At 70.3% G+C, this 55,838-nt stretch carries 52 protein-coding genes and 1 riboswitch (2 of these 53 only partly in view); of the genes, 22 read left to right on the forward strand and 30 right to left on the reverse strand.

Features of this window, described 5'->3' with window-relative positions; all coding sequences use genetic code 11:
• Both ACFYNP_RS03075 and ACFYNP_RS03080 read right to left on the reverse strand, forming a co-directional pair.
• Positions 1-349: the beginning of a cystathionine gamma-lyase gene (locus ACFYNP_RS03075; protein ID WP_388782029.1), read on the reverse strand. It extends 788 nt beyond the left edge of the window; only the first 349 of its 1,137 coding nucleotides appear in the window; its start codon is at positions 347-349; the stop codon falls past the left edge of the window.
• Positions 350-390: 41 nt separating this feature from the next.
• On the reverse strand, positions 391-771 hold the full coding sequence (locus ACFYNP_RS03080) for a phage holin family protein (protein ID WP_382583075.1): 381 nt from the start codon (positions 769-771) through the stop codon (positions 391-393).
• A gap of 50 nt (positions 772-821) precedes the next feature.
• Between ACFYNP_RS03080 and ACFYNP_RS03085 the strand changes: the two genes are divergently transcribed.
• The 4 genes from ACFYNP_RS03085 (at position 822) to ACFYNP_RS03100 (ending at position 3,120) form a co-directional block, all read left to right on the forward strand.
• Positions 822-1,139, forward strand: a complete 318-nt coding sequence (locus tag ACFYNP_RS03085; RefSeq protein ID WP_388414086.1) for a cupin domain-containing protein — start codon at positions 822-824, stop codon at positions 1,137-1,139.
• Between the two features lie 138 nt (positions 1,140-1,277).
• Positions 1,278-1,499, forward strand: a complete 222-nt coding sequence (locus ACFYNP_RS03090) for a DUF5326 family protein (protein ID WP_100575660.1) — start codon at positions 1,278-1,280, stop codon at positions 1,497-1,499.
• 313 nt (positions 1,500-1,812) lie between these two features.
• A complete protein-coding gene (locus ACFYNP_RS03095) occupies positions 1,813-2,583 on the forward strand; it encodes an IclR family transcriptional regulator (RefSeq protein WP_388782032.1) in 771 nt (256 codons plus the stop codon).
• A 102-nt stretch (positions 2,584-2,685) separates the two neighbouring features.
• Positions 2,686-3,120: an SsgA family sporulation/cell division regulator gene (locus ACFYNP_RS03100; RefSeq protein WP_388414092.1), complete on the forward strand. Its 435-nt coding sequence runs from the start codon at positions 2,686-2,688 to the stop codon at positions 3,118-3,120.
• Positions 3,121-3,124: 4 nt separating this feature from the next.
• On the opposite strand, the gene ACFYNP_RS03105 is transcribed toward ACFYNP_RS03100, so the two are convergent.
• A complete protein-coding gene (locus tag ACFYNP_RS03105; RefSeq protein WP_388414095.1) occupies positions 3,125-4,468 on the reverse strand; it encodes a YibE/F family protein in 1,344 nt (447 codons plus the stop codon).
• A gap of 71 nt (positions 4,469-4,539) precedes the next feature.
• A riboswitch (TPP riboswitch) is annotated at positions 4,540-4,674 on the forward strand.
• Here ACFYNP_RS03105 and thiC point away from each other — a divergent pair.
• Positions 4,667-6,445 (forward strand): phosphomethylpyrimidine synthase ThiC, encoded by a 1,779-nt coding sequence (gene thiC / locus ACFYNP_RS03110; RefSeq protein WP_388414098.1) that lies wholly within the window; start codon positions 4,667-4,669, stop codon positions 6,443-6,445. It overlaps the preceding riboswitch by 8 nt.
• 64 nt (positions 6,446-6,509) lie before the next feature.
• Here the strand turns inward: thiC and ACFYNP_RS03115 are convergent, their stop codons facing one another.
• From ACFYNP_RS03115 to ACFYNP_RS03125, 3 genes are all read right to left on the reverse strand, one after another.
• Positions 6,510-7,355 carry a hypothetical protein gene (locus ACFYNP_RS03115; RefSeq protein ID WP_388414100.1) on the reverse strand — a complete coding sequence of 282 codons (846 nt, stop codon included), beginning with the start codon at positions 7,353-7,355 and terminating at the stop codon, positions 6,510-6,512.
• Between the two features lie 173 nt (positions 7,356-7,528).
• Positions 7,529-8,671: a metallophosphoesterase gene (locus ACFYNP_RS03120; RefSeq protein ID WP_388414103.1), complete on the reverse strand. Its 1,143-nt coding sequence runs from the start codon at positions 8,669-8,671 to the stop codon at positions 7,529-7,531.
• 265 nt (positions 8,672-8,936) lie between these two features.
• The gene (locus ACFYNP_RS03125) at positions 8,937-10,070 is read right to left on the reverse strand and encodes a LacI family DNA-binding transcriptional regulator (protein WP_100575666.1); all 1,134 of its coding nucleotides are present in this window, start codon (positions 10,068-10,070) and stop codon (positions 8,937-8,939) included.
• 409 nt (positions 10,071-10,479) lie between these two features.
• Between ACFYNP_RS03125 and hisC the strand changes: the two genes are divergently transcribed.
• Positions 10,480-11,559, forward strand: a complete 1,080-nt coding sequence (gene hisC, locus ACFYNP_RS03130) for a histidinol-phosphate transaminase (RefSeq protein ID WP_388782035.1) — start codon at positions 10,480-10,482, stop codon at positions 11,557-11,559.
• 60 nt (positions 11,560-11,619) lie between these two features.
• Here the strand turns inward: hisC and ACFYNP_RS03135 are convergent, their stop codons facing one another.
• Entirely contained in the window at positions 11,620-12,000 is a 381-nt protein-coding gene (locus ACFYNP_RS03135; protein WP_388782038.1) for a cyclophilin-like fold protein, read from the reverse strand.
• A 217-nt stretch (positions 12,001-12,217) separates the two neighbouring features.
• Here ACFYNP_RS03135 and ACFYNP_RS03140 point away from each other — a divergent pair, with 217 nt between their 5' ends.
• The 4 genes from ACFYNP_RS03140 to ACFYNP_RS03155 all read left to right on the forward strand — a co-directional run bounded on the left by ACFYNP_RS03140 (position 12,218) and on the right by ACFYNP_RS03155 (position 20,149).
• Positions 12,218-13,726, forward strand: a complete 1,509-nt coding sequence (locus ACFYNP_RS03140; protein ID WP_388782041.1) for a cytochrome ubiquinol oxidase subunit I — start codon at positions 12,218-12,220, stop codon at positions 13,724-13,726.
• An 18-nt stretch (positions 13,727-13,744) separates the two neighbouring features.
• Positions 13,745-14,746, forward strand: coding sequence for a cytochrome d ubiquinol oxidase subunit II (cydB, locus tag ACFYNP_RS03145; protein WP_388414113.1), 1,002 nt, complete (start codon positions 13,745-13,747; stop codon positions 14,744-14,746).
• Between the two features lie 83 nt (positions 14,747-14,829).
• Positions 14,830-18,357 carry a thiol reductant ABC exporter subunit CydD gene (gene cydD / locus ACFYNP_RS03150; protein ID WP_388782044.1) on the forward strand — a complete coding sequence of 1,176 codons (3,528 nt, stop codon included), beginning with the start codon at positions 14,830-14,832 and terminating at the stop codon, positions 18,355-18,357.
• Positions 18,358-18,376: 19 nt separating this feature from the next.
• Positions 18,377-20,149, forward strand: a complete 1,773-nt coding sequence (locus tag ACFYNP_RS03155) for a GAF domain-containing sensor histidine kinase (protein ID WP_388782047.1) — start codon at positions 18,377-18,379, stop codon at positions 20,147-20,149.
• Between the two features lie 145 nt (positions 20,150-20,294).
• Here the strand turns inward: ACFYNP_RS03155 and ACFYNP_RS03160 are convergent, their stop codons facing one another.
• Positions 20,295-21,164 (reverse strand): Cof-type HAD-IIB family hydrolase, encoded by an 870-nt coding sequence (locus ACFYNP_RS03160; RefSeq protein ID WP_388782050.1) that lies wholly within the window; start codon positions 21,162-21,164, stop codon positions 20,295-20,297.
• Between the two features lie 230 nt (positions 21,165-21,394).
• Here ACFYNP_RS03160 and ACFYNP_RS03165 point away from each other — a divergent pair, with 230 nt between their 5' ends.
• Entirely contained in the window at positions 21,395-22,267 is an 873-nt protein-coding gene (locus ACFYNP_RS03165) for a DUF72 domain-containing protein (protein WP_388782053.1), read from the forward strand.
• A gap of 9 nt (positions 22,268-22,276) precedes the next feature.
• Complete coding sequence (locus tag ACFYNP_RS03170; RefSeq protein WP_388782056.1) at positions 22,277-23,176, forward strand: LLM class flavin-dependent oxidoreductase; 900 nt, start codon at positions 22,277-22,279, stop codon at positions 23,174-23,176.
• Here the strand turns inward: ACFYNP_RS03170 and ACFYNP_RS03175 are convergent.
• The 3 genes from ACFYNP_RS03175 to ACFYNP_RS03185 all read right to left on the reverse strand — a co-directional run bounded on the left by ACFYNP_RS03175 (position 23,173) and on the right by ACFYNP_RS03185 (position 24,832).
• On the reverse strand, positions 23,173-23,637 hold the full coding sequence (locus ACFYNP_RS03175; protein WP_388782058.1) for a hypothetical protein: 465 nt from the start codon (positions 23,635-23,637) through the stop codon (positions 23,173-23,175). The two genes, ACFYNP_RS03170 and ACFYNP_RS03175, sit on opposite strands and share 4 nt — an antisense overlap.
• Positions 23,638-23,663: 26 nt before the next feature.
• Positions 23,664-24,254, reverse strand: a complete 591-nt coding sequence (locus tag ACFYNP_RS03180) for an RNA 2'-phosphotransferase (protein WP_388782061.1) — start codon at positions 24,252-24,254, stop codon at positions 23,664-23,666.
• A gap of 62 nt (positions 24,255-24,316) precedes the next feature.
• Complete coding sequence (locus tag ACFYNP_RS03185; protein ID WP_388414135.1) at positions 24,317-24,832, reverse strand: PadR family transcriptional regulator; 516 nt, start codon at positions 24,830-24,832, stop codon at positions 24,317-24,319.
• 112 nt (positions 24,833-24,944) lie between these two features.
• Between ACFYNP_RS03185 and ACFYNP_RS03190 the strand changes: the two genes are divergently transcribed.
• Both ACFYNP_RS03190 and ACFYNP_RS03195 read left to right on the forward strand, forming a co-directional pair.
• Positions 24,945-25,502: a hypothetical protein gene (locus tag ACFYNP_RS03190; protein ID WP_388414138.1), complete on the forward strand. Its 558-nt coding sequence runs from the start codon at positions 24,945-24,947 to the stop codon at positions 25,500-25,502.
• A gap of 2 nt (positions 25,503-25,504) precedes the next feature.
• Positions 25,505-26,893, forward strand: a complete 1,389-nt coding sequence (locus ACFYNP_RS03195) for a carotenoid oxygenase family protein (protein WP_388782064.1) — start codon at positions 25,505-25,507, stop codon at positions 26,891-26,893.
• A 147-nt stretch (positions 26,894-27,040) separates the two neighbouring features.
• On the opposite strand, the gene ACFYNP_RS03200 is transcribed toward ACFYNP_RS03195, so the two are convergent.
• From ACFYNP_RS03200 to ACFYNP_RS03215, 4 genes are read right to left on the reverse strand one after another with little or no spacing between them, the layout of a single operon-like run.
• Positions 27,041-28,009, reverse strand: coding sequence for a MerR family transcriptional regulator (locus ACFYNP_RS03200; RefSeq protein ID WP_388414143.1), 969 nt, complete (start codon positions 28,007-28,009; stop codon positions 27,041-27,043).
• A gap of 11 nt (positions 28,010-28,020) precedes the next feature.
• Complete coding sequence (locus ACFYNP_RS03205) at positions 28,021-28,953, reverse strand: metal-dependent hydrolase (RefSeq protein ID WP_388414145.1); 933 nt, start codon at positions 28,951-28,953, stop codon at positions 28,021-28,023.
• Positions 28,950-30,710: an SDR family oxidoreductase gene (locus tag ACFYNP_RS03210; RefSeq protein ID WP_388782235.1), complete on the reverse strand. Its 1,761-nt coding sequence runs from the start codon at positions 30,708-30,710 to the stop codon at positions 28,950-28,952. The genes ACFYNP_RS03205 and ACFYNP_RS03210 overlap by 4 nt, the downstream gene beginning before the upstream one ends.
• Before the next feature lie 11 nt (positions 30,711-30,721).
• A complete protein-coding gene (locus ACFYNP_RS03215; protein WP_388414148.1) occupies positions 30,722-31,558 on the reverse strand; it encodes a M24 family metallopeptidase in 837 nt (278 codons plus the stop codon).
• A 269-nt stretch (positions 31,559-31,827) separates the two neighbouring features.
• Between ACFYNP_RS03215 and ACFYNP_RS03220 the strand changes: the two genes are divergently transcribed.
• From ACFYNP_RS03220 to ACFYNP_RS03235, 4 genes are read left to right on the forward strand one after another with little or no spacing between them, the layout of a single operon-like run.
• The gene (locus tag ACFYNP_RS03220) at positions 31,828-32,847 is read left to right on the forward strand and encodes an ABC transporter ATP-binding protein (RefSeq protein WP_388414292.1); all 1,020 of its coding nucleotides are present in this window, start codon (positions 31,828-31,830) and stop codon (positions 32,845-32,847) included.
• On the forward strand, positions 32,837-33,724 hold the full coding sequence (locus ACFYNP_RS03225) for an ABC transporter permease subunit (protein WP_388414150.1): 888 nt from the start codon (positions 32,837-32,839) through the stop codon (positions 33,722-33,724). The genes ACFYNP_RS03220 and ACFYNP_RS03225 overlap by 11 nt, the downstream gene beginning before the upstream one ends.
• Positions 33,721-34,632 carry an ABC transporter ATP-binding protein gene (locus ACFYNP_RS03230; RefSeq protein ID WP_388414153.1) on the forward strand — a complete coding sequence of 304 codons (912 nt, stop codon included), beginning with the start codon at positions 33,721-33,723 and terminating at the stop codon, positions 34,630-34,632. The genes ACFYNP_RS03225 and ACFYNP_RS03230 overlap by 4 nt, the downstream gene beginning before the upstream one ends.
• A 30-nt stretch (positions 34,633-34,662) precedes the next feature.
• Positions 34,663-35,382, forward strand: coding sequence for an ABC transporter permease (locus ACFYNP_RS03235; protein WP_388782067.1), 720 nt, complete (start codon positions 34,663-34,665; stop codon positions 35,380-35,382).
• A gap of 136 nt (positions 35,383-35,518) precedes the next feature.
• Here ACFYNP_RS03235 and ACFYNP_RS03240 read toward each other — a convergent pair whose 3' ends face one another.
• From ACFYNP_RS03240 to ACFYNP_RS03250, 3 genes are all read right to left on the reverse strand, one after another.
• On the reverse strand, positions 35,519-36,259 hold the full coding sequence (locus tag ACFYNP_RS03240) for a hypothetical protein (RefSeq protein WP_388782070.1): 741 nt from the start codon (positions 36,257-36,259) through the stop codon (positions 35,519-35,521).
• Between the two features lie 296 nt (positions 36,260-36,555).
• Positions 36,556-37,860 carry a CynX/NimT family MFS transporter gene (locus ACFYNP_RS03245; RefSeq protein WP_388782073.1) on the reverse strand — a complete coding sequence of 435 codons (1,305 nt, stop codon included), beginning with the start codon at positions 37,858-37,860 and terminating at the stop codon, positions 36,556-36,558.
• Between the two features lie 113 nt (positions 37,861-37,973).
• Positions 37,974-38,657, reverse strand: a complete 684-nt coding sequence (locus ACFYNP_RS03250) for a FadR/GntR family transcriptional regulator (protein ID WP_388782076.1) — start codon at positions 38,655-38,657, stop codon at positions 37,974-37,976.
• A gap of 117 nt (positions 38,658-38,774) precedes the next feature.
• Between ACFYNP_RS03250 and ACFYNP_RS03255 the strand changes: the two genes are divergently transcribed.
• On the forward strand, positions 38,775-39,461 hold the full coding sequence (locus tag ACFYNP_RS03255) for a rhomboid-like protein (RefSeq protein ID WP_388414165.1): 687 nt from the start codon (positions 38,775-38,777) through the stop codon (positions 39,459-39,461).
• A 220-nt stretch (positions 39,462-39,681) separates the two neighbouring features.
• On the opposite strand, the gene ACFYNP_RS03260 is transcribed toward ACFYNP_RS03255, so the two are convergent.
• The 9 genes from ACFYNP_RS03260 to ACFYNP_RS03300 form a co-directional block, all read right to left on the reverse strand.
• Positions 39,682-40,506, reverse strand: a complete 825-nt coding sequence (locus ACFYNP_RS03260; RefSeq protein WP_388782079.1) for an HAD family hydrolase — start codon at positions 40,504-40,506, stop codon at positions 39,682-39,684.
• The gene (serS, locus tag ACFYNP_RS03265; protein WP_388782082.1) at positions 40,503-41,792 is read right to left on the reverse strand and encodes a serine--tRNA ligase; all 1,290 of its coding nucleotides are present in this window, start codon (positions 41,790-41,792) and stop codon (positions 40,503-40,505) included. The genes ACFYNP_RS03260 and serS overlap by 4 nt, the downstream gene beginning before the upstream one ends.
• Positions 41,793-42,522: 730 nt before the next feature.
• Entirely contained in the window at positions 42,523-43,458 is a 936-nt protein-coding gene (gene pheA / locus ACFYNP_RS03270; RefSeq protein WP_388414178.1) for a prephenate dehydratase, read from the reverse strand.
• Between the two features lie 118 nt (positions 43,459-43,576).
• Positions 43,577-44,884, reverse strand: a complete 1,308-nt coding sequence (efeB, locus tag ACFYNP_RS03275) for an iron uptake transporter deferrochelatase/peroxidase subunit (protein WP_388782085.1) — start codon at positions 44,882-44,884, stop codon at positions 43,577-43,579.
• A 32-nt stretch (positions 44,885-44,916) separates the two neighbouring features.
• Positions 44,917-46,839, reverse strand: coding sequence for a copper resistance CopC/CopD family protein (locus tag ACFYNP_RS03280; protein WP_388782088.1), 1,923 nt, complete (start codon positions 46,837-46,839; stop codon positions 44,917-44,919).
• Between the two features lie 28 nt (positions 46,840-46,867).
• Positions 46,868-47,338: a copper chaperone PCu(A)C gene (locus tag ACFYNP_RS03285; RefSeq protein WP_388414186.1), complete on the reverse strand. Its 471-nt coding sequence runs from the start codon at positions 47,336-47,338 to the stop codon at positions 46,868-46,870.
• Positions 47,335-47,994 carry an SCO family protein gene (locus tag ACFYNP_RS03290; RefSeq protein ID WP_388782091.1) on the reverse strand — a complete coding sequence of 220 codons (660 nt, stop codon included), beginning with the start codon at positions 47,992-47,994 and terminating at the stop codon, positions 47,335-47,337. The genes ACFYNP_RS03285 and ACFYNP_RS03290 overlap by 4 nt, the downstream gene beginning before the upstream one ends.
• Before the next feature lie 53 nt (positions 47,995-48,047).
• Positions 48,048-48,782 carry a YcnI family protein gene (locus tag ACFYNP_RS03295; protein WP_388414191.1) on the reverse strand — a complete coding sequence of 245 codons (735 nt, stop codon included), beginning with the start codon at positions 48,780-48,782 and terminating at the stop codon, positions 48,048-48,050.
• 106 nt (positions 48,783-48,888) lie between these two features.
• A complete protein-coding gene (locus ACFYNP_RS03300) occupies positions 48,889-49,731 on the reverse strand; it encodes a hypothetical protein (RefSeq protein WP_388414193.1) in 843 nt (280 codons plus the stop codon).
• Between the two features lie 249 nt (positions 49,732-49,980).
• Between ACFYNP_RS03300 and ACFYNP_RS03305 the strand changes: the two genes are divergently transcribed.
• Complete coding sequence (locus ACFYNP_RS03305) at positions 49,981-50,439, forward strand: ATP-binding protein (protein WP_388414194.1); 459 nt, start codon at positions 49,981-49,983, stop codon at positions 50,437-50,439.
• Between the two features lie 68 nt (positions 50,440-50,507).
• Here ACFYNP_RS03305 and ACFYNP_RS03310 read toward each other — a convergent pair whose 3' ends face one another.
• Both ACFYNP_RS03310 and ACFYNP_RS03315 read right to left on the reverse strand, forming a co-directional pair.
• The gene (locus ACFYNP_RS03310) at positions 50,508-51,977 is read right to left on the reverse strand and encodes an aminopeptidase P family protein (RefSeq protein WP_388782094.1); all 1,470 of its coding nucleotides are present in this window, start codon (positions 51,975-51,977) and stop codon (positions 50,508-50,510) included.
• A 99-nt stretch (positions 51,978-52,076) separates the two neighbouring features.
• A complete protein-coding gene (locus ACFYNP_RS03315; RefSeq protein WP_388782238.1) occupies positions 52,077-53,564 on the reverse strand; it encodes a PP2C family protein-serine/threonine phosphatase in 1,488 nt (495 codons plus the stop codon).
• 442 nt (positions 53,565-54,006) lie between these two features.
• On the opposite strand from ACFYNP_RS03315, the gene ACFYNP_RS03320 reads away from it, so the two are divergent.
• Together ACFYNP_RS03320 and ACFYNP_RS03325 are read left to right on the forward strand one after the other, a co-directional pair.
• A complete protein-coding gene (locus ACFYNP_RS03320) occupies positions 54,007-54,672 on the forward strand; it encodes a bifunctional DNA primase/polymerase (protein ID WP_388782097.1) in 666 nt (221 codons plus the stop codon).
• Between the two features lie 205 nt (positions 54,673-54,877).
• Positions 54,878-55,420 carry a hypothetical protein gene (locus ACFYNP_RS03325; RefSeq protein WP_388782100.1) on the forward strand — a complete coding sequence of 181 codons (543 nt, stop codon included), beginning with the start codon at positions 54,878-54,880 and terminating at the stop codon, positions 55,418-55,420.
• A 194-nt stretch (positions 55,421-55,614) separates the two neighbouring features.
• Here the strand turns inward: ACFYNP_RS03325 and ACFYNP_RS03330 are convergent, their stop codons facing one another.
• Positions 55,615-55,838 carry the final stretch of a DUF5926 family protein gene (locus ACFYNP_RS03330; RefSeq protein ID WP_388782103.1) on the reverse strand. 742 nt of this gene lie beyond the right edge of the window, so only the last 224 of its 966 coding nucleotides appear in the window; the start codon falls outside the window, past its right edge; it ends in the stop codon at positions 55,615-55,617.

Raw genomic sequence — 55,838 nt, forward strand, 5'->3', positions numbered from 1 at the left:
TGCCGTACGCCTCCAGCTGCTCGCGCACCAAAGGCAGGGCCTGGTAGCCGTCGTCCGGCAGCACCACCGTGTCGCCGGTGCGCGCGTGGGAGAGCAGCACGGCCGTGATGGCCGCCATCCCGGAGGCGAAGACGATCGCCTCGGCGCTCTCGTCGGGCGACTCCAGCTCGGCTATCGCCCGTTCCAGATGAGTCCAGGTCGGGTTGGTGTCACGGCCGTAGGTGTACGGCCCGGTGGCCTCGCCCGGCAGGTGGAAGTGGGCGGCGAACACCGGCCCGGGCAGGGTGGGTTCGTAGGCCACCGGCTCGGGGAGGCCGGCGCGTACGGATCGGGTGCCGTCACCTGTCATGCCGCATGCTCCATTTCATCGCGGAAGGGGGTGGCCAAGGCTCAGTCCCTGTCGTCGGGCAGCACGATGTGCATCGCCCAGGACACGATCGAGATGATCAGGGCGCCGAGCACGGCGGTCCAGAAGCCCTCGACGTGGAAGCTCAGGTTGAGCTTGTCGGCGAGCCAGGAGGTCAGCAACAGCATCAACGCGTTGATCACCAGCGTGATCAGCCCGAGCGTGAGGATGAAGAGGGGGAACGACAGCAGTTTGACCACGGGCTTCACGACGAAATTCACCACGCCGAAGACCAGCGCGACCAGAATCAGCGTCAGTGCCTTCTTGCCGGTGTTGTCACCGGTCAGGGTGATGTTCTTCACCAGCCAGATGGCCACCGCCAGGGCGGCCGCATTGGCGATCGTCTTGACTACGAAATTCTTCATGGGTCTGATCGTGGCAGACGTGATCGGCACGAGCGCAGGGGCAGATGGCGATGAAAGACTTCCGACTCGACGAGCTGGAGGCGGAGCGGGCCGCCAACGACGGTGCGTATCTGCGGTTCCTGCGGGAGCGCACCATGTCGGCGGGGCTGTACGCGCTCGACGCGGGCGCACACGACCCTCAGTCCCCGCACGCCCAGGACGAGATCTACTTCGTGGTCAGCGGCCGCGCCTCCATCACCGTGGGACTGGAGACGACGCAGGTCGCGCGGGGCAGCGTGGTCTATGTGCCGGCCGGAGTGGCGCACAAGTTCCACCACATCACCGAGGATCTGAGGGTTCTGGTGGTCTTCTCTCCCCCTGAGAGCTGAGGGGCGTCCCCGATTCTCCCTAAGGGTTCGGTCAGGGGTGTTCAAGGGCTGCGAGGGCCCCGCACCGTACCCTCTCGCGCCTAGCATCAGGAGTGTCGAAAGCACACGACCGGTGAACTGACGAAAGAGGTAAGGACGATGGCGGCACGGGAAATATTCGCGGGGATGCCCTGGTGGGTGAAGTGGGTCGCCGTGCCCGTCATCGCCCTGGTGGTGTTCGGCGGTCTGATCGCGAGCGTGGTCGGCTTCCTGTTCGGGCTGCTCTTCAAGCTTCTGGTCTTCGTGGCCCTGGTCGGCGGCCTGATCTACGTGGTGCGGAGGTTCATGTCCTCCTCGTCCTCCTCGCGCGGCGACTGGTAGCGGGACTCGGGCGGAACGACCACTTCCGCCCGGAGTCCGGCCGGCCACCCGCGTTAGCGGACCGGCTCGCACGCCGCGCCCAGGACGTCCGGGGATTAGCCCGGCCGGGGGAACGAACCTGGCGAAACCCGCTGCCCGCCGAAGTCGGCCATTAGAGTGGCTGGTCTCTGCCGCCCCCGGGGAATCACGGGTACCGACCGATCCCTACCTCCGGTTCGACCGCCCGTGCCGCCTCTCCGGACGTGCGGCGGGGCCCGCGGGGGTGGCCCCCGCAGGCGGGCGCCTTGCCCGTAGGCACTCCTGGGGGTGACCCGTGGCCACGGCTTCGAATGCCGCCGTCCCTACCCTGATCGGCTCGGTCCAGCGGGCCCTGCGCCTGCTGGAGGCAGTCGGGTCCCACCGGGACGGCGCCCCCGCCAAGCAGCTGGCCCGCGAGGCCGGACTACCGCTCCCGACCGCCTACCACCTGCTGCGTACCCTGACCCACGAGGGCTATCTGCGGCGCGAACACGGGGTGTTCGTGTTCGGGCCCGCGGCCGAGCGGCTGGCCCACGGTGGGGCACTGCAGAATCGTCGCAGCAAGATCGCCGACTCCCTGGCGCACTGGCGGGACTCCATCGGGGTGCCCGTCTATTTCGCCGTCTACCGCGAGGGCGAGATCGAGATCGCCGGGGTCGCCGACACCCCCGCCGCGCCCGCCGTCGAGGAGTGGGCCGACTTCCGCGCGACCGGACACGCCCACGCGATCGGCCAGTGCCTGCTCAGCCAGCTCGACGAGCGCACCCGCGAGGACTATCTGGACCGGCATCCGGTCGAGGCCATCACACCCTTCACCGTGCGGGACCGACGCACCCTTTCGGAGCGGCTGGCGGCTACGGAGCGTATGCAACCCGTGATCGAACGGCAGGAGTACGCCCTCGGTACGGTCTGCGCGGCGATCCCGATCACGGCCGGTTCCAGTGCTGCCACGATGGCCATTTCCGTACCCCTTCACCAGGAAGAACGTCTGCTTCCCGCCATCGAGCAGCTGCGTGGCGAAGTGGGTGGCCTGTTCCGCACTCTGGCCTTCTCTATCAGTATCTGAAATATCACTCCTTGTGATCTGTAGGGGCTTCCAGCACGATTGCGTCAAGAGGGCCATGCGGGATCATTCCTGGCCAGTTTCGGCAAAAGCGGGGTACGTGCGATGCGTGAATCGGTTCAGGCAGAAGTGATGATGAGCTTCCTCGTCTCCGAGGAGCTTTCCTTCAAGATCCCGGTGGAGCTGAGGTACGAGGCGACCGACCCCTACGCGGTGCGCATGACCTTCCACCTTCCCGGCGACGCACCCGTGACCTGGGCGTTCGGCCGTGAATTGCTGCTCGACGGCATCAACGGGGCAACCGGGGACGGCGATGTGAGAATCGAGCCCAGCGAGCCGGAGGAGCTCTCGGACGTCCACATCCGGCTTCAGGTGGGCGCGGACACGGCACTGTTCCGGGCCGGCGCGGCGCCGCTCGTGGCCTTCCTCGACCGCACCGACAAGCTCGTACCGCTCGGGCAGGAGTGGACGCTCGGGGAGTCCGACGAGCATTTGGAGGAGGCACTCGGGCGCATCCTCGCCGAGGAGAACGCCGGCTGACCCGCTACTTCTTGCGGCGGTGACCGCCCCCACCGCGTACCGCACCCGCGCGCGGCCCGGCCGACCCCGTGCCCGGCCGGTCTGCGGAGACCACCAGGGCGGCGAGCGCCGTGGTCAGCGGCACCGAGGCGACCAGGCCGATCGAGCCGACCAGGGTGCGGACGATCTCCTCGGCGACCAGCTCGCTGTTGGCCACCGTGCCCACGCTGCTCTGCGCGATCGAGAACAGCAGCAACAGGGGCAGCGCGGCGCCCGCGTAGGCGAGCACCAGGGTGTTGACCACCGACGCGATGTGGTCGCGGCCGATCCGGATGCCCGCCCGGTACAGGCCGCGCGGGCCCATGGTCGGGTTGGCCTCGTGCAGCTCCCAGACCGCCGATGTCTGTGTGACCGTCACGTCGTCGAGTACGCCGAGCGATCCGATGATGACGCCCGCGAGCAGCAGGCCGGACATGTCGATGTGCGGGTAGAGGCCGTGGATCAGGCCCGTGTTGTCGTCCGTGTTGCCGGTCAGCGAGGCCCAGCCGATGAAGAGCGAGCCGAGCAGCCCGATCAGCATCAGCGAGACGAGGGTGCCGAGGACGGCGACCGAGGTGCGCGCGGACAGGCCGTGGCACATGTAGAGCGCGATCAGCATGATGGCGCTCGCCCCGACCACCGCTACCAGGAGCGGGTTGGAGCCCTGCAACACCGCCGGAAGGATGAACAGCGTCAGCACGGCGAAGGAGACCACCAGGGCTACCAGCGCCATCACCCCGCGCAGCCGGCCGACGACCACCACCGCGAGCGCGAAGATCCCCGCGAGCAGTGCCATCGGGAACCGGCGGTTCACATCGGTCACCGAATATTGCAGGTCGTGCGGTGCGTCGGGGGCGTACGCGACGATCACGCCCTGGCCGGTGTGCAGCTGGCGGGGCGAGTCGGGCTGGACGATCTCGGTGAAGGTGCGGCCCTTCTCCTTGCCCGAGGTGACCTCGACCGTGGCCTTCTTGCACACCCGCTGTTCGGTGCTCCTGGCCCGCTGGCTCTCGGCGGTGGAGGTGTCGCCGTTGGACGGGGCCTGTCCGGCGTTGACCGATGCGCAGTCGACTTCTTCGACCTTGACGACCTTGGCCTGCTGGGTCTGGCGGTCGAAGCCGACGCCGGTGCGCTGGTGCGGCGGGGCGCCGCCGGGCCAGAGCACCACCAGACCCACAAGTACCGCCGTGGAGAAAGGAATCAGCACGGCGGCGATGACCTTGCGCAGGTGCTTGGAGACGGGGGTGGCGGGTCCGTGCGCGTGCGAGTGGCCGTGCCCGTGGCCGTGTCCGCCGTGCTGGTGCGGAGGGTGCGGTTCTGGTGAGGTCACCGCCCGATCATCGCAAGAACACAGGGGGCCCTCTGTTCAGCGCGCCAGTGATGACGCTAGCGTGGTGACACCTTTGCACACGCGGGAGCTCGGAGCACCGGGCTGAGAGGGCGCTGAGAACCGTACGAATCGTACGGAAACGGCTGCGCCGACCGCCGAACCTGTTACCGGGTAATGCCGGCGTAGGGAGTAGGTCTCATGACCATTCAGGACGCACGCACGCCTGCCTCCAGCACTGAGGAGAGCGGGAAGTCCATCGGCTGGCACAAGGGGTACGTGGAGGGATCGCGCCCCGACCTCAAGGTGCCGGTCCGTCAGGTGCACCTCACCAACGGCAAGGCCGTGACGCTGTACGACACCTCGGGCCCGTACACCGACCCGAGCGTCGAGACCGACGTCCGCCGTGGCCTCGCCCCGCTCCGTGAGAACTGGATCATCGGGCGCGGCGACACCGAGGAGTACGCGGGCCGCCCGGTCCGCCCCGAGGACGACGGCATCAAGCACACCTCGCCGCGCGGCGGGCTCAAGAACCTCGACGCGGTGTTCCCCGGCCGCCCGCGCCAGCCCCGCCGGGGCCGCGGCGGCCAGGCCGTCACCCAGCTCGCGTACGCCCGTCGCGGCGAGATCACCCCGGAGATGGAGTACGTCGCGATCCGCGAGAACGTCTCCCCCGAGGTGGTCCGCGAGGAGATCGCGGCGGGCCGCGCCGTGCTGCCCGCCAACATCAACCACCCCGAGATCGAGCCGATGATCATCGGCAAGCGGTTCCTGGTGAAGGTCAACGCCAACATCGGGAACTCCGCGGTCACCTCCTCCATTGAGGAGGAGGTCGACAAGATGACGTGGGCCACGCAATGGGGCGCGGACACGGTCATGGACCTCTCCACGGGCCGCAACATCCACACCACCCGCGAGTGGGTGCTGCGCAACTCCCCCGTCCCCATCGGCACGGTCCCGCTCTACCAGGCGCTGGAGAAGGTCGACGGCCGCGCCGAGGAACTGACCTGGGACATCTACAAGGACACGGTCATCGAGCAGGCCGAGCAGGGCGTCGACTACATGACGGTCCACGCCGGCGTGCTGCTGCGCTATGTCCCGCTGACCGCCCGCCGCAAGACCGGCATCGTCTCGCGCGGCGGTTCGATCATGGCGGCCTGGTGCCTGGCGCACCACAAGGAATCGTTCCTGTACGAGAACTTCGAGGAGCTCTGCGAGATCCTCGCGGCCTACGACGTGACGTACTCGCTCGGTGACGGCCTGCGCCCCGGCTCCATCGCGGACGCCAACGACGAGGCGCAGTTCGCGGAGCTGCGCACGCTCGGGGAACTCAACACGATCGCCAAGCGTCACAACGTACAGACGATGATCGAGGGCCCGGGACACGTCCCGATGCACAAGATCAAGGAGAACATCGACCTCCAGCAGGAGATCTGCGAAGAGGCCCCGTTCTACACCCTGGGGCCGCTGACCACCGATGTGGCGCCCGCCTACGACCACATCACCTCCGGCATCGGTGCGGCGATGATCGCCTGGTGGGGCACCGCGATGCTCTGCTACGTCACGCCCAAGGAGCACCTCGGCCTGCCCAACCGCGACGACGTGAAGACCGGTGTCATCACGTACAAGATCGCCGCCCACGCGGCGGACCTGGCCAAGGGGCACCCGGGCGCGCAGGAGTGGGACGACGCGCTCTCGGACGCCCGGTTCGAGTTCCGCTGGGAGGACCAGTTCAACCTGGCCCTCGACCCGGACACCGCCCGGGAGTTCCACGACGAGACGCTGCCCGCGGAGCCGGCCAAGACCGCGCACTTCTGCTCGATGTGCGGTCCGAAGTTCTGCTCGATGAAGATCTCCCAGGACATCCGACGCGAGCACGGCGGCGACCTGAAGTCCGACGAGATCGAGGCCGGAATGGCGGAGAAGTCCAAGGAGTTCGCGGACGCGGGCAACCGGGTCTATCTGCCGATCGCCGACTGAGGCCGTGCGGCTCGCGCCGCCCCGGGAGCGGACGACTCCCGGGTGCGGCGCCGCACCCGCCGGTTCAGTCCGGCCGGTGCTCGGGTCCGCCGAAGTCGGGGCTGGTGAAGTCCGGGCTGGTGAAGCCCGCGTGGCGGGTGGGGGAGCCGCCCTCGTCGGGGCTGCCGAAGCCCGGGCGGTCGTAGCCGAGGGTGGGGATGCGGCCGATCGGTCGGCGCGGCGCGGGGGCGCCGGGGTCGACGCTCGGATCGGCGAGCGCATCCCGCAGGAAGGGGTAGATGCCCCGCTCAAGCAGGGCGTGGCGCCAGGCCTCGCGGGCGCGGGCGAGCTCCTGCGTCTGCTCGTCGGGGGCGTCCGCCTCGCTGTCCCGGTCGACGGCGACGACCTGGGTCGCGCCGTTGCGCACGGCGGTGATCAGCAGCCCGATGCCGGCGGCGAGAATCGCGGCGGCGGTCAGCGCGCCGAAGAACCAGCCCGCCGTCACCATGGTGTCGGCGAAGGCGGGTTGGGGCTTGAGCATCTTCAGTATGTAGCCGACCAGCAGGAATATCGCGGCCGCGGTGCCCGCGAGCACGGGGGCCAGGACCGTGACGATGGCTCCCACGCCCGCGCCCGAGGGTTCCAGGACGGTGCTCTCGGCGGTCGTCAGGAGCGAGTCGTGCGCGGTGGATCCGGAGTGCGCGCGCAGCTCTTCGCGCGCCCTGACGTAGTGCTCGTACTCGGCGGCCGCCCGCTCGGTGACGAACGTGCCGGCGGAGAGCACCATGGTGCGCAGTTGCACGGCGTTCAGACGGTCGCCGATACCGGACAGCTCGGGCCGTTCATGCGCGGTGCGCAGTGCCTCGTCAAGAATCCGCTCGAACTCCGGGCGGTCCTCGCTGAGCAGGTGCGGAGCGCTGTTCATGTGCATCCCCCGATGCTCCGTAGGGCCGGGATGCCCGCCTGAGGAACGGGCAGTTGGGCGGAAACGGAGGAGAGCCTGCTACGGATAACCCGATGGTAGAGCCGCTACGGCACGGGGTGACAGGGTGTTTCCGGAAATGGCATACCCGGCGCTTTGCCGAAGGCCTTCCCGGTCAACCGTCACCCATGCAGAGGCAGTTGCTGGACCAGCAGCTTTCCGGCCATGGTCACGCCGCCGTCCATGGCGATGGCGAGGCCGTCGGCGTATACGTGCGGGCCCTCGACCACCGGGCGCGAGTCCTCCTCGCCGTCCTCGGTGCCGACCTCTCCGAGCAGGTAGGGAATGGGGCTGTGGCCGTGCACCACGCGCTGCCCGCCGTACGCGGAGAGCAGCTCGCGGGCGGCCTGCGGGCCCGATTCGTCACGGAAGGCGAAGCGCTTGGTGAACTTGCGGAACAGGTCCCAGCACTCGTCGGCGTCGTTGCGGTTGAGAATGGCGTGGACCGTGTCGTTGACGGCCTCGATGGAGTCGCCGTAGTCCAGATAGGCGGTTGTGTCGGAGTGCATCAGGAGGTGGTCGTCCTCCTGCTCGATCGCGTCGAGGCGGGACATCCACTGAAGGTGTACGTCCTGGAGCCGGTCCATGTCGGCCTTCTGACCGCCGTTGAGCAGCCAGGCGGCCTGGAAGGTGGCCGTGCCCGCGCCCGAGTTGACGGGGGTGTCGGCGAACCGCTTGGCGCCGATGAGCAGCAGCTCGTGATTGCCCATGAGGGCCTTGCAGTAGCCGCCGGCGGCCGCGGCCTCGGCGGAGAGCCGCATGACGAGGTCGATGACGCCGATGCCGTCGGGGCCTCGGTCGGTGAAGTCGCCGAGGAACCACAGGCGCGCGGTGCCCGCGGCCCAGTTGCCCGACTCGTCGATGAGGCCCTGGGCGCGCAGCGCGGCCAGGAGTTCGTCGAGGTAGCCGTGGACGTCGCCCACGACGTACAGCGGGCCGGGGCCCTCGGGGATCGCCGCGGCGACGGGCTCGACCGTCGGCAGCTCGACCGTGTCGCCGCGCTGGATCACCGGGAGGTCCCGGGCCGTCGGCGTGTAGCCGTCGGGCTCGTCACCCGAATAGGTGGCCGCGCCGGGCGCCGGAGGGGACGCGGGCGCCTCGGGGTGGCCGGCGGGCGGCTGCTGGTGGAAGAGCGGCACCGCGGGCTCCGGTCGTCCGGCCGGTTCCTCCGGCGGTGGCACGGGGGTCTGTTGCGCATACGGCGGCACCCGGAAGTCACGCAATGTCTCCGTCCGCACGGGTCCCTGACCGGCCCCCTGAGTCATCGACCCCTCCACCACCGTCGCGCCGCCGTACACCCTGGGAGCCGCCAGGTCGGGCGGGGATCCGTGGTGTCGTGCGCCCATCATAGGAATGCGCCTCATGCTGTGTGACGCACCAGGGGTGGTCAATCCGGGTGCGAGCGGTGTTCGCGGGTGGTTATGTCCCCAATGTGGTGGTCTAGTCCAAGCTGATCCTGACATTGGTCCCTGCTATTGGGACAGGGCTGTGTCCGATGCCGGACGGCTGGGGCCGCCGTCCGGCCGGAGTTCACTCCTTGCCCGGGCCCGGCTGGTTGTCCTTGGCCGGTGATCGGGGCGGGCTGACCGTGGTGCGCGGGGGCCGTCGCTGGGAGGAGGTGCGCACGATCAGTTCGGTCGGTATCACCTGCTCGATCGGCTGGCCGTTGTCGATCCCTTCGATCGCGTCGATGAGCAGCTGGACGACGGCCGTGCCGATGCGCCTCGGTTTGAGCGAGAGCGTGGTGATGGGCGGTTCCGTGGTGGCATACACGGTGGACTCGCTACAGCACACGAGCAGCAGGTCCTCGGGCACGCGCAGCCCGTAGCGCCGGGCGGCCGCGAGCAGATCGGTGCCGTTGGGGTCGAACAGTCCGTAGACGGCGTCGGGCCGGTCCGGGCGGGCGAGCAGCCGGTCGGCCGCGACGGCGCCCGCGCAGGGGTCATGCGCCGGGTAGGACTCGTACACCGGGTCCTGGCCGACGCGTTCGCACCAGCTCAGATAGGCCTCGGTGGAGAGCCGGGTGTAGGTGTCGGTGGTGGTTCCGGTGAGCAGGCCGATCCGGCGGGCACCGGCGGCGGCGAGATGGTCGAGCAGGTCGAGTACGGCGGCCTCGTGGTCGTTGTCCACCCAGGCCGTGACGGGCAGGCTGCCCGCCGGGCGGCCGTCGGAGACGACCGGAAGTCCCTGGCGTACGAGTTCGGTGACGACGGGGTCCTGGTCGGAGGGGTCGATGACGACGGTGCCGTCGAGGGCGACGTTCGACCAGACGTCCGCGGGGCTGCGGCGTGAGGTGGCGGGCAGGATGACGAGGGCGTAGCCGCGTGCGAGGGCGGCGGAGGTCGCCGCTCTCGCCATCTCGGCGAAGTAGGCGAATTCGGTGAAGGTGAAAGGTTCATCCCCGTAGGTCGTCACGGTCAGGCCGATGAGGCCCGACTTGCCGGTACGGAGCGTGCGGGCCGCTGCGGATGGGCGGTAGCCCAGCCGGTCTGCGACCTCGCGGACGTGGCGGCGGGTGGCGTCGGGGAGCCGGCCCTTGCCGTTGAGCGCGTCGGAGACGGTCGTGATGGAGACACCGGCGGCGGCGGCTACGTCCCGAATACCTGCCCGCCCCAGCCGGCGACCGGTCGACCGGCTCACCTGGTGCTTCCCTGCTGCTGTCATGGCGAGCCGATAGTAGGGCGATGACGGATGGTTGGCCCGGGTGCATATGCACGCGTTGACAGGCACGTTTCTGCATGATCGTAAAGCGTCAATCACCTTGCGATGCAAGGGAGTTGAGCGCCATTCCGTCACCGTGACGCTTGTCGACCCGTGGGCGGCTGGCAACTGTCCGAGGTTTCGAAGAGGTCTCAACTCACCTGCACGGGTGATGCGCGCTACGGCGCGAGCCACCGGCGTGCGCCATGAACATAAGCGCTCCCCCCTCCCCTGACGCCCGCCGGGAACCGGTCCCCGTCCCCTATTCGCAGGGAAGCCGAATCCTCATAAGGTGAGGAGCAATGGATGTGTACGGAGCTGTCCGCGCCGGCGGCCACGGCATCCGTACGGAAACGGTCGAGGAGGACCCGCGGTGAGCGAGACGAGCCCCAAGCTGCGCGCCGAGCTGGACGGCATCCCCACCTACAAGCCGGGCAGGGCCGCAGCTTCCGACGGCCCGGTCGCCTACAAGCTGTCCTCGAACGAGAACCCCTACCCGCCGCTCCCGGGCGTGATGGAGAGCGCGGTCGCGGCCGCGGGGAGCTTCAACCGCTACCCGGACATGGCGTGCACCGGTCTGATGAACGAGCTGGCCGACCGGTTCGGGGTCCCCCTCACGCACCTGGCCACCGGCACGGGCTCGGTGGGCGTGGCGCAGTCGCTGATCCAGTCCACCTCCGGCCCCGGTGACGAGGTCATGTACGCCTGGCGCTCCTTCGAGGCGTACCCGATCATCACCCAGATCAGTGGAGCGACATCGGTCCGGGTGCCCCTGACCCCGGGTGATGTGCACGATTTGGACGCGATGGCCGCCGCGATCACCGACCGGACCCGGCTGATCTTCGTCTGCAACCCGAACAACCCGACCGGCACCGTGGTGCGCCGGGCCGAGCTGGAGCGCTTCCTCGACCGGGTGCCCTCGGACGTTTTGGTGGTGCTCGACGAGGCCTACCGGGAGTTCATCCGCGACACCGAGGTGCCGGACGGCATCGAAATCTACCGTGACCGTCCGAACGTGGCGGTGTTGCGCACCTTCTCCAAGGCGTACGGGCTCGCCGGGCTGCGGGTCGGCTTCGCGGTGGCCCACGAGCCGGTGGCCGCGGCGCTGCGCAAGACGGCCGTGCCCTTCGGCGTCAGCCAGCTGGCCCAGGACGCGGCGGTCGCCTCGCTGCGTGCCGAGGACGAACTGATGGGCCGCGTCGGCGCGTTGGTGGGCGAGCGCGAGCGGGTGTACGCGGGCCTGGTGCAGCAGGGCTGGACAGTGCCCGAGACACAGGCGAACTTCGTCTGGCTGCGTCTCGGGGAGCGCACGGTCGACTTCGCCGCCGCGTGTGAGGCGGCGGGTGTCGTGGTCCGGCCGTTCGCGGGCGAGGGTGTGCGCGTCACGATCGGCGAGGGAGAGGCCAACGACCTGTTCCTCAAGGTCGCGGAGGGCTTCCGCAAGCAGGCCTGACGCGCGTCGAAGGGCGCCCGTGCGGGCTCCTGTGACGGGCCCCGAAGCCCTGGGGACGCCTCAGGCCGCGTCGACCCGGATCGGGTCCCCGGAGCGGACGGTGGCCAGCTGCCGCGGGTCGCCGTCGATCCGGCCGAGCACGTTGCAGGGGCTCGCGAGCCGGCATTCGTCGCCGCGCGAGATCGGGGTGGGCCCGTACGGCAGCGCGAGCGCGTCGCCGTCGGTCCAGAAGGCCACCGTGCCCGGCTCCACCACCTGCCGGGCGTCCGGCTCCCGGTCGGGGGAGACGGGAGTGTCGAAGTAGACCTCCTCGCCCCAGGTGTGGGCGGTGGAAGTGATCGGGAGCGCCCCCGCGAGCGCCGCGCTCGTCGGGGTTTCTTCGAGGGTCGCGGTGAGGCTGCCCGCGGGCCATGAGATGCGTATGCGCAGCTGGTTCTCCATGGCGCCGAATTCAACAAGATGTTGAAAGTCTTGGGAAGAGGGTGTCCAGAACCGGCCCCGCCACTAAGGGGACCCCCCTGGAGATGTCGACAGCCAGTACGACATAATGCTTGTGAATGTGAACGCGTTCACAAGCGTGTCCCGCTTCATCCCAAGACGTCGGGATTAAAGGGGCAAGCTGCGGCTGTGACCTCGGCGATGTAAGGAGAGTGCCGACGTGGACCTGGCTCTGGCGCCGGAAACCCTGGCGCGATGGCAGTTCGGCATTACCACCGTCTACCACTTCCTCTTCGTTCCCCTGACGATCTCCCTGGCCGCGCTCGTCGCCGGCCTGGAGACGGCCTGGGTGCGAACGGGCAAGGACAAGTACCTCAAGGCGACCAAGTTCTGGGGCAAGCTCTTCCTGATCAACATCGCGATGGGTGTGGTCACGGGCATCGTCCAGGAGTTCCAGTTCGGCATGAACTGGTCCGACTACTCGCGGTTCGTCGGCGACATCTTCGGTGCCCCGCTCGCTTTCGAAGCGCTCATCGCCTTCTTCTTCGAGTCCACCTTCATCGGGCTGTGGATCTTCGGCTGGGACAAGCTGCCGAAGAAGATCCACTGTGCCTGCATCTGGATGGTCTCGATCGGCACCATCCTGTCGGCCTACTTCATCCTGGCCGCCAACTCCTGGATGCAGCACCCGGTCGGCTTCAGGCTCAACAAGGCCACCGGACGCGCGGAACTCACCGACTTCTGGCACGTCCTGACCCAGGACACCACCCTCGTCGTCGTCTTCCACACCCTGACCGCCGCCTTCCTGACCGGTGGCGCGTTCATGGTCGGGGTCGCGGCCATCCACCTGCGCCGCAAGAAGCACATCCCGGTGATGCGCACCTCGCTGCGGCTCGGCCTGGTGACGCTGGTGATCGGCGGACTGCTCACGGCCGTCAGCGGTGACTCGCTCGGCAAGGTCATGTTTAAGCAGCAGCCGATGAAGATGGCCGCCGCCGAAGCCCTGTGGGACGGCCAGAACTCCGCACCCTTCTCGATCTTCGCCGTCGGCGACGTGGCGAAGGGCCACAACGACGTCGAGATCTCGGTGCCCGGAATACTGTCCTTCCTCGCCGACAACAACTTCTCCTCGTACGTCCCCGGCATCAACGACGTGAACAAGGCGGAGCAGCAGAAGTTCGGGCCCGGCGACTACCGGCCCAACATCCCGGTCACCTTCTGGGGCTTCCGCTGGATGATCGGCTTCGGCATGACGTCCTTCGTCATCGGCCTCGTCGGACTCTGGCTCACCCGCAAGAAGTTCATGCTGGCACCGGGGATGAGGACCGGTGAGGACGAGGTGCCGAACCTGGTGCTCTTCAAGAGCACGCCCCTCGGCGCCCGACTGACCAAGTGGTACTGGTTCGCCGCCGTCTGGACGCTCGGTTTCCCGCTGATCGCCAACTCCTGGGGCTGGATCTTCACCGAAATGGGCCGCCAGCCCTGGGTGGTGTACGGCGTGCTGCGCACCAAGGACGCGGTCTCCCCCAACGTCTCGCAGGGCGAGGTCCTCACCTCGATGATCGTCTTCACCCTGCTCTACGCCGTGCTCGCCGTGGTCGAGGTCAAGCTCCTTGTCAAGTACGTCAAGGCCGGCCCGCCCGAGCTCACGGACGACGACCTCAACCCGCCCACCAAGATCGGCGGGGACCACCGTGACCCCGACCGGCCGATGGCCTTCTCGTACTGAGGCTGAGGAGATCGAGGCATGGAACTCCACGACGTCTGGTTCGTACTCATCGCCGTCCTGTGGATCGGCTACTTCTTCCTGGAGGGATTCGACTTCGGGATCGGCATCCTGACGAAGCTGCTGGCCCGGGACCGCACCGAGAAGCGCGTCCTGATCAACACCATCGGGCCGGTCTGGGACGGCAACGAGGTGTGGCTGCTCACGGCCGGCGGCGCGACCTTCGCCGCCTTCCCCGAGTGGTACGCGACGCTCTTCTCCGGCTTCTACCTGCCGCTGCTGATCATCCTGGTCTGCCTGATCGTCCGGGGCGTGGCCTTCGAGTACCGGGCGAAGCGGCCCGAGGAGAAGTGGCAGCGCAACTGGGAGCAGGCCATCTTCTGGACCTCGCTCATCCCGGCGTTCCTCTGGGGCGTGGCCTTCGCCAACATCGTGCGCGGGGTGAAGATCGACGCGCACATGGAGTACGTGGGCAACTTCTGGGACCTGCTCAACCCGTTCGCGATCCTGGGCGGACTGGTCACGCTCACCCTGTTCACCTTCCACGGCGCGGTGTTCGCCTCCCTCAAGACACTCGGCGACATCCGTGAGCGGGCCAGGGCGCTGGCGCTCAAGCTCGGTCTGGTGACGGCGGTGCTCGCGCTCGGCTTCCTGATCTGGACCCAGGCCTCGCGCGGTGACACCAAGAGCCTGATCGCGATGGCCGTCGCCGTGCTCGCGCTGGTCGGGGCGATCGGGGCCATCAGGATCGGACGCGAGGGCTGGTCGTTCGCACTGTCCGGCATCACGATCGCGGCCGCGGTGGCGATGCTCTTCCTGACGCTCTTCCCGAACGTCATGCCGTCCTCGCTGAACGACGCCTGGAACCTGACGGTCTCCAACGCCTCGTCCACCCCGTACACCCTGAAGATCATGACCTGGTGTGCCGGGGTTGCGACCCCGATCGTGCTGCTCTACCAGGGCTGGACCTACTGGGTGTTCCGCAAGCGGATCGGCACCAAGAACATCGCCGAGGCGCACTGACCGCCGAGGTCCGCACGGTTCAACGGGGTGTGTTTCACGTGAAACACACCCCTCCGGGCCCGCTCTGATCCTTCTGTTGGGGGATGTTTCACGTGAAACCGATCGACCCGCGCCTGCTCCGGTACGCCCGCGCAACCCGCTTCTTCCTCGCGGCCGTGGTGGCCCTCGGCCTGGCCGGGGCGGGACTGATCATCGCCCAGGCCATGCTCATCGCCGAGGTCGTCGTGGGGGCGTTCCAGCACGGCCAGGGCACGGCCGGCCTGAAGACGCCGCTGCTGCTCCTCGCGGTGGTCGCGGCCGGGCGGGCCCTGGTCTCCTGGCTGACGGAGCTCGCCGCCAACCGGGCGAGCGCGGCGGTCAAGTCGGAGCTGCGGGGCCGGCTCCTGGAGCGGGCGGCCGGGCTCGGCCCCGAGTGGCTGAGCGGTCAGCGCACGGGATCGCTCGTCGCTCTCGCCACCCGCGGGGTCGACGCCCTCGACGACTACTTCGCGCGCTATCTGCCCCAACTCGGCCTCGCCGTCGTCGTACCCGTGGCCGTGCTCGCGCGGATCGTCACCGAGGACTGGGTGTCCGCGGCGACCATCGTCGTGACCCTGCCGCTCATCCCCCTGTTCATGGCGCTCATCGGCTGGGCCACGCAGTCGCAGATGGACCGCCAGTGGCGGCTGCTGTCCCGGCTGTCGGGGCACTTCCTCGACGTGGTCGCCGGACTGCCGACGCTGAAGGTCTTCGGGCGGGCCAAGGCGCAGGCGGAGTCGATCAGGACGATCACCTCGGACTATCGCAGGGCGACCCTGAAGACCCTGCGGATCGCCTTCATCTCGTCCTTCGCCCTCGAACTGCTCGCCACGATCTCGGTCGCGCTGGTCGCGGTCGGCATCGGCATGCGCCTCGTCCACGGCGATCTCGACCTGTACACCGGCCTGGTGATCCTGGTCCTGGCGCCCGAGGCCTATCTGCCGCTGCGCCAGGTCGGCGCCCAGTACCACGCCGCGGCCGAGGGCCTTTCCGCCGCGGAGGAGATCTTCGAGGTCCTGGAGACCCCGCTGCCCGGGAGCGGCACGGCGGCGGTGCCCGCGGGGCCGGTCCGCATCGAGGTCGACGGCGTGACCGTCCGCCACCCGGGACGCACCGAACCCTCCCTTTCCGCCGCCTCCCTGGTCATCGAGCCGGGCGAGACCGTGGCGCTGACCGGGCCGAGCGGCGTCGGGAAGTCGACGCTCCTCAACGCGGTCCTCGGCTTCGTGGCACCGGAGGGAGACGGCCGCATCCTGGTCTCCGGGACGGACCTCGCATCGCTGGCCCCGGCCGGCTGGCGTGAGCACATCGCTTGGGTGCCGCAGCGGCCACACCTCTTCGCCGGGACGATCGCGGAGAACGTCCGTCTCGCCCGGCCGGACGCGGACGACGCCGCCGTGCTCGACGCGCTGCGCGAGGCCGGCGCCTACGACTTCGTGGCCGCGCTCCCGAACGGTGTCGCGACCGTCCTCGGTGAGGGCGGCGCGGGCCTGTCCGCCGGTCAGCGCCAACGCCTTGCCCTGGCCCGGGCGTTCCTGGCCGACCGGCCGGTGCTGCTGCTCGACGAGCCGACCGCCGCGCTCGACGGCGAGACCGAGGCCGCCATCGTCGACGCGGTGCGCCGGCTCGCGGTGGGCCGTACGGTCCTGCTCGTGGTGCACCGCCCGGCGCTGCTCGCCGTGGCGGACCGCGTCGTGGAGCTGAGGCCCGCCGCCCCCCTGCCCCACGTCCCGTCCCGGATTCCGTCCGGTTCGGCCTCAACTGCCGGTCCAGTGAAGGCTGTTGAGGCAGTCGCAGAGGCTGCGACAGCGCGTCCCGCCGATGTTGCCGTCCGCAATCCGCTGGCCCGGGTCCGCGCCGCGGCCCGAGGGCTGCGCGGCCGTATCGCGCTGGCTTTGCTGCTCGGCGCCCTGGCGCTCGGCTCGGCCGTCGGCCTCATGGCGACGTCCGGCTGGCTCATCTCGCGAGCCGCGCAACAACCCCCGGTCCTCTATCTGATGGTGGCCGTCACCGCGACCCGGGCTTTCGGGATCGGGCGCGCGGTGTTCCGCTACGCCGAGCGTCTCGTCTCGCACGACGCCGTGCTGCGGATGCTCGCCGAACTGCGCGTCGCGGTCTACCGGCAGCTGGAGCGGATCGCGCCCGCCGGGCTGCGCGAGACCCGGCGCGGCGATCTGCTGTCCCGTCTCGTCGCCGACGTCGACGAACTCCAGGACTACTGGTTGCGCTGGGCCCTGCCCGCCGGGGTCGCCGTCGTCGTGTCCGTGCTCAGCGCCGGTTTCACGGCGTGGCTGTTGCCGGAGGCCGGCGCGGTGCTCGCCGTGGGACTCCTCGTCGCCGGGGTCGTCGTCCCGTGCGTCAGTGGAGCCCTGGCCCGAAGGGCCGAGCGACAGCTGGCCCCGGCCCGGGGAGCGCTCGCCACCCGGGTGGCCGATCTGCTCACCGGAACGGGCGAGCTGACCGTGGCGGGGGCGCTGGGCCGCCGCTCCGACGACGTGAGGGACGCCGACACGACGCTGACCCGGATCGCCTCGCGGGGCGCGGCGGCCACCGCGCTCGGCGCCGGTCTCTCCGCGCTGACCTGCGGACTCACCGTGGCGGCGGCCGCGCTGATCGGCGTGGGGGCCGTGGCGGCCGGACGCCTCGACGGGGTGCAGCTCGCGGTGGTGGTGCTGGTGCCGCTCGCCGCCTTCGAGGCCGTGACCGGGCTACCGCTCGCCGTGCAGTCCCGCCAGCGGGTGCGGCGCAGTGCCGAGCGCGTCTACGAGGTGCTTGACACGCCCGCCCCCGTGCGGGAACCGGATGCGCCCGCCACCGCGCCCACCTCGCCGTTCCCGCTGGAGCTGCACGGCATCGGGGCCCGGTACGCGGGACAGGAGCGGGACGCGCTGCACGACTTCGCGCTGCGCCTCACCCAGGGCATGCGGATCGCCGTCGTCGGCACCTCCGGGTCCGGCAAGACCACCCTTGCCCAGGTGCTGCTCCGCTTCCTGGATGCCCGGACCGGTACATACGGGATCGGCGGGAGCGAGGCGAGCCGGCTCGACGGCGACGACGTACGCCGGCTGGTTGGGCTGTGTGCCCAGGACGCGCACCTCTTCGACAGCTCCGTAAGGGAGAACCTGAGGCTCGCCCGCACCGACGCGACCGATGAGGACCTGCGGTCCGCCCTGGGGCGGGCCCGGCTCCTGGACTGGGTCGACGGACTGCCGGACGGCCTCGACACCCTCGTGGGCGAACACGGGGCCCGGTTGTCCGGCGGCCAGCGCCAGCGGCTCGCCCTGGCCCGCGCCCTGCTCGCCGACTTCCCGGTGCTGGTCCTCGACGAGCCCGCCGAGCACTTGGACCTGGCGACCGCCGACGCGCTCACCGCCGACCTCCTGTCGGCCACCGAAGGCCGTACGACGGTGCTGATCACCCACCGGCTGCGCGGACTGGAAGCCGTGGACGAGGTGATCGTGCTCGATGAGGGCCGGACCGTACAGCGCGGCACTTATGACGCGCTCGCGCTCATCGACGGGCCTTTGCGGGGCATGCTGGAACGAGAGCGCGAGACCGATGCCCGGCAGCACCCGACTTTCCTCGCCAAATAGGACTAACTAGTCTCAAGGCATGCCAGTCCCGCCAGACCCGAACAGGCCCACGGGCCACCAGGACGTCACGGACCTGGACCGCCAAGACCCGGAACGTCCGGGTCAGGATCCGCTCGAAGCGGCGACCCGGGCCACTCGCAGCCTCCAGGGACTCTCCACCGAGCTGACCGCTCGGGTGCCCCAACTGCTTGAGGCGATGCGCTCGGTGGGCACCGGGCTGGAACTGCATTCGACGCTGGACCGGATCTGTGAGACGGCCGCCGAGCTCGCCGACGCACGGTACGCGGCGATCGGCGTCGTGAACGAGGAGGGCCGGGGGCTCTCCGACTTCGTGACGTACGGGGTCGGCGACGACCAAGCCCGGGCGATCGGGCATCGGCCGGACGGGCACCGAGGGCTGCTCGGCTGGCTCATCCACCATCCCGAGCCGCTCCGGCTCGCCGAGATCTCCGCCGACCCGCGCTCGGCCGGGCTGCCTCCGAACCATCCGCCGATGCGCACCTTCCTCGGCGTCCCCATCCGCGTGCAGGGCGAGATCTTCGGCAACCTGTATCTCACCGAGAAGCACGGCGGCGGCGAATTCAACGACTACGACCTGCACATGGTGCGGGTGCTCGCCACCGAGGCCGGAATCGCCATCGGCAACGCACGGCTCTACGAGGCGGCGCGTCAGCGTGAGCGGTGGATCGACGGCTCGGTCGCCGTCACCACGGCCCTGCTGTCGGGCGGAGACGCGGACGATGCTCTGGAGGTCGTCGCCGAACAGGCCCGCCACCTCGCGGTCTCCGATGCCGGCATAGTGCTGCTGCCCGCGGAGGAGGGCGGTCTGGAGATCGTCGCGGTCTCCGCCGACAATCCGCGCGTCTCACTCGGCCTGGTGATTCCGCCGGAGAGCCCGGTCGTCTCCACCCTGCTGGAGGGCGAGGCGGTCTTCGTCGAAGACGCAGCCACCGATCCGCGCATGATCACCAAACTGTCCGAGCGCTACGGGCCGAGCATGCTGCTGCCCTTGCAGAGCGGCGGGCGGGTCCTCGGTGCCCTCGCCACGCCCCGGGTCCGCGGCGGGCGGCCCTTCACCGAGGCCGAGCGGACCCTGGCCAGCCAGTTCGCTTCCCAGGCGGCACTCGCCCTGATGATGGCGGAGGCCCAGCGGGACCGGGAACGTCTCGCGGTGTACGAGGACCGTGACCGGATCGCCCGCGACCTGCACGACCTCGTCATCCAGCGCCTTTTCGCCACCGGGATGATGCTGGAGGGGGCTCAGCGCAAGTCGATCGTGCCCGAGGTGCAGCGTGGCATCGGCAAGGCGGTCGACGAGCTCGACGTCACCATTCAGGAGATCCGCACCGCGATCTTCGCGCTCCAGCAGGGCCCGGCCGAGGCGCCCTCCGGGCTGCGCACCCGTGTGCTGCGGGAGATCAACATGGCCGCCGTGCCACTCGGCTTCAAGCCGGCCCACCGTTTCCTCGGCGCCGTGGACACCCTGGTCGGCGAACTGACCGGCAAGAACCTGATCGCGGCCTTGCGCGAGGCCCTCTCGAACGCCTTCCGGCACGCGGAGGCATCGCGGATCGAGGTCGTCATCGACGCCACGGCCCAACTGCCGGACGGCAGCGCGGGAGTGCGCCTGACGGTCGCGGACAACGGGGTGGGGATCCCGTCGGGTGGCCGTCGCAGCGGACTGCGCAACCTTCAGCGGCGTGCGGAGGCGCTCGGAGGTTCCAGCTCGTACGGCCCCGGGCTCGGTGACGGCGGGGGCGGCACGACCGTCGTGTGGGAGGCGCCGATCTGAGACGCACTCCTGGTGGGGCGGGGCGACACGGGGGTGGAGCCGCGCCCTCGGGGGCGCGCTGTTTCACGTGAAACACCGGGGGCGTTTCACGTGAAACGCCCCCGCCCCAGGGTCCGGGCAGGGGGTGGCGCGTGTCTGTCCGTTGTCAGAGGGCCTTGAGGATCTGCTCGATCACGACCGCCACGCCGTCCTCGTTGTTGGCGGCCGTGCGTCCGGTCGCGGTGGCCAGGACATCGGGGTGGGCGTTGCCCATCGCGTACGACGTGCCGGCCCAGCTCAGCATTTCCATGTCGTTCGGCATGTCGCCGAAGGCCACCACCTCGGCGGGCGAGATGCCGCGCTCGGCACAGCACAGCGCGAGCGTGGAGGCCTTCGAGACGCCGGCTCCGCTGATCTCCAGGAGTGCGGTCGGGCTGGACCGGGTGATCTCGGCGCGTGCCCCGACCGCCGTGCGGGCCAGGGCGAGGAAGTCGTCGGGGGCCAGTTCGGGGTGGAAGGCGAGGACCTTGAGCACCGGTTGCTTCGCCGTGGCGGCGTCCTCGGCCAGGAGCTTCTCCGCCGGCGCGATGCTCGCCGCGGGGTCCATGTGCAGGGGCGGATAGGCGAGTTCATGGTGGAAGCCCCCGGTGCGCTCGACCGCGAAGGACGTGCCCGGTACGGCCGAGCGCAGCAGACTGACGACATCGAGAGCCGCGGCCCGCTCCAGCGGCCGCACCTTCACGAAGCGGGGGCCGTCGCCGTCACCGTGCAGATCCACCACGGCCGCCCCGTTGCCGCAGATCGCCAGGCCGTGACCGTGGACGTGGGCGCTGACGACGTCCATCCAGCGGGCCGGACGGCCGGTGACGAAGAAGACCTCGATGCCCGCCTCCTCGGCGGCGGCCAGCGCAGCGACCGTACGGTCCGACACGGACTTGTCGTCGCGCAGCAGGGTGCCGTCCAGATCGGTCGCGATGAGCCGCGGTGCGGTGGGCACGGGGCGGATGGCCGGGGCGGGGTCGGTAGCAGAGGTCACCGGGCCATTGTTCCGTACGCGAACGCACGGGCGTGCGAGGAGGCGCACAGATGAGAGCGCTCGTCGGTGCGCGTGGGGCACAGGGGGCGTACGTACGCCATACACGGGAGCGCGGCGTTCAGCCGTGGCCTCGGGCCCGCTTGCTGGAGCACCTGGCGTGCCGAGGTCGGGGGGTGGTTGTCCGCGCGCATCCTATGAATCCGTCCACACGTCCGGGGCAGACGGGCGGGATGGGACAGATCCGGGTCGGAACCTGCTCGTGGACGGACAAGGCGCTGGTGTCCAGCGGCTGGTACCCCAAGGGGCATCGCGACGCCGAGGGCAGAATCCGTCACTACGCCGGACAGTTCCCGGTGGTGGAGGTGGACTCCACGTACTACGGGCTGCCCAGCACCCGCAACAGTCTGCTGTGGGTGGACCGAACCCCTGAGGGCTTCCGGTTCGACGTGAAGGCATTCTCCCTGCTCACCGGACACCCCACCCGGCCGGAAGCGCTCCCCGCCGACCTGCGACCGGCCCTCGCGCGACACCGGGAGCGGACCGGCGTCGATCCGGGGCTGCTGACCGAAGTGTGGAACCGGTACAGCGCCGCTCTCGAACCCCTGCGAGCCGCCGGCCGTCTGGGGACGCTGGTCTTCCAGTTCCCTCGCCGGTTCGTACCGGGGAAGCACGCGGTGGAGTTTCTGCGCCGGTGCCGCGAACGTGCCGCGGGGTGGCCGACGGCCGTGGAGTTCCGGCATCCCGACTGGTGGCGGGAGGACCACATCGACACGACGACCGCCCTTCTCGCGGAGCTGGACACGACCGCCGTGGTCGTGGACATGGTGCGTACGCTGCCGGATTCCGTCCCACCGGTCGTGCGGGTCACCAGCCCGGAGCTCGCTCTGGTGCGCTTCCACGGTCGCAGCAGCGCTTGGGGGACGGGCACCAAGGAAGAGCGATTCCGGTATGAGTACGCACCCGAGGAGCTCGCAGAGTGGGTGCCGCGCATCCGTGAGATGACCGAGCAGGCCAGGGAAGTCCACGTGCTGTTCAACAACTGCTGCGGTGACGCCGCCGTTCGCGCCGCGCAGTCGATGCGACACCTGCTCGATCTCTCGTAGGGTCGAGCCATGCGATTGAGCACTGTGATTCTCCCGGTACGCCGCTGGCACGACGGCGGTCGCGACGAGTGGCTGCGCGCCGAGGAGCTGGGGTTCCACACCGCGTACACCTACGACCACCTGTCCTGGCGTACGTTCCGCGACGGCCCGTGGTTCGGCGCGGTCCCCACGCTCACGGCCGCCGCTGCCGCCACCACCCGGCTGCGCCTCGGCACCCTCGTCACCTCGCCGAACTTCCGGCACCCGGTGACCCTCGCCAAGGACCTGATCACCCTCGACGACGTCTCGAACGGCCGGATCACCCTCGGGATCGGCGCCGGCGGCAACGGGTTCGACGCCACCGCGCTGGGCCAGGAGGCGTGGACGCCGCGTGAACGGGCTGACCGCTTCGGCGCGTTCGTACCGCTGCTCGACCGGCTGCTCACCGAGGACTCGGTGACGTACGACGGCACGTTCTACTCGGCGGTCGAGGCACGCAACCTGCCCGGCTGTGTCCAGCGGCCCAGGATTCCGTTCGCGGTGGCCGCGACCGGCCCGCGCGGGCTGCGCCTCGCGGCGAAGCACGGGCAGGCCTGGGTGACCACGGGCGACCCGAAGCTGTTCGAGTCGGGTACCCCCGAGGAGTCCATCGCGGCAATCCGGGGACAGATCGAGAAGCTGGGTGCGGCGTGCGCGGAGACGGGGCGCGACGTGGGCGAACTGGACAAGATCCTGCTCACCGGCTTCACCCCGCAGCCCGGTCGTCCGCTGGAATCCCTGGACGCGTTCGTGGACTTCGCGGGCCGGCACTTCGAGCTCGGCTTCACCGAGATCGTGCTGCACGCGCCGATCCCCGATTCCGACTTCGCGGCCGACCCGAAGATCTTCGAGCAGATCGCGACCGAAGGGCTCGCGCAGCTCGGGCGCTAGCCCTTCCGGCCGCGGACGTGCGCGCTCATCCAGGGGGTGAGCGCGCCGAGCAGCACCAGTTCCTTGTAGGTCTCGTCGCCGGGCAATGGCACGACCAGCCACCAGCCCGGTGGGAAGAGCCGGCCCTTGACGTGGGCGAGGCCGCCGTAGACGGAACGCAGGAAGACGGGCACGTCGTCGCGGGGGATGTCGTGGAACTCCACGCCGTCGACGGTGATCAGGGCGTCGTCCTCCGGATGGATGCGCACCGACACGGACGGTGTGCCACCCAGTTCGACGTACGCCTCGTGCGGCAGCGAGCCGTCCGGGTCGAGCACCGCGAACACGCCGGCCGAAGTACGGCGCGAGGTCCGGTCCGCTCCGATGTCGTCGGTGACCTCGACCTCCAGGCGGTACTCGTCGGCGATCCCGCGGATGGCGGTGACGACGGATTCGGTGCTGGGCAGGTGGGGTCGGTGCATGGGACCGATTATCCCGAGCGAGCCGCTCAGGTGCGCAGCCGCACGTACTCCGGCGGTACGGCTTCGGCGAGCCAGACCCCGTTGGCGCTGACGTGGAAGACATGGCCGGCCCGGTGCATCGCCCCGGCGTCCACGCCGAGGACCACGGGGCGGCCGCGACGGGCGCCGACCTTGGCGGCGGTCTCCCGGTCGGGCGAGAGGTGCACATGGTGGCGCCCCATCGGGCGCAGTCCCTCGGCGCGGATCGCGGCCAGACTGCGGGCCACGGTGCCGTGATAGAGGTACGCGGGCGGTTCGGCGGTCGCCAGACCGAGGTCGACGGCGACGGTGTGGCCCTGGCTGGCGCGGATCCGGCCGCCCTCCACGGCGAAGCGCCGCTTGTCGTTGGTGGCGACCACATGGTCCAGCTCGGCGCGGGTGATGGGGAAGCGGTGCGCGGCCGAGGCCCGCAGCAGCACGTCGATGTCGACCCAGCCGTTCGGATCGAGGGCGAGACCGATCCGCTCGGGCTGGTGGCGCAGGTGTTTCGAGAGGTATCTGGACACCTTGACGGTGCGTCTGTCGTCCGGGAGCACCCCGGCGCGCTCGCCCGGTGATTCCCGCGGGATGTCTGTCATGCCGTCAGGGTGCCGGGCCGGACGGGCCCGCGGCATCTCCATTTTCCTCGTGGCGCGGCCCGTCAGGGCGTGAGCTGCTCCGCCGCCCAGCGGGCCCACCCCTCGTGCATCTCGCTGAGCCGCTTGCCGTACTCCATGGCGAGGCGGCCGTGCACCGAGAGCGGATCGCCGCCCCAGTCGATGGCGGCCTCCGCCTCCTGGAGCCCGGCGAGCTGCCGGGCCGAGCGCTCGGCTTCACCAAGCAGATAGGTACGCGCTTCGAGCCGCGTGAGCTCGCCGAGGAAGAAGACCCGGAGCAGGGAGTCGCTGCGGCGGGTGCGGGTCGGCTCGACCTCGGTGAGCCAGTGATGCAGTTCCGCTCTGCCGGCGGGGGTGATCGCGTACTCCTTGCGGCCGCGCGGCCCCTCGGCGGACACCTCGACCAGACCGCCGTCGGCGAGTTTCCCCAATTCTCCGTATACCTGGCTCTGGGTCGCCGACCAGACGTGGGCCAGCGAGGTCTCGAACCGCTTCATCAGGTCGTAACCGCTGGCCGGACGATCGGCGAGCAGCCCCAGGACTGCGTGGCGAAGGCTCATGCCACCACTCTACCTTCCACTCTTGACACGTCAAAGCAGGAACCTCTACATTCGACATGTCGAAGTTGGAATGTGGAGCTGAGCGGAAACGCTCGGAACAGAGGGGACTCCCATGAGCTACCTGCGCGGATTCGTCCCGTGGATCGTCTTCGCCGTCGTCGGCAGCGCGCACTGGCAGTGGGGCGCGCTCACCGCTCTCGTCGCCGGTGGCTACCTCTTCGCCATGGACCGCAGGCGCGGCTTGAGCGCCGAGGCCCTGATCCTTGAGCAGTCCACGATCGCCTTCTTCACCGTTCTGAGCGTCCTCGCCTTCGCCGCCCCCGACAGCGGGCTCCGCGACTACGGCGGCGCGCTGGCCACGGGCTGGCTGGCCCTGACCGCCTGGGCCACGCTGGCCGTCCGCAGGCCCTTCACCACCGGGATCGCCAAGCGGCAGGCGCCGCCCGAGGTGTGGACCAACCCGGTGTTCCTGCGGATCAACGTGGTACTGACCTCCGTCTGGGCCCTGGCCTTCACCCTGACGGCGACCGCCCTGGCCGTGATCGACGCCGAGGCGCTCGGCAGCACCGCCTCGACAGCCGTTCAGGTCGCGGGCTTCGCCATCCCGGCCGTCATCACCGCCCGGTACCCCGAGCGCGCCCGCCGTGCCGCCGTCCAGAAGGGAGCCTGACGATGACCACCACCCCCGGGGCCGCCATCCCGTCCGCCGGACCCATGGCGTCGAAGCCGTCCGCCCCCCACCTCGCGGGCAACTTCGCCCCCGTCGCCCAAGAGCTGACCGCCCACGAGCCGGCGGTGACCGGTGCCATCCCGCCCGAGCTGAGCGGCTGGTACGTGCGCAACGGGCCCAACCCGCAGGACGCGGCCTCAGCCCACTGGTTCTTCGGGGACGGCATGGTCCACGGCGTCCGTATCGACGGGGGCAGGGCCCGCACCTACCGCAATCGCTGGGTCCGCACCTCGTCCTTCACCGACGGCGCCCGGGTCCACGACCGGCAGGGCAACACCGACCTGACCGCCGGGGCCGCCAACACCCACGTGGTGCGGCACGCCGGGCACACGCTGGCCCTGGTCGAGTCGTCCTTCCCCTGTGAACTGGACTTCCGGCCCGGGCGCGAGCTGGAGACGCTGGGGCCCTACGACTTCGACGGCCGTCTCACCACCGCCATGACCGCCCACCCCAAGACCTGCCCGGTCACCGGAGAGCTGCACTTCTTCGGATACGGGACGCTGGACCAGCCTTTTCTGACCTATCACCGAGCCGATGCCCAGGGCGAGTTGGTGGTGAGCCGGTCGGTGGAGATGCCGGCGGCCACGATGATGCACGACTTCCATCTCACCGCCTCCCACGTGGTGTTCATGGACCTCCCGGCCGTCTTCGACCCGCAGACGGCGAAGCGGCCCGGCGGCGGCCTCCCCTACCGCTGGGACGAGGAGTACGGGGCCCGGCTCGGCGTGCTGCGCAGGGACGATCCGTACGGCGAGGTGCGCCGGCTGACGATCGACCCCTGCTATGTCTTCCACGCCCTGAACGCATACGACGAGCCCGGGGACGGCGCCGGGCACGGGGAGCGGATCGTGCTGCACGTCGTGCGGTACGAGCGTCTGGGGGCGAGCGGGCCCACGCTGTGGAAGTGGACGCTCGACCTGGCGGCGGGCACGGTGCGGGAGGAGCAGCTCGACGACCAGGCGTGCGAGTTCCCCCGGGTCGACGACCGGCTTGCCGGGCTCCAGTCCCGGTTCGGGCACGTCACGGTGAGCCGGACCCCGCCCTCGGGGCCGATATCGGGGGCACTGCTCCGGTACGACCTGCGGACGGGAGCGATGGCGCGTCATGAGTTCGGGGCGGGGCGGGCCCCGGCGGAGGCGGCCTTCGCCCCGGCGGACGACCGGCCGGGCGGCCCGGGGTGGTTGCTCAGCTACGTGTACGACGCGGCCAGGGATGCCAGCGATCTCGTCATCCTGGACGCGGACGACCTCGCGGCTCCACCGGTGGCGACGGTCCATCTTCCCCAGCGCGTGCCGTTCGGTTTCCACGGCAACTGGCTCGCCGATCGATGAATGAGGTGATGCCAATCACCTTATTGAGGAGGGCAGTTGGGTTTCATCCACAGCGAAGTCACTTTATCCACAGGCAAATTGAAAGCGCTGTGGACAAGTGGCGTCCGATAAGGGGGATTTGGTGAAGTTCGCTTCGGTATGGGCTATTTAAGGCTTCCGTAGCTCATCGCTGTCGTGAGTTGGAAGCATCAGAGCATCCAACGTCCTTGCTCCGACTTCGCGTTCGGCCGCGGCCGCGATGAACGCGGCGACGTTGTCCTGGCCCACCAGTGCCTGAACGGCCCGGACCGTGGCCGAGGGCAGCGCCACCGGGCCCGGGTCCGGCTCGGTGGGCGCGGCGGTCGGCGTTCCCAGATGGCGCTGGAGGTGTCGGGTGGCGAACAGGCGCATCGCGCGGGCGAGTTCGGCATCGACGGTCTGCTGGGCCAGAGGGCGCAGCCGACGCACTAGATCGGCCGCTTCGGCCGCCTCCGTGTCGGTCGGAGGGCGGTGACCCAGGTAACGGGCGAAGACGTGTTCCGTGGTGAAGTCGAGGAAGCGGGCAGCGATGTGTTCGACCTGGCCGCGCAGCTCGCGCAGATGCCCGGCGATGGCGTCGAGGGGCACGCCGGCGGCGTGCAACTCGGCTGCTACCGCCAGCTCTTGGGGGCTGGGGACGAGGAACTCGGAGTCGTTGTCCGGGACGCGTTCCAGGATGCCGAGTTCCACGGCCTCGGCCACGGCCTCGTCGTCGGGTTCGCCGCCGAAGGTCTCGTCGAGATCGGCGCGGGAGATCCGGGCGGCCTCCTCGTCCGTCCACGGACCGTTGACCTCGGCGACCAGACCGAGCACTCCGCCGAGCCCCCGCCCGGCGTCCCAGGCCTCCAGGAGTTCCTTGATGGAGGCCAGGGTGTAGCCGCGGTCCAGGAGGTCGGCGATCTGGTGCAGCCGGGCCAGGTGGGTGTCGCCGTACACATTGGAGCGGCCGCGCCGCTCGGGCCGGGGCAGCAGGCCCCGGTCCTGGTAGGCGCGGATGGTGCGGACCGTGGCGCCGCTGGCGTGCGCCAGATCCTCGATCCGGTACTCGGCCGGCGCCGCCGGCGGCACCACCTGCTGAAGTGCTGACTGCCCGGACAAAACCACTCCCTCTAACCCAGGGCGGCGCGGCCCACCGCACCCGCCGCCGCACGGGCCGCCGGCGAGGTCGCCAGATAGTCGACGGCCTTGCGCAGGGAGCCCTCCTGCGAGGGATGGTACGACCGTCGGAAGTAGCGGGGTATGGCCGAGCCCAGCTCCTTCCAGGTCGGCAGCAGGCCGCGGCGTACCGCCCCGTTGTGCTCGCCCAGCGAGTAGCGCAGCCGGCCGGCGAGCTGGGGATCGTGCCGGATCAGATAGGAGGCGCCCCACACCCACAGCCACATCAGCACCGGGGCCACGACCGCCATGCCTTCCAGGCGGCGGAGGTAGCGCGGCAGGCCCGTGCCGCCGCAGTGCTGGTACATGTCGAAGGCGACCGCCCGGTGCTCGACCTCCTCCGCGCCGTGCCAGCGCAGCAGATCCAGCATGACCGGATCGGACCCGGCCCGGTCCAGACCCTCGGCGTGCAGCACCCAGTCGCCCAGCACCGCCGTGAACTGCTCGATCGCGGCGATCAGCGAGAGCCGGAAGCGCAGCCACTCCTGGGTCGGTACCGGTGCCCCGAACGGCGGCGTCTCGCCAAGAAGCTTCTCGAAGAGGAAGTCGACGTGCCGGGTGTAGGGCTCGGTGTCCAGACGCTGGTGCGCCAAGTGGTCCAGGACGTGGGCGTGTTGGACGCTGTGGGTGGCCTCCTGGCCCATGAACCCCTTGACGTCCTTGAGCAGCACCGGGTCGGCGACCAGCGGCAGGGCCTCCTTGAACACCTTCACGAACCAGCGCTCGCCCGCCGGAAGTAAAAGGTGGAGCACATTGATGACATGGGTGGCGGTGGGCTCGTCCGGTATCCAGTGCAGCGGCGTCCCGTCCCAGTCGAACGAGACGCGCCGCGGGGTTATCCGGTAGTGCTCCTCGTGCGTCGTGCCGTCCAGGCGCTCCGTACTCACAGCGGCGGCTCCAATCGGGCGATCGCGCGCAGTGTCCTCGGCGCGAAGCGGGACATGAGGTGGGCGCCGCGGGCTTCCGGCGTCACCGGCACCACCGCCTGATTCTTCACCACGGCACGCAGGATCGCCGAAGCGACCTTCTCCGGGGGGAAGTTGCGCATTCCGTACAGGCGCGAGGTCTTCTTCTGGAGGCGCTTCTCCTCCGTGGCGTCCGCCCCGGCGAAGTGCGTGGTCGACGTGATGTTGGTGTTGACCAGGCCGGGGCAGATCGCCGAGACCCCGATGCCCCGGCCGGCCAGCTCGGCGCGCAGGCACTCGCTGAGCATCAGCACCGCGGCCTTCGACGTGCTGTAGGCGGGCAGCGCCCGCGAGGGCTGGTAGGCGGCGGCCGACGAGGTGTTGACGATGTGGCCGCCCTGGCCGCGCTCGGCCATCTGCTTGCCGAAGACGCGGCAGCCGTGGATGACGCCCCACAGATTGACGTCGAGGACCTTCTTCCAGTCCTCCGCCGTGGTGTCGAAGAAGGAGCCGGACAAACCGATGCCCGCGTTGTTGACCAGGACGTCCACGATGCCGTACTCGGTGGCCACCTTCTCGGCGAGCTTCTCCATTGCCTGCTCGTCGCTGACGTCGACCACCTCGCCCCAGGCCTCGGGCGCGCCGATGAGCCGGGCCATCTCCGCGGTCCTGGCGGCACCCTCGGCGTCCCGGTCCACGGCGACGACCCGTGCCCCGGCCTCGGCGAACGCGAAGGCCGTGGCCCGGCCGATGCCGCTCGCCGCACCCGTCACCAGGACCAGCTGGCCGCCGAACCGGTCGGCGTGCGGGCCTGTGGCCACGGCATCCCTGGCCGGTATGCCGTCCTCGTTGGCGCGGACGAACTCACTGATCCAGGTGGCCAGTTGGTCGGGCCTGGTGCGCGGGATCCAGTGCTTGGCCGGGAGGGTACGGCGGGTCAGCCGGGGCGCCCAGTGCTCCAGTTCGGCGTACAGCTTGGGCGAGAGGAACACGTCGTCGAGCGGCGTGATCAGCTGGACCGGCACATGGGCGTACGCGTCGGGGCGCGGGCGGCGCAGCCGGGCGCGGACATTGTCCCGGTAGAGCCAGGCGCCGTGCGCCGCGTCCTGCGGCAGGGAGGCCGTGGGGTAGCCGCCGAGCGGTACGTTCTCCAGGCGTTGGAGCATCGAGGGCCACCGCTTGCCGAGCGGCCCGCGCCAGGCCAGCTCCGGCAGGACCGGCATGTGCAGCATGTACACGTACCAGGACTTGGCGCCCTGGCCGATGAGCTGGGCGGTCCTGCGCGGTGTGGGGCGGCTCATCCGGCTCTTGATCCAGTGGCCGAAGTGGTCGAGCGAGGGGCCCGACATGGAGGTGAAGGAGGCTATGCGGCCCTCCGTGCGCTCCACCGTCGCGAACTCCCAGCCCTGGACCGAGCCCCAGTCGTGGCCGACCAGATGCACCGGCCGGTCCGGGCTGACCGCGTCCGCGACCGCCAGGAAGTCGTCCGTCAGCTTCTCCAGCGTGAATCCGCCGCGCAACGGGGCCGGCGCCGTGGAGCGGCCGTGTCCGCGGACGTCGTACAGGACCACGTGGAAGCGGTCGGCCAGGCGCTCGGCGACGTCGGACCACACCTCCTTGCTGTCCGGATAGCCGTGCACCAGAAGCACGGTGGGCCGCGACGCGTCCCCCAGCTCCGCCACGCACAGCTCCACGCCGCCGGTGCGCACCCAGCGTTCGCGGGCTCCCTCGATGTTCACGCTCGTCACCCTCACGCCGCCTTCTCCTCGGCCCAGCGCCGCACATGCGGCAGGTCGTCGTCCAGCCAGAACGCGCTCTGCTCGGGGTCCTTCGAGTCGGTGACGACGAGGATCTCCTCGAACTTCGCGCCCGTACCCCGGAATCCGAGGTGCGGCTCAACCGCCCACAGCCCCGGCCGGGGCGGGTGGTCGGAGAACTTGTACGGCGACCAGAGCGGCGACCAGCCGTCCCGGTGGCCGTGCAGCGCGTCGCCGGCCAGGCCCTTCAGCGCCTGGGTGCCGAACCCGAAGACGTTCGGCGACCAGCGGCGCTCCTTCACCTGGTCGATCTTGTGGGCGATCACGCCGAACGGATACGCCCGGTGCCGGTTGGCATAGCCCTGGCGGACCATGAGCCGGTCCACGTCCTCGTAGATCTCGCGCAGCGGCCGCCGCTCGCGCACCTCGCGCAGGATCAGGGCGCGGTGTGCCTCCAGGTCGGCGAGCAGCCGGTCGTGCACCGGATGGAGACCCAGGCAGCCCGAATAACCGATGTCGGCGGTATAGCCCTGGTAGACCGGGGCCATGTCGAGGATGAACGGCATCCCCGCCTCAAGACGCCGGTTGGTGGGGAAGAACTGCAACGGTATGCGGAAGTTCGCGAACGCGGTGCGGTCGCCGAACCAGGCGAACGGCAGGTGGAACCAGTCCCGCACGCCCCGCTCGCGCAGCCAGTCCCGCTGCATCCGCGCGGCCTCCCGCTCGGTCACCCCCGGCTTGAGCTGGGCGGCCACCGCCTCCGCGCACTCGTACGCCAGGCTCTGCACTTCCCTGAATCCGCGCAGCCGCGCGTCGGGTCGAGCCTTCACTGCCGATGGCATCCGTCCACCCCTGTCGCCCTACGCGTGCGTAACTTGACACTGATGAATGTGACAATGCCCGGCGGCTGCGTCAAGGGCCCTGCGTCAGCCTGTGGACAACGGGCCGGTTGTGGACAACTCCGTCCCCCAGGTCAGCGACCCCATCAGCCTCACGTACGGGTTCCCCTACGGGGCCGTACCTCTGGAGTCGGAGACGGATCCAGCCGTCAGGGCTGACGATTCGTGTGTCCTGCGCCACTACCGTCGATGACGTGACTGTGATCGCGACCGAAAGCCTGAGCAAGCGGTTCCCCCGGGTGACCGCGCTTGACCGGCTCTCGTTGGACATCGGCCCCGGCGTGACCGGGCTGGTGGGCGCCAACGGAGCCGGCAAGTCCACGTTGATCAAGATTCTTCTTGGTCTCTCGCCCGCCACGGAGGGCACCGCCGCCGTACTCGGCCTCGACGTGGCCACCAGCGGCAGCGCCATCCGCGAGCGGGTGGGCTACATGCCGGAGCACGACTGCCTGCCACCCGACGTCTCGGCCACCGAGTTCGTCGTGCACATGGCGCGCATGTCGGGTCTGCCGGCCACCGCCGCCCGTGAGCGCACCGCCGACACCCTGCGCCACGTGGGGCTCTACGAGGAGCGCTACCGGCCCATCGGCGGCTACTCGACCGGTATGAAGCAGCGCGTCAAGCTCGCCCAAGCCCTGGTCCACGACCCGCAGTTGGTGCTCCTCGACGAGCCGACCAACGGCCTCGACCCGGTCGGCCGCGACGAGATGCTCGGCCTGATCCGCCGCATCCACACCGACTTCGGGATCTCGGTCCTGGTCACCTCGCACCTGTTGGGCGAGCTGGAGCGCACCTGCGACCACGTAGTGGTCATCGACGGCGGCCAGTTGCTGCGGTCCAGCTCCACCAGCGACTTCACCCAGACCACCACCACCCTGGCCGTCGAGGTCACCGACTCCGACAGCCACCCCGACGGCACCGAGGCGGTCCGCAAGGCCCTCACCGCGGCCGGGATCACCCTGCACGCCGGAGTGGAGGACGGACTGCCGGGCGCCGGCCACATCCTCCTCGTCGAGGCCACCGGCGAGGATACCTACGACACGGTCCGCGACACCGTGGCCGACCTCGGCCTCGGTCTCGTACGGATGGAACAGCGCCGTCACCACATCGCCGAGGTCTTCCAGACCCCGGCGCGGGAGCCGGTCTCCGAACGCGCCGCCGCATGGGCAGCCACCGCGGCCGGCGCCGAGCAGAAGGGAGCCGGTCGCGATGGCAACTGACAGCGCCCAGACCCAGATCCACAACATCGGCTACCGCAACTACGACGGGCCGCGGCTCGGCCGGGCCTACGCCCGCCGCTCGCTCTTCTCGCAGTCGCTGCGCGGCGCGTACGGGCTGGGCCGCAGCGCCAAGTCCAAGGTCCTGCCGATGATCCTGTTCGCGGTGATGTGCGTGCCGGCGTCCATCATGGTCGCGGTCGCCGTCGCCACCAAGGCCAACGACCTGCCGGTGTCGTACACGCGGTACGCGATCATCCTCCAGGCCGTCATCGGCCTGTTCATCGCGGCCCAGGCACCCCAGACCGTGTCGCGCGACCTGCGGTTCAAGACGGTGCCGCTGTACTTCTCCCGGCCGATCGAGCGCGTCGACTACGTCCTGGCCAAGTTCGCCGCGATGGCGTCGGCCCTGTTCATCATCACGGGCGCGCCCCTGGTGGTCCTCTACATCGGCTCCCTGCTCGCCAAACTCGACTTCGCGGACCAGACCAAGGGGTTCGCCGAGGGGCTGGTCTCGGTGGCACTGCTCTCGCTCCTCTTCGCGGGCCTCGGCCTGGTCATCGCCGCCCTGACGCCGCGCCGCGGCTTCGGAGTGGCCGCCGTGATCGCCGTCCTCACGGTCTCCTACGGGGCCGTCTCCGCGGTCCAGGCCATCGCCTTCAACCAGGGCTCCCCCGGAGCGGTCCAGTGGCTCGGCCTGTTCTCGCCCATCACGCTCATCGACGGCGTACAGACCGCGTTCCTCGGAGCGAGCTCCAACTTCCCGGGCGGCCACGGACCGGGATCCGGCACCGGAGTGGTCTACCTGCTCGTCGTCCTCGCGCTCATCTACGGCTCGTACGCCGTGCTGATGCGCCGCTACCGGAAGGTCGGGCTGTGACCACCATCCACATCGACCACACCTCGCGCTGGTTCGGCAACGTGGTGGCGGTCAACGACGTCACCATGACGGTCGGCCCCGGCGTGACCGGACTGCTCGGCCCCAACGGCGCCGGGAAGTCCACCCTCATCAACATGATGGGCGGCTTCCTCGCCCCCTCCACGGGAACCGTGAAGCTCGACGGCCAGCAGATCTGGCGCAACGAGTCCGTCTACAAGAACATCGGCATCGTGCCCGAGCGCGAAGCCATGTACGACTTCCTGACGGGCCGCGAGTTCGTCGTCGCCAACGCCGAGTTGCACGGGCTCGGCGCCCGCGAGGCCGGCCAGGCCCTGGCCACGGTCGAGATGGAGTACGCCCAGGACCGCAAGATCCAGACCTACAGCAAGGGCATGCGCCAGCGGGTCAAGATGGCGTCCGCCCTCGTCCACAACCCGTCGGTACTGCTGCTCGACGAGCCGTTCAACGGCATGGACCCGCGCCAGCGCATGCAACTCATGGACCTGCTGCGGCGGATGGGAGCCGAGGGCCGCACGGTCCTGTTCTCGTCCCACATCCTCGAAGAGGTCGAGCAGCTCGCCTCGCACATCGAGGTCATCGTCGCCGGACGGCACGCGGCCAGCGGCGACTTCCGGAAGATCCGCCGCCTCATGACGGACCGCCCGCACCGCTATGTGATCCGATCGAGCGACGACCGGGCACTGGCCGCCGCTCTGATCGCCGACCCCTCGACCGCCGGCATCGAAGTGGACCTCAAGGAGGGCGCGCTGCGCGTCCAGGCCGTCGACTTCGGCCGGTTCACCACGCTGCTCCCGCACGTGGCCAAGGCGAACGGCATCCGCCTGCTGACGGTCTCGCCCTCCGACGAGTCCCTCGAATCCGTCTTCTCCTACCTCGTAGCGGCCTGAGCGCCTCCAGAAAGGAGCGGTGACGTTCCCATGTACAACCCGACCGTCGCCCGGCTCACCTACCGGGCCCTGCTCGGCCGCCGCCGGGCCGCCATCCTCTTCGTCCTGCCCCTCCTGCTCATCGTGATCTCCGTGGCCGTCCGCTCCTTCACCGGCGCCGACGACCAGGTCACCGCCGACCTGCTCGGCAGTTTCGCGCTGGCCACGATGGTGCCGCTGATCGGCGTCATCGCCGGTACGGGCGCGATCGGCCCGGAGATCGACGACGGCTCCATCGTCTATCTGCTCGCCAAGCCGGTGAAGCGGTCGACGATCATCTTCACCAAGCTGATCGTCGCGATCGCCGTCACGATGGCGTTCTCCGCGATCCCCACGCTGATCGCCGGGTTCATCCTGAACGGCAACGGCCAGCAGATCGCCATCGCCTACACGGTGGCCGCGCTCGTCGCCTCCATCGCGTACGCCGCGGTCTTCCTGCTGCTCGGCACCGTCACCCGGCACGCCGTGGTCTTCGGCCTGGTGTACGCGCTGGTCTGGGAGTCGCTGTTCGGCAGTCTGGTGCCCGGCGCGCGCACCCTGAGCGTCCAGCAGTGGTCGCTCGCCCTCGCCCAGCGCATCGGCGAGAACGGAGTGATCTCCTCCGACGTGGGGCTGCCGCTCGCGGTGATCCTGCTGATCGGCGTGACCGCCGCGGCCACCTGGTACGCGGGCCAGAAGCTGCGCACCCTCAAGCTGGCCGGGGAGGAGTGACGGGGGTTTCCCCGGCCAAGAGCGGTGCCCGACGTCAACTGGTCTTCGGGCACCGCCTGTTCACCGTCAGCGGCCGGTCGGGCTCGACTGCCCCGACTGGCCCCGACCGCCTCGGATCACCAGCCGCTGCGTGCGACTACCTCCGGTGCCTGCGGCGCGGGTCCGGCGGTTGAGGGAGCCGACGCTGGATGTCCGCGACGTCCTCGGAGAGATCCGTGAGCCGGATGCTCATCGCGCCCACCACGCGGTTGGTCGCGTCGAGCCTGCGGTCCACCCCGGCCAGCCGGACATCGACGGCTTCGAGCCGTCGGTCCATCGACTCCAGCCGCGCAGACATCCGCCGCAGCACCGGACCCAGCTCCTGGAGCGCGGGCCCGATGTGGGCCATGGAGCCCTCCAGGTCGCTGACCCGGTGCTCAAGGCCGTCGTAGCGGGGGTCGTTCGCGGTGACGGTTCGGGCGGTCTCCTCGGTGTCGAGAAGGTAGGCGCGGACACAGCGGGCTACTTCGCTGTCGCGAAGGAGCATGGCTATGTTGAGGACGGTTCGGCGGGTGTACAGCCGGAGGTGGGCCCTGCCCTGTGGATAACTTCGGTCTCGCCCGTTCTCTGAAATGGCCAAGTTGGCCATTTCAAAGGCTTGCAGTTCATCCCCCTTGAGGGTGCGAAGCCCGTTGCTGTGCAGCTCGTCGCGGTGTCGCTTCACGACGCTGTTGACGGCCTCCGTGGGGACCTCGAAGTACCGCGCGACGCCGTCTGTGGACAAGTGGGTTCCATCGGGTAGCAACCGCAACGCCCTGACCTTCTCCAGGACGTCGACGCGTCCCACGTGGTCGGCGCGCAGGGTGCGCGATTCCAGTAGAGCGACTTCGGATGGCATGGTCGGCCTTCCGTTCGTGGTCGGTGATGCATGACATGGACGCCCTGTCCCCGGGCCGCAGGGGTGGAGGTCCGCTCATCTACGCCACTGACTCAATGACCGGCCCCTGGTACCGCGACCGGCAATCCCTGAATTCACGAAAGGTACGACGCCACTAACCCCAGTTGCCTCCACGCGCAGGGACAACGAGCGGACTTTCGTACAAGTCACGCATCCGGGGAACACATGTTGGGAACAAACGTTTCGCCCGAGTCCAGCCGCCAGGCCGCCCGCTGAGTCGCCCGCCGCCCGCCCCGCTAAACCGTCCGGTCCCGTGCCGCGAACAGGCCCACCGCCAGTGCCGCCGCGCACACGCCGAGGACGAGGGCGATCGGGATGGTCCAGCCGCCCGTCGCCTGGTGGACCGCGCCCGCGGCCAGGGGGCCGACCGCGGCCAGGAGATAGCCGACCGTCTGGGCCATGCCGGAGAGACGGGCCGCCGTCTGGGCGTCGCCCGAGCGCAGCACGATCATGGTGAGGGCCAGGCCGACCGCGCCGCCCTGCCCGATGCCGAGGACCCCCGCCCACAGCCAGGCCCCGCTGACCGGAGCGATCATCAGGCCCGCGTAGCCGGCCGCGACGAGTGAGGTGACCAGGACGATCAGGGGGCGCTGGCTGCGCATCCGGCCGGCCAGGAGCGGTACGGCGAAGGCGCCCGCCACCTGGATCAGGTTGTTGAAGGCGAAGATCACGCCCGCCGTGGAGCGGCTCATCCCGTGGTCGGTGAAGATCGTCGGCATCCAGGCGATCAGCACGTACGACCAGAGCGACTGGAGGCCCATGAAGAGGGTGACCTGCCAGGCGAGGGCCGAGCGCCACACGCTCTTACCGGTGGTACCGGAAGCGGAAGCGGAACCGTAGGAACCGGGGCCGGGCCGGGCGCTCGGGACCCGTACTTCATGTCCCGTACGTCCGCGGGCGATCAGCACCTGCGGCAGCCAGGCGACCGCCGCCAGGACCGCGAGCAGGGACCACACCGCGAGCGAGGCCTCCCAGCTGCCGCCGAACGCCTTCTCCAGCGGCACCGAGGACGCGGCCACCAGGGTCGCGCCCGCGATCATCGCGCCGGTGTAGACCGATGTCATGGACGCGGCCCTGTCCGGGAAGTCCCGCTTGATCAGACCCGGCATCAGCACGTTGAGCAGGGCTATCGCCGTGCCCACGAGTACGCCTCCGCCGTACAACGCCACCGTCGAGGGCGCCACCCGCACCAGGATGCCGACGGCCAGGAGCAGCAGGGCGAACAGCAGGACCGGTTCGCTTCCGAAGCGGCGGGCGAACCACGGCGCGACCAGGGCGCCGAGTCCGAGGAAGAGGACGGGGACCGAGGTCACCAGGCTGCTCGCCGTCGAGGACAGGCCGAACGACTGGCTGATGTCGCTCACCAGCGGCGACACACTGGCCAGCGCCGCCCGCATGTTCAGCGACGCCAGGACGATCCCGATCAGGAGCATCGCCGGATGCGCCAGCAGTGCCCGCCGCGCGGCGGCGCCCTGGGGTGAGGGCCGCACATCGGCCTCGGCGTCGGGCAACAGGAGGTGATCGGTATCCGGGCGTGACAAAACAGGCACCTTTCTCGGCGTCAGGGCTTGATCGTTGGGGGGGGGGGGGGGGGGAGCTGAGGACGGGGGTGGCCGGCGGTGAGCGGCTGCCGGGCAGTGGGCGGCTGTCGGGCTCAGGCCTCCCGCCGCGCCGCCACCGCCCGCACCGCCTCAAGCGGCTTGCGCAGGAGTTCGCGTACGGCGCGTTCCGCGGCCGCCGGGTCTCCGCTCTCGATCGCGTCGACCAGGCCCTCGTGGGTGTCGAGGTCGATCGGCGGCATCTCCTCGTCGCGCAGCGAGGTGATGAGGCTTTCGTGCACTTGCACCGAGAAGAACCGGTAGACCTCGATGAACGCCGGGTTGTGGGTGGCCTGCACCACGCCCAGGTGGAACGCCATGTCGGCGTCCGCGGCGCGGTCGCCGTGTTCGCGCAGGGTCTCCAGGGCGCCCCGCAGCGCCACCATGTCGGCGGTGTCCCGGCGTTCGGCGGCGAGACGGGCGGCCTCGGCCTCCAGTGCGACGCGGAGTTCGAGCACGTCAAGGGTGTCGGCGGCGCGGATTTGCTGGAGGACGGCGGAGGGGTCGGCCGTCGAGCGTACGAAGGTGCCGTTGCCCTGGCGGGATTCGAGCAGCCCCGCGTGCACGAGGACGCGTACCGCCTCACGGACCGTGTTGCGGCCGACGGCCAGCTGCTCCGCGAGTTCGTGCTCCGTCGGAATGCGGTCGTCGACCGCCCATTCGCCGTTGGTCAGCTGGGCCTTCAGCTGATCGACCACGGTGTCCACCAGGGACTGTCGTCCCGCCGTTCTGAGAGCCATGCCGCCCACTCTATTCGCCCGGTTGCCCAGTCATCCTACAACTGCGGAACTGTCCGACTTCACTGCGCCGGGATGGCTTTTCATGTGGTGCTCAGGGTTCCGGTCCATCATCTAGGGATGACGACCCTGCTCCACCGCGGCACCGAGCGCTCGCGGCCGGTCCGTTCCTGGGTGCGTTCCACACCCGGGACCCATATCTGGCTGCTGGCCATCGCGATCACCAGCCTCGTCATCCAGCTGTCCACGCAGGCCCTGGAACGCTTTCTGCTGCACCGCAACAGCAGCAACATCCACGAGCTGACCCGGCACCCCGTCCAATCCCTGTTCACCAGCGCGTTCTGGATCGAGAACCCGTCCTCGCTCCTGCTGTACCTGGTGATGTTCGAGGTCGTCCACGGCACGGTGGAGCGCTGGCTCGGCACGCTGCGCTGGCTGTGCACGGTCGTGGTGGGACATGTGGTGGCGACCCTGATCAGCCAGGAGTACGTCCTGTGGTCGATCCAGAACCAGCATCTGCCCAAGCGGCTCGCGCACGCCATGTCGCACGTCGTGGACATCGGGGTCAGTTACGGGCTGGCCGCGGCGGCGGGCATCCTCGTCTACCGGCTGCCCCACCCCTGGCGCTGGCTCTATCTCGTGGGCGTGCTCGCGTTCTTCGGCATCCCGCTCGCCACCGGCGGTACGTACACCGACCTCGGCCATGTGACCGCGCTGCTGATCGGCTTCGCCTGCTGGCCGTTGACCCGGGGGGTGCCGGCCCGTAATTCGTTGGCGCCCAACGGCCGTGCCGGGCACAGTGGTTGAGGCAACCGCGCACGAGAAGAGCGGCCCCGCCGCACGGGGGACGAGTCGGGGCGGGGCCGCGCGGGGCAGGCATCGGAGCAGCACCGACGACTCCGAAGGGCCGCCCGTGCGCGGTTGCCGGGGCGGCCGCTTCGAGCGCGCGTCAGCGCGAGGCCGCCCCTCTCCCATGGGTAAGGGGCGCCCGCAATGGCGGACGCCCCTTACCCATGTCCTGTCCTGATCAGCTTCGGTCGAGCAGCTGTTCCAGGACCACGGCGATGCCGTCGTCGTCGTTGGACGCGGTGATCTCGTGGGCCACGGCCTTCAGTTCGTCGTGGGCGTTGGCCATCGCCACCCCGTGGTGGGCCCAGCCGAACATCGGGATGTCGTTCGGCATGTCCCCGAACGCGATCGTGTCGGCCGCCTTGCAGCCGAGGCGGCGCGCGGCCAGTGAGAGGCCGGTTGCCTTGCTGAGGCCGAGCGGGAGCAGTTCCACGACGCCGGCGCCCGCCATGACCACGTCCACCAGGCTGCCGACGACCTGGCGGGTGATCTTCGCCAGGGCGTCGTCGTCGTACCCGGGGTGCTGGATGTAGACCTTGTTGAGGGGGGCCGACCACAGCTCGGTGAGGTCCTCGAAGGAGCGGACCGGGAGCGGGCCCTCCTGGACCTGGTAGCCGGGGCCGACCAGGACGTCGCCGTCGATGCCGTCGCGGCTCGCGGCGAGCGCGAGCGGGCCGATCTCGGCCTCGATCTTGGACAGGGCGAGCCCGGCGAGCTGGCGGTCCAGGGTGACCGAGGTCAGCAGCCGGTGTTCGCCGGCGTGGTAGACCTGCGCGCCCTGGCCGCAGACGGCGAGGCCGTCATAGCCGAGGTCGTCGAGGATGTGGCGGGTCCAGGGGACCGCCCGGCCGGTCACCACGATGTGCGCGGCGCCGGCCGCCGTGGCGGCGGCCAGCGCGTCACGGGTGCGCTGCGAGACCGACCCGTCGGAGCGCAGCAGCGTCCCGTCGAGGTCGGTCGCGATCAGCTTGTACGGGAACGGGCGCCCCACGGCGGTACTCACTTGGCGATCGGCTCCAGGAACTCGCGGCCGCCCAGGTAGGGGCGGAGCACGGCCGGGACGCGCACGGTGCCGTCGGGCTGCTGGTGGTTCTCCAGGATCGCCACGATGGTGCGCGGGACCGCGCAGAGCGTGCCGTTCAGGGTGGACAGCGGGGCGACCTTGCTCTTGCCGTCGCTGGTGTCGCGCATGCGGACCGACAGGCGGCGGGCCTGGAAGCCGTCGCAGTTGGAGGCCGAGGTCAGCTCGCGGTACTTGCCCTGGGTGGGGATCCACGCCTCGCAGTCGAACTTGCGCGAGGCCGAGGAGCCGAGGTCGCCGGTGGCGACGTCGATGACCTGGAAGGGCAGTTCGAGGGCGGTCAGCCACTGCTTCTCCCAGTCCAGGAGCCGCTTGTGCTCGTCCTCGGCGTCGTCCGGGTGGACGTAGGAGAACATCTCGACCTTGTCGAACTGGTGCACCCGGAAGATGCCCCGGGTGTCCTTGCCGTACGTCCCGGCCTCGCGGCGGAAGCAGGGCGAGAAACCGGCGTAGCGCAGCGGCAGCTTGTCCGCGTCGATGATCTCGTCCATGTGGTAGGCCGCCAGCGGGACCTCGGAGGTGCCGACCAGGTAGTAGTCGTCCTTCTCCAGGTGGTACACGTTCTCGGCGGCCTGGCCGAGGAAGCCGGTGCCTTCCATGGCGCGCGGGCGGACCAGGGCGGGCGTCAGCATCGGGATGAAGCCGGCCTCGGTGGCCTGGGCGATCGCGGCGTTGACCAGGGCGAGCTCAAGGAGCGCGCCGACGCCGGTCAGGTAGTAGAAGCGCGAGCCGGACACCTTGGCGCCGCGCTCGACGTCGATGGCGCCGAGCGCCTCGCCGAGCTCCAGGTGGTCCTTGGGCTCGAAGCCCTCGGCGCCGAAGTCGCGGATGGTGCCGTGCGTCTCCAGGACGACGAAGTCCTCCTCGCCGCCGACCGGCACGTCCGTGTGGACGATGTTGCCGAGCTGGAGGAGCAGGTGCTTGGCCCGCTCGTCGGCGTCGTTCTGCGCGGCCTCGGCGGCCTTGACGTCGCTCTTGAGCTGTTCGGCCTTCTTCAGGAGCTCGGCGCGTTCGTCCGGCGTGGCCTTGGGGATGAGCTTGCCGAGCGACTTCTGCTCGGAGCGCAGCTCGTCGAAGCGGAGGCCCGAGGACCTGCGCAGCTCGTCGGCGGAGAGCAGGGCGTCGACGAGGGCGACGTCCTCTCCACGGGCGCGCTGGGAGGCGCGAACACGGTCGGGGTCCTCACGGAGCAGGCGAAGGTCAATCACCCCTCCAGGCTACCGGTGTGCGCTCCCCGCACCCCACCGGTATATCCCGTGCGCACTCCGCGCGCGTGTCGCTTTGTCCGGATTGACCGCATTGGGAAACCTGGCCAGGGAATTCCCGGGCCGTCGGTCGGCACGCGTCAAGAAAATCGGCACTATTGCCCGGAAAGGGCTGCTTCCGGGACGGTCGTTGACCGACTCCCTTGCCGTGCACCGGACTTGTCCACAGAAGTGCACGGCGCCGGATAGTTATCCACAGCCTGTGTGGAGCGTCTGTGGACTGCGGAAGGGATCATTCCGAAAGCCGCATGCGGGACCGAGGATTCCCCTCCCAAACCCGTTCCACACACTCATTCGGGTGGGAATTGCTCGCTCTAAAGAGTTGATCAATGTAATTGGGGTGACAGAGGATGTCCTGACGCCCTGTGGACCGATGTGGCGTCACTAGAGGGATTTGTCGACTGTGTCCGGTTGTGTTGTCGACTTACCCACAGGTCGAGAAGCAGGCCTGTGGATAACTTTGTGGACAACGAAAATCAGCAGGTAGGACCGGTCGCCGAGGTGAGCGGGCCTGGGGACGAGCGCCCTGTTGCCTCCGTCGAGCGCCGTTGTACGCACCCGTGCCGGGTGTCGTTACGCGCACCCGTCCCGAGTGCCTTTACGCGCACCCGTGCCGAGTGCCTTTACGCGCACCCGTGCCGAGTGCCGATATCCGCACCCGTGCCGAGCGGTCCTACGCGCGCCCGTCCTGGCAGCGGGCCAGCCACTCCGCCGCCTCCACGAATTCCGCGTCCGAGGTGCCCGCCCGCAGCGCCCGTACGTCGTCGAGCGTCACTTCCGCCCTCGGGTACGAGCCGAGGAAGCGCACCTCGGGGCAGATCCGCCGCAGTCCCATCAGGGCCTCCCCCACCCGGCGGTCCGAGATGTGGCCCTCGGCGTCGATGGCGAAGCAGTAGTTGCCGATGCCCTGGCCGGTGGGCCGGGACTGGAGCAGCATCAGGTTGACCCCGCGCACCGAGAACTCCTGGAGCAGTTCGAGCAGGGCGCCGGGGTGGTCCTCGCGCTGCCACAGGACGACCGAGGTCTTGTCCGCGCCGGTCGGCGCCGCGGGTCGGGCCGGGCGGCCGACGAGCACGAAGCGGGTCTGTGCGTTGACGGCGTCGTGGATCTCGGTGATCAGCGGCTCCAGGCCGTAGGTCGCCGCCGCGAACTCGCCCGCGAACGCCGCGTCGTAGCGGCCCTCCTGGACCAGGCGGGCGCCGTCCGCGTTGGAGGCGGAGGACTCCCAGAGGGCTTCGGGCAGGTTCGCCTTCAGCCAGTTGCGGACCTGGGGCTGGGCGGCCGGGTGCGCGGTGACGGTCTTGATGTCGGCGAGCGTCGTGCCCGGGCGCACGAGCAGCGCGAACTTGATGGAGAGCAGCACCTCGCGGTAGATCATCAGGGGTTCGCCCGAGACCAGCGCGTCCAGGGTGGCGGTGATGCCGCCCTCCACCGAGTTCTCGATCGGGACCAGGGCCGCGGCCGCCTCCCCGCTGCGGACCGCGTCCAGGGCGGCCGGCACGGACACCATCGGGACCAGTTCACGGGTCGCGGCCTCGGGAAGCGTGCGCAGGGCGGCCTCGGTGAACGTGCCCTCGGGACCCAGGTAGGTGTATCGCGTGGCGGACATGCACGTCACACTAATGGCCCGAAGTCACCGGCACCCACCGCTCCCTGCGAGCGTCCCACCAGGCGGCCGCGCCCGCCGGACCGGCCGGCCGCGCGCCCTCGGTGTCCAGGCCCGGCCGTCACGACTCCAGGAGACGCTGGCCCACGTACTCGCCGGCCCGCGGGCCGCCCGGCACCGCGAACAGGCCGCTCGACTCGTGCCGCAGGAACGTGGAGAGCGCGTCCCCCCGGTCGAGCTTGCGCTGGACCGGTACGAAGCCCTTGAGCGGGTCGGCCTGCCAGGCGACGAAGAGCAGTCCCGCGTCCGGGGTGCCGTCCGCGGCGATGCCGTCGTGGAAGGAGAAGGCGCGCCGCAGCATGGCCGCGCCGCCGTTCTGCTCGGGGGCGGCGATGCGGGCATGGGCGTTCAGGGCGATCACCGGTTTGCCGTCCGGGCCGAACTTGTCGAGCTGCATCTTCGTCGTCTCGGAACCGCCCGAAAGAGGGGCGCCGTTCGACTTCCTGCGGCCGACCGCCTGCTCCTGTTCGGTCAGCGGCAGCTTCTCCCAGGTGTCGAGCAGCATCCGGATGCGGCGTACGACGGCGTACGAGCCGCCCGCCATCCACGCCGGCTGTGCGGTGTCGGGCACGAAGACGCGCTGGTCGAAGTCGGCGTCGGTGGGCTTGGGGTTGTTGGTGCCGTCGATCTGGCCCATCAGGTTGCGGGCGGTCAGGGGCTTCGCGGTGGCGCCCGGGGTGCGGTTGAAGCCGTTCATCTGCCAGCGCACCCTGGCCGCGGAACCGGCGTCCTGCTGGATCGCGCGCAGTGCGTGGAAGGCGACCAGTGCGTCGTCGGCGCCGATCTGGATCCACAGGTCGCCGTTCGAGCGCTTGGCGTCCAGCTGGTCGGACGAGAAGTCGGGCAGCGGGTCCAGTTGGGCGGGGCGCCGGTCGGTCAGTTGCGTACGGTCGAAGAAGCTGTGGCCGAAGCCGAAGGTGACGGTGAGCGAGGAGGGGCCGGCGTCCAGGGCGACGCCCGTGTCGGCGCTGCCCGTGGGCTCACCCGCCATCAGGGCCTGGGCCGTGGCCGACCAGCGCCGCATCAGGGCGGCGGCCTCCTTGCGTCCGGCGCCGGGGGCGAGGTCGAAGGCGATGAGATGGCCGGTGGACTGAAGCGGAGTGCTGATCCCCGCTTGATGTTTCCCGTGAAACATCACCTCCGTGGAACCGACCGAGGCCAAGGGGCGGGTGTCGTCCGGGCCTTCGACGGCCGCGTAGGCGGCTGCCCCGCCCGCCGCGCCGAGCGCCAGACCGCCCACGCCGACCGCGCCCACGGTGCCGAGCAGCTTGCGCCGGGAGATGTCGAGAGCGGGCTCGGCCGAGGCGGCCGGGGCCCGCCCGGAGGTTCCGGCGGTCCCGGCGTTCTTGGCGTTCTTGGTCTCGCTCATGTCAGTTCAACGTCTCGCTCATGTCAGTCGACTCAGCCGATCCTGACGTTCTTGTCCACGGTGGTCTCGTCGATCTCGGAGGTGCGTACGGTCACCGAGATCTGCCAGTCGCCCGCCATCGGGAGCTGTACGCCGCTCGCGCTCCAGTGTCCGGTGGTGACGTGGTCGGGCACGACGGGCAGCGGGCCGACCGACTTCGCGGCGAGGGTGAAGGCGACCTTCACCTCGGGCGCGTCCTTGGGCTTGCCCGTCGGGTCCTGGAGGTAGATGTGCAGGTCGTTGGCGCCGGTGCGGCCCGGGTCGAGGGTGAGCTCCACGGTGCCCTTGCCGTTCTGGCCGCCGGTGTCGAAGGGCAGCCGGATGTCGACGGGCCGGTCGGCGACGGCTACCTGGGAACCGGCCTTCGCCCGGTCCACGGCCTGCTGGGTGCGGGCGGGTTCGGTCTGGGTCAGCACGGTGGTGACGGCGAGCAGCACCACGGCGATGCCGGCTTCGGCGAGCACGGTGCGGCGCAGCCCGGTCCGCTCCGGGTCGGCATCGCGGATGCGCTTCTCGCGGGCGCTGCTCATCGCGGCGCGCTGGCGGGCGAGTTGGGCGGCCCGCTTGGTGTCCTTGCCGTCGTCGGGCACGGTGACGGGCTCGGGCTCGGGTTCGCCGGTCCGCTGCTCGACGATGGAGGCGGCCTCGGCCTCCGGGGCGGTGTGCTCGGACAGGCGCGCGGTCCAGCGGCGCGAGACGGAGGCGGTGGCGACCAGGACGGCCACCAGGGCGACCTTGACGAGCAGCAGCTGCCCGTAGGCGGTGTCGACGAGCGCGGACCAGGTGCCGACCTGCCGCCAGGACTGGTAGACGCCGGTCGCGGCGAGGACGGCCACGCTCCAGAACGCGATGCGCGAGAAGCGCAGGACGGCCGCGCGTTCGATGCCGGGGGCACGGAAGAGGACGACGAGCAGGGTGGTGAGCCCGCCGAGCCAGGTCGCCACGGCCAGCAGGTGCAGGACGTCGACGGGCATGGCGATGCCGGGTTGCAGGCCCGTGGAGGCGTGCTCGGCGAGCGCCCAGGTGGCCGCGAGTCCGGCGGCGACGACGGTCCCGCCGATGGCCAGGCCGAAGGTGAGGTCCTTCTTCTCGGCCTCGTCGTCGCGCTTGGCGTACGCGCCGAACAGGACGGAGACGAACAGCGCGGCGGCGCCGAGCAGCAGCAGCCGGGAGACGAGCGCCGCGCCCGGCTTGGTTTCCAGGACGGCCCGCAGCCCGTTCAGGTCGAAGGCGTCGGAGAGCTTTCCGGAGCCCGTGTAGGGGGTGCGCAGGAGCAGCATCGCGAGGGTGGCCGCGGTCATGGTGAGCCAGCCGCCGACGACGACGCGCTGCACCGGGCCGACCGTGGCGCCGCGCCGCCAGCAGGCGAGCACGAAGGCCGCGCCGCCGGTGAGCAGCACGAAGCCGGCGTACGCCGCGTAGCGCGCGATGCCGTAGAGAACGCCGACGAGGCCGCCGCCCACCTCTTGGCTGGGGACCACCGCGGCGGTCGCGGAGGGGGCGCCGATGGAGAAGGTGAAGGCGCCGGAGACGGGGTGGCTGTCGGCTGAGATCGCCTGCCAGGCCACCGTGTAGGTGCCGTTGGGGAGGCCGGTGCGCAGCCGGACGCCGTACTTGACGATGTCCCCGCTGCACAGGTTGACCAGCTCGGCGGTGTCGGAGCGTTTTCCGGTGGGGTCCAGGACCCGGATGGAGTTGGCGTCCAGGGCGACGCCCTCGGAGAAGGTGAGGGAGACCTGGGCGGGGGCGGTCGCGACCACCGCCCCGTCCTTCGGGTCGCTACCCGTCAGTGCGGCGTGCGCGGACGCGGGCACGGCGCCCGCGAGGAGCGCGCCGAGCAGCGTCACCGTGACGAGCAGCAGCCGGGTCAGGCCGCGGCGCGTGACCGTGCGAAGGGGTGGGGCGGTGGCCGTCATGTCAGTCCCTCAAGTCCCTCTGGATGCCTCAGTGGTGCTTCGAGTTGTAGATCGCTTCCTTCACCGGCAGGTCGACCTTGACCGGGTCGGCCTTCTCGAAGTGCAGCTCGACGGTGACCTTGTCGCCCTGCTTCGGCTTCTGCTTGAGACCCATGAACATGATGTGGTTGCCGCCGCGTTCCAGGTCCAGCTCGCCGTTGGCGGGGATGTCGAGGGACTTCACCTCCTGCATCTTCTGGTTCTTCGTCTCGTGGATCGTGATGTTGTCCGACAGGTCGCTGGTGACCTTGGTGAGCTTGTCGGCGGTCTTGCTGTCGTTCTTGACGACGAGGAAGCCGCCGGCCATGTCGCTGGTCGGCAGCGGCATGAACGCGTCGCTCACCTGGAGCTTCGGCTTGGCATCCGCGCTGTCGGAGCAGCCCGCGAGGGCCAGACCGGCGGACAGGGCTATGACGGCGGCGACGGTCGGGCGGACGGCGCGGGTGGTGCGGCGGTTCACGGGTTCTCCCCCTTGATGATCTTCGGCAGGTCCTTGGTGTAGTCGGCGACGGTGGCGTCCTCGCCGTACAGGACGTAGCCCTGGTCGGTCTTGGGGGAGAAGGCGATGACCTGGGCCCCGTGCATCGAGACGACCTTGCCGTCCTTGTCCTTGGTGGCCGGGTCGATGCCGATGCCGATCGAGCGCGCGCCCTTCTGGATGGTGGCGAAGTCACCGGTCAGGCCGATGAAGGACGGGTCCTGGCCCTTGAGCCACTGGCCGAGCGAGGCGGGGGTGTCCCGGTCCGGGTCGGTCGTGACGAAGACGACCTGGAGCTTGTCCTGGTCGGCCTTGGGCAGCGACTTCTTGGCGACGGCGATGTTGCCCATGGTGAGCGGGCAGACGTCGGGGCAGTGGGTGTAGCCGAAGTAGATGAGCGTCGGCTTGCCCTTGGTCTCGGCGCGGAAGTCGAACTTCTTGCCGTTGGTGTCGGTGAGGACGAAGTCGGGCTTGATGAACGGCCGGTCGAGCAGCGTCGCGGCCTGGGTCTTCGCCGAGGCGGACACATCGGCGACGGGGCTGTTGGAGCCGCTGTCGCCGCTGCCGCCGCACGCGGTCAGGGTGAGCGCCGCCGCCGCAGCCAGAGCTGCGGCGGTCAGCGCGGTCTTGGTGCGCATGGGGTGATTTTCCGGTCTTTTCCGGTGGATGGGGTGCAGGTGCGGGGTGCGCGTTACGCGGAGCGGCGGCGTCCGGCGAACACGCCGAAGGCCACTCCGGCGATGCCGACGACGATGCCGACGACGGCCAGGACCCGGGCCGTGGTGTCGGTGTCCGAGGAGGACGACGAGGACGACGCCTGGGGCTTCTGGCCGGACGCGCTCTTGTTGTCGGCGGCGGGCGCCGCGTCGTCGTCACCGCCGGCCGCGGCGGCCGTCAGCTGAAGGGTGGGAGCCGGGTTGGCGGGCTCGGGCGCGCCCTTCTTGGTCTCCTCGATCCAGCGCACGACCTCGTTGTTGTCGTACGTCTGGAGCGCCTTGAAGACGAGCTGGTCGGTGTCGGTGGGCAGCGAGCCGATGGACAGCGGGAACTTCTGGAACTGGCCGGACTCGATCGTCCCGCCGCTCCAGGTCACCTTGGTGACGGCCTCGTTGATCTGCTTGCCGTGCACGGTCAGCGGCTTGTCCAGCTTGGACTTGGTGACCTCGACGTTCCAGCCCGGTACCGGCTGCGGCATGACGGACGCCAGCGGGTGGTCGGTCGGGAAGTTGACCTCGACCTTGACCGTCTTGGCGTTGTCGCGCTCGTTGGGCACCTTGAAGTCGACGACGGCGTAACCGCCCTTGGCGGCCGCCCCCTCGGGCTGGACGGTGACGTGGGCGAAGGCCGTTCCCGAGAGCAGCAGGACGGAACCGGCGGCGATCGAGGAGACGACGGCGACACGGGTGCGCGAACGGGCAGCGTTCATAACGGAGACACTCCAGTGAGCAGGAAGGGTGGGGACGTCCACCGCGCACGGGTGCACGGGGACCCGCGACACCACTCCTGCGGTACGTGAGGGGAGTGGGCCGCGTTCAGGCTGCGAGGGCGTACGCCGGGGGCGGCCCGCGCCTGATCACCGAGTGCTGAAGTGCCGCCCCGGGCAGGGGCAGCGCCGCGCGGGGGTCCGTGCGGGCGGCGCGCGGGCGCCGGCCCGCGGCCGACCGGAGCCCGGCACACAGGGCCGCCGCGAAGGACAGGGCCCGGCGCAGGGAGCGTACGGAGGCGGCCTCGGCCGCGGCCGTGACCGACTCGGCGGCCAGGCGGACCGCTCCGAACAGGGCGGCCTCGCCGCGCCGCAGCAGCCAGCCGGTGGCGAGCGCCGCCAGCAGGTGGCAGAGGAGCATGGGCAGGGTCGGCAGCAACGAGGCGGCGAGCGATGCGGAGCCGGTGCCGGAGCCGGTCGGAACCGGCATCATCCCGGCCATGTGGGACATGCCGGGCATCGCGGCGTGACCCGCGACCCGGGTGGGGTCGATGCCCGCATCCGTGACGATGCGCCGCGCGTCGGCCGCGCTGAGCGGGGCAGCGCCGTTGCCGCAGATCAGCTTCGCGGCGAACTGGACCATGGGGAGGTCCCCGGTGGACCCGGTGCCGGCGGCCGAGGCCGTGTGCTGGCCCACGCCGAAGAGCGTGTGGAGGCCGAGCTGCCCGGCCGCGAGGGCGCCCGCGATCGGCGCGAGCGAGCGCTCGCGCCCGGCGAGCGGTGCCACGACCGCGAACACCCCGAGGAAACCGGCGAGCAGGGTCCACCACGGGACGCTCGCGCAGGCCGCCATGACGTGTCCCATCGCGGACAGCACGACGCAGACCGCGGCGAACACCGCGGCCCGGAGCAGCCGGAGACCGGCGCCTGCTGGGGCGTGGGGGGTAGACATGGCGGGGCCATCATCGCACTGCGCTTACCCGCTCCATACGGCAGGTCCGGAAGGTCGTCTTTGATACGGGGCGGGGGTTCCGGTGAAGCGGAGGGGAGGCGTCCGGGGTGCTTTACACCGGCGTGAGGGGCGCGTACATCCGCCGAATGGGCGCCATCACGTCAAGAGGTGGCTTACCGAGGGGTAGTTGCGGCAATACTGCGCCCGTAGAGAGAAGGGCTTGTCGAGCCGCAGCCAGGAGGCTGGAGCATGAGCATCTGGTGGTCTCTCCACTTGCGGCGCGAGGCTGCGAGCGTTCCGCTCGCCCGTCGTCTTCTGCTCGGCACGATGGAGACCGCCGGGGTCGACCCCGACATCTCCTACGACCTGTCGGTCGCCCTCAGCGAGGCGTGCGCCAACGCGGTCGAGCACGGCGGTGACCCGGTGTCGGGCAGCGCGTCGGCGGCCTACCGGGTCACCGCCTACCTCGACGGCGAGAAGTGCCGCATCGAGGTCGCCGACTCGGGGCCGGGCTTCCCCGCACGTCGCGGCCGGCGCCCCGCGCTCGCGGCAAGAACGGGCACCCTGGCCGAACACGGCAGGGGCCTCGGCCTGATCGAACAGCTCGCCGACCATGTGCACTTCAGGAACCGGCCGGGCCGGGGCGCGGTGGTCAGCTTCGACAAGATCCTCAAATGGCGCGAGGGCGCGCTGCTCAAGGTGTCCTGAGCGGCGCGCCCCCGGCGCGGACCGGCGGTGCACCACGGCGGTGCGCCGGCCGGCCAACAGGCAAGCGATCAGGCCTGCTTGACCTGGGCCATCCACGCCTCGACCTCGTCCGAGCGGCGCGGCAGCGCGGCGGAGAGGTTCTCGTTGCCGTCCTCGGTGACCAGGATGTCGTCCTCGATCCGGACGCCGATGCCGCGGTACTCCTCGGGCACGGTCAGGTCGTCGGCCTGGAAGTAGAGACCGGGCTCGACGGTCAGGCACATGCCCGGCTCCAGGTCGCCGCCGACGTACGTCTCGGTGCGCGCGGCCGCGCAGTCGTGGACGTCCATGCCGAGCATGTGACCGGTGCCGTGCAGGGTCCAGCGGCGCTGGAGGCCGAGCTCCAGGACCTTGTCGACGTCCAGGTCGCCGAGCAGGCCCCACGACACCAGCTTCTCGGCGAGCACGCGCTGGGCGGCGTCGTGGAAGTCGCGGTAGGGCGCGCCCGGCCTGACCGCCGCGATGCCGGCCTCCTGGGCCTCGTACACCGCGTCGTAGATCTTGCGCTGGAGCGGCGAGAAGGTGCCGTTGATCGGCAGGGTGCGGGTGATGTCCGCGGTGTAGAGCTCGTTGGTCTCCACGCCCGCGTCCAGGAGCAGCAGGTCGCCGGAGCGGACCTCGCCGTTGTTGCGCACCCAGTGCAGGGTGGTGGCGTGCGGGCCCGCGGCGCAGATCGAGCCGTAGCCGATGTCGTTGCCCTCGACGCGGGCGCGCAGGAAGAACGTCCCCTCGATGTAGCGCTCGCTGGTCGCCTCGGCCTTGTCGAGCACCTGGACGACGTCCTCGAAGCCGCGGGCGGTCGAGTCGCACGCCTTCCGCAGCTCCGCGACCTCGAACGCGTCCTTCACCAGGCGTGCCTCGGACAGGTACACGCGCAGCTCTTCGTCGCGCTCGGCGGTGACCTTGTCGGTGAGCGCGGCCTCGATGGCCGCGTCGTGGCCCCGTACGGTGCGGACCGGACCGGTCGCCTCCGCGAGGGCCCCGGCCAGCTCGCGGACGTCCTTGGCGGGCAGCCCGAGCAGCTGCTCGGCCTCGGCCAGGGAGTGGCGGCGGCCGACCCACAGCTCGCCGGTGCCCGAAAGCCAGAACTCGCCGTTCTCGCGGTCGGAGCGGGGCAGCAGGTAGATCGTCGCCTCGTGCCCGTCCTCGGTGGGCTCAAGGACGAGGACGCCGTCCTCGGTCTGGTCGCCGGTGAGGTACGCGTACTCGGTGGAGGCGCGGAAGCTGTACTCGGTGTCGTTCGAGCGGGTCTTCAGATTGCCCGCGGGGATCACCAGACGCTCGCCCGGGAAGCGCTTGGAGAGCGCGGCGCGGCGGTCGGCGGTGTGGCCGGCCTGCGCGACCGGCTCCAGGCCGCGGAGCTCGGTGTCGGCCCAGCCGGACTTCATGTTCTCGGCCAGCTCGTCGGAGACGCCCGGGTACAGGCCGTTCTTCCGCTGCTGGATCGGCTTCTCGTCCGTGGTCTCTTCCGGGATCTCCGGGGTGAGCTCCTCTGACACGTCTGCTCCTTGGTACGACACTGGGCCGCCTTCCATCGTACGGGCGTGCGGAAGGGGGTCCAGGGTCCTAGTGCCTCTTACCGCGACCGGGGCCGGGCGCTAGGCGAAGCGGGCGGCGAGCATCACCACGTCCTCGGCGCCGTCCGTCTCGTCGAGGCCGTCGGGGAGCACGGTGCGCAGCACGTGGTCGAGCACGGCGTCCGGGTCGTCGCGGATCGCCTTGGGGACGCTCGCCGCGGCCGAGTGCAGCCGGGCGAAGGCGCGGTCCATGGGCTCACCGGTGCGGTGCAGCAGCCCGTCGGTGTACAGCAGCACCGTTTCTCCGTGGTCGGGCGACAGCTCCACGCTGGGCGCCTCCCAGCAGGCCAGCATGCCGAGCGGCGCCGAGAGCGAGGTCTCCACGAACTCGGTGCGCCGGTCCCCGATGACCAGGGGCGGTGCGTGCCCGGCGCCGGCCAGGACGATCTTGCGCCGGGCGGGCTCGCAGTAGGCGAACAGGGCGGTCGCCGAGCGGGCGGGCTCGGTCAGGCGCAGCAGCAGTTCGAGGTCGGAGAGCACCGCCACCGGGTCCTCGCCCTCCATGACCGCGTACGCCCGCAGGCTCGCGCGGAGCCGGCCCATCGCGGCCACGGCGCTCGCACCCGCGCCCGTGACGGACCCGACCGCGAGGCCGAGCGCGCCCTCCGGCAGCGGCAGCGCGTCGTACCAGTCGCCGCCGCCGCGCGGCCCGGTGCGGTGTCGGGCGGCCAGCTGGACCCGGGCGACCCGGGGCAGCCGGCTGGGCAGCAGCTCCTCGGCGACGGTGGCCACATGGGCGCGGGCCCGCTCCAGCTCGATGAGCCGGGCCAGGTGTTCGGCCGCGTACCGGATGTAGAGCCCGGCCAGGTGCCGCTGGCGCTCGACGGGCTCGGCGCTCTCGTCGTACAGCCAGACGGCGGCGCCCAGCCGGCCCGCCGACTCGGCGGCGAGGGGGAGCGCGTAGCTGGCGGCGTAGCCCAGGCGGGCGGCGACCTCGCGGTGGCGCGGGTCGAGTCCCTCGCCCTCCGCCATGAGGTCGCAGCCGCCGTCGGCGCCGGGGAGTCCGTCGAGGATCCGGCCGTACGCGGTGACGCTGCGCGGCACGGTCTCGATGTGCCCCAGGTCGGCGTGGGCGAGCCCCAGGCCGTTGGTGACGGTCGGGCCGAGTCCGTCGGAGGGCTCCAGGACGACCAGGCCGCGGCGCGCGCCGACCAGGGCGGCGCCCGCCTTCAGGAGTTCGTCGAGGGCCTCGTCGAGGACGGTGGTGCGGGCCAGGCGCTCGGTGAGTTCGTGGAGCGTGGTGAGGTCGGAGACCCAGCCGGCGAGGCGGTCCTGGAGCACCGCGCCGGGCGGGGTGTGGGCGGCGGGCGAGGGCAGAGGCGCGTGAGTGTGCGCGGGGGGTGGAACGGCTGGATCGATTCCAGCCACTTTCGGCAGGTGAGGGGCGCTCATGTCGGCCGGCTTTCCGACGGGTCGATTCTGCGCAATAGCATCGCAAACCCCCATGTCATTCTGCGCCGCTATCAATGCATCCACATGTACACGCACAAGTAAGGGGATGTCCAGCATTGTCATAGCGGGACTGTTGGTGTCCATGGGGCGTTGAACTTGGCCAAAAAATGACCCTGGTGGCCCAGCGCTGGGGTCGACTGAGGCCGTTCAACTGTGCGTCGTTTCAACCGCGTTGGGTACGTAATCGGTGTGGTCCGGGGCAGTTGAGAGCGCCTCGGAACCTTGTGGCCGGCCTGAGCGTCTTAAGAGCCGTCCGGCCACGCCCCATCCCCGAGCGGCGGGGTTTTTTGTACGCAGGACGGCAAGCGCCACGTACGCGCCACCCTTCGCCATGCTTTAAATGGTTACGGGCAGTGGCCGTCGCAGCCAGTGGTGACCGTCCGTGTTCGGTTCTGGCGGGTGCCCCGTACCGCAGGTTCACAGAGCGAGTACGCGCAGTGAAGAGATGCACACATGGTGTGATGTGGACTCGGCGTTCAACGGAAAGGAACGAGCGCTCATGCGCGAGATCCTCGGAAGGCGACGCAGGTTCCGGTTCCGGCGCAGTGAAAGGGCTGCTCAGCTCGGCGCCGCGCTGACCTGTGCGACCCAATGGAAATGGCCCGTGCTCCCCGGTGTGGGACTGGCCGCGGACGGACGCGGCTGTGCCTGTCCCGACCCTGAATGTGTGGTGCCCGGGGCGCACCCCTTCGACCCCGTACTGCTCGCGGCGACCACCGACGAGCGCATGATCCGCTGGTGGTGGACGAACCGGCCGGACGCGCCGGTCCTGCTCGCCACCGGCGCCGGGGCACCCTGCGCGATCAGCCTCCCGGCCCTGGCCGGCGCCCGGGCGCTCGCCGCCCTGGACGCCATGGGCGTGCGGCTCGGCCCGGTCGTGGCGACGCCCACCCGGTGGTCGCTCCTGGTGGCTCCGTACTCGATGGAGCGCTTGGGCGAACTGCTCTACTCCAAGGACTGGGTGCCCAGTTCGCTGCGGTTCCACAGCGAGGGCGGCTACCTGGTGCTGCCCCCGTCGCGGACCGGCAAGGGGCAGATTCGCTGGGAGCGTCCCCCCGCGTCGGGGTCCGGCGGGCCCTGGCTGCCGGATGTGGAGGCGGTGGTGGACGCGCTGGTCGAGGCGAGCACCAGCGCCCCGGACGGCGGGAGCCGGCTGGCGTACTGAGAGCGGGCGGGCCCGGAAGCGAGCAGGCGGGAGCCGGGACGCCCAATGAGCGAGAAGGCGGTCCGGTTCCCGGGCCGCCTTCACTCTTTCGGGTGCGAGCGGGCCCTGGTTGTACGGGAATTGGGCGTGCGCATCGCGGGGCGCCCGGTTTCCGTGGATATCTTCGGCCCACCATCAGGATGTCCAGGGCAGGCGGGTCCCCTCCATGAATCTCCAGCACCTCCGCGTCGCCGGGCTCACCGCCGTCGTGGTGGGCACCGTGCTGCTGCCGCTCGTCGCCTCCGCGGGGCCGGCCGGAGGACCCGAGCACAAGAGCGCGGCGGATGACGCAAAAAGCCCCCTCGCGGCGGCCCTCGTGCGGACGAACAAGCCACTGGGCCGGGCCGCGCTGGACGCCACCGCCCACTGCGGGCCCGAACTGGTCTCTCCCGAAGGGGTCGAGGCGCAGACCTGTGTCCTGCGACAGGGGCGTGACACCTGGGCGCGTACCTACTACCGCAACGCCACCGGGCAGGAGCTGCGTGCGGTGCTGACGCTGATGGGCCCGGACGGGCGGACCGTCGAGACGAACTGCCAGGTCGCGGCCGACGACCAGCCGGATTCCTGTGAGAGCCCGCGGCAGGGCCGCACCGGCGGATCCGCGGCCATGGGGGCGTACTCGGCGATCGCGGAGTTCTCGGGGGCGGGAGAGGACGCACCGCTGCTGTTGCGTTCCGGCAGCAACTCGTCGGAACCCGCGGCTCGTTGACCGGACCCGCACATGGAAGGGCCCGGTCGCTGGCGACGGGGGATGCACCAGCGACCGGGCTCTTAGAACGGTAACAAGAGATCGGTCGTTCGCAAATTCGATCTCGGTAATTCGGACACCGATTTACCTGTCAGTACGGGGAGTTGTGACAGGAGTCACCTGTTCCGGGGTTCGAACCGCCCCTTCCGTCACTTTCAGCTGAGGGTCACTTGGCGGTTGGTGAGCCCGCCGCGCGCCCGGCGCTCCTCCGCGGTCAGCGGCTCCTCGTTCGCGAGCGCCCCGGCGAGCCGCTCGGCGAACTCGGCGGCCGGCTTCTCGCACTCCTCGGCGCCCATGCCGCTGGGCAGGTCCCACACCGGCACGGTCAGACCGTGCGCCCGGAAGGAGCCGACGAGACGGGTGCCCTCGCCGAGCGAGG

The organism is Streptomyces sp. NPDC006691 (assembly GCF_042869955.1).
Classification (GTDB): Bacteria; Actinomycetota; Actinomycetes; order Streptomycetales; family Streptomycetaceae; genus Streptomyces.

What these genes read in the sequence shown, in the direction of transcription:
- ACFYNP_RS03080 (WP_382583075.1), bottom strand. Translation starts at nt 771, where the DNA reads ATGAAGAATTTCGTAGTCAAGACGATCGCCAATGCGGCCGCCCTGGCG.
- ACFYNP_RS03085 (WP_388414086.1), top strand. Translation starts at nt 822, where the DNA reads ATGAAAGACTTCCGACTCGACGAGCTGGAGGCGGAGCGGGCCGCCAAC.
- ACFYNP_RS03090 (WP_100575660.1), top strand. Translation starts at nt 1,278, where the DNA reads ATGGCGGCACGGGAAATATTCGCGGGGATGCCCTGGTGGGTGAAGTGG.
- ACFYNP_RS03100 (WP_388414092.1), top strand. Translation starts at nt 2,686, where the DNA reads ATGCGTGAATCGGTTCAGGCAGAAGTGATGATGAGCTTCCTCGTCTCC.
- thiC (WP_388414098.1), top strand. Translation starts at nt 4,667, where the DNA reads ATGACCATTCAGGACGCACGCACGCCTGCCTCCAGCACTGAGGAGAGC.
- ACFYNP_RS03115 (WP_388414100.1), bottom strand. Translation starts at nt 7,355, where the DNA reads ATGCACATGAACAGCGCTCCGCACCTGCTCAGCGAGGACCGCCCGGAG.
- ACFYNP_RS03120 (WP_388414103.1), bottom strand. Translation starts at nt 8,671, where the DNA reads ATGACTCAGGGGGCCGGTCAGGGACCCGTGCGGACGGAGACATTGCGT.
- ACFYNP_RS03125 (WP_100575666.1), bottom strand. Translation starts at nt 10,070, where the DNA reads ATGACAGCAGCAGGGAAGCACCAGGTGAGCCGGTCGACCGGTCGCCGG.
- ACFYNP_RS03135 (WP_388782038.1), bottom strand. Translation starts at nt 12,000, where the DNA reads ATGGAGAACCAGCTGCGCATACGCATCTCATGGCCCGCGGGCAGCCTC.
- cydB (WP_388414113.1), top strand. Translation starts at nt 13,745, where the DNA reads ATGGAACTCCACGACGTCTGGTTCGTACTCATCGCCGTCCTGTGGATC.
- cydD (WP_388782044.1), top strand. Translation starts at nt 14,830, where the DNA reads ATGTTTCACGTGAAACCGATCGACCCGCGCCTGCTCCGGTACGCCCGC.
- ACFYNP_RS03155 (WP_388782047.1), top strand. Translation starts at nt 18,377, where the DNA reads ATGCCAGTCCCGCCAGACCCGAACAGGCCCACGGGCCACCAGGACGTC.
- ACFYNP_RS03165 (WP_388782053.1), top strand. Translation starts at nt 21,395, where the DNA reads ATGGGACAGATCCGGGTCGGAACCTGCTCGTGGACGGACAAGGCGCTG.
- ACFYNP_RS03170 (WP_388782056.1), top strand. Translation starts at nt 22,277, where the DNA reads ATGCGATTGAGCACTGTGATTCTCCCGGTACGCCGCTGGCACGACGGC.
- ACFYNP_RS03175 (WP_388782058.1), bottom strand. Translation starts at nt 23,637, where the DNA reads ATGCACCGACCCCACCTGCCCAGCACCGAATCCGTCGTCACCGCCATC.
- ACFYNP_RS03180 (WP_388782061.1), bottom strand. Translation starts at nt 24,254, where the DNA reads ATGACAGACATCCCGCGGGAATCACCGGGCGAGCGCGCCGGGGTGCTC.
- ACFYNP_RS03185 (WP_388414135.1), bottom strand. Translation starts at nt 24,832, where the DNA reads ATGAGCCTTCGCCACGCAGTCCTGGGGCTGCTCGCCGATCGTCCGGCC.
- ACFYNP_RS03190 (WP_388414138.1), top strand. Translation starts at nt 24,945, where the DNA reads ATGAGCTACCTGCGCGGATTCGTCCCGTGGATCGTCTTCGCCGTCGTC.
- ACFYNP_RS03195 (WP_388782064.1), top strand. Translation starts at nt 25,505, where the DNA reads ATGACCACCACCCCCGGGGCCGCCATCCCGTCCGCCGGACCCATGGCG.
- ACFYNP_RS03225 (WP_388414150.1), top strand. Translation starts at nt 32,837, where the DNA reads ATGGCAACTGACAGCGCCCAGACCCAGATCCACAACATCGGCTACCGC.
- ACFYNP_RS03235 (WP_388782067.1), top strand. Translation starts at nt 34,663, where the DNA reads ATGTACAACCCGACCGTCGCCCGGCTCACCTACCGGGCCCTGCTCGGC.
- ACFYNP_RS03240 (WP_388782070.1), bottom strand. Translation starts at nt 36,259, where the DNA reads ATGCCATCCGAAGTCGCTCTACTGGAATCGCGCACCCTGCGCGCCGAC.
- ACFYNP_RS03250 (WP_388782076.1), bottom strand. Translation starts at nt 38,657, where the DNA reads ATGGCTCTCAGAACGGCGGGACGACAGTCCCTGGTGGACACCGTGGTC.
- ACFYNP_RS03255 (WP_388414165.1), top strand. Translation starts at nt 38,775, where the DNA reads ATGACGACCCTGCTCCACCGCGGCACCGAGCGCTCGCGGCCGGTCCGT.
- pheA (WP_388414178.1), bottom strand. Translation starts at nt 43,458, where the DNA reads ATGTCCGCCACGCGATACACCTACCTGGGTCCCGAGGGCACGTTCACC.
- efeB (WP_388782085.1), bottom strand. Translation starts at nt 44,884, where the DNA reads ATGAGCGAGACCAAGAACGCCAAGAACGCCGGGACCGCCGGAACCTCC.
- ACFYNP_RS03280 (WP_388782088.1), bottom strand. Translation starts at nt 46,839, where the DNA reads ATGACGGCCACCGCCCCACCCCTTCGCACGGTCACGCGCCGCGGCCTG.
- ACFYNP_RS03290 (WP_388782091.1), bottom strand. Translation starts at nt 47,994, where the DNA reads ATGCGCACCAAGACCGCGCTGACCGCCGCAGCTCTGGCTGCGGCGGCG.
- ACFYNP_RS03295 (WP_388414191.1), bottom strand. Translation starts at nt 48,782, where the DNA reads ATGAACGCTGCCCGTTCGCGCACCCGTGTCGCCGTCGTCTCCTCGATC.
- ACFYNP_RS03300 (WP_388414193.1), bottom strand. Translation starts at nt 49,731, where the DNA reads ATGTCTACCCCCCACGCCCCAGCAGGCGCCGGTCTCCGGCTGCTCCGG.
- ACFYNP_RS03305 (WP_388414194.1), top strand. Translation starts at nt 49,981, where the DNA reads ATGAGCATCTGGTGGTCTCTCCACTTGCGGCGCGAGGCTGCGAGCGTT.
- ACFYNP_RS03315 (WP_388782238.1), bottom strand. Translation starts at nt 53,564, where the DNA reads ATGCTGGACATCCCCTTACTTGTGCGTGTACATGTGGATGCATTGATA.
- ACFYNP_RS03320 (WP_388782097.1), top strand. Translation starts at nt 54,007, where the DNA reads ATGCGCGAGATCCTCGGAAGGCGACGCAGGTTCCGGTTCCGGCGCAGT.
- ACFYNP_RS03325 (WP_388782100.1), top strand. Translation starts at nt 54,878, where the DNA reads ATGAATCTCCAGCACCTCCGCGTCGCCGGGCTCACCGCCGTCGTGGTG.